Below are 57362 nucleotides of genomic sequence, written 5' to 3'. Positions count from 1 at the left end.
CCGTGTCCTCGGGGCCCGCCGACTCGCCCAGCAGGAGGGACTTGGTCTCGGCGGCGAGGACCAGCGCGATCAGGATGAGCAGGACACCGATGCAGACCGTGCCGATGCCGTCCCAGACGCCATTGCCGGTGAGCAGGGCCAGACCGACGCCGGCGAGCGCGAGGACCAGACCGATGAGGGCGCCGAAGTCCTCCAGGAGGACGACGGGCAGCTCGGGGGCCTTGGCGCGGCGGATGAACTGGGACCAGGAGTGCGAGCCGCGCAGCTGGTTGGATTCCAGGATGGCCGTACGGAAGGAGAAGCTCTCGGCGATGATCGCGAACACCAGCACGCCCACCGGCCAGTACCAGTGCTCGATCTCGTGCGGGTGCTTGATCTTCTCGAAGCCCTCGTAGACGGCGAACATGCCGCCGACGGAGAACAGGACGATCGAGACGAGGAAGGCGTAGATGTAGCGCTCGCGGCCGTAGCCGAACGGATGCTGCGGGGTCGCCGCGCGCTGCGCCTTCTTTCCGCCGACCAGGAGCAGCGCCTGGTTGCCGGAGTCTGCGAGCGAGTGAACGCCCTCGGCGAGCATCGAGGAGGAGCCGCTGAACGCGAACGCCACGAACTTCGATACCGCGATCGCGAGGTTGGCGCCGAGTGCCGCCACGATCGCCTTGGTGCCGCCTGAAGCGCTCATCTGCTCCTGCTGTCCCTTCGTACGCCGTCCGGACCTCGTTCGTACCCTGGTACCCCGGTCCGGGCTTTGCCCGCCCTTTGCGGTGCGCCATTCTTGCAGCCCGGTCCGTCAGCGGCGCCTCAGGCCAGCGCAGTCGCCCCGTCAGGCCACCACTGTCGCACGGAAGATCGTGCCGGAACCGGACAGTTCGGCCTTTTCGCCGGCCGGTACGAAGACCGATCCGCCGGGGGTCAGGTCGATGCCGTCGGCGCGCACGGAACCCGAGGTGCAGAGCAGGATCTGCGGGGTCTCGCGGGTGAGGTCGTGCGGGTCGGCGCCCTCGGCGACGACATACCGGGAGAGGCGGAACTCGTCGATGGGGGTCGCGTAGACCTCCTCGCCGTCGGGGGACGCCTCGGGGCGCAGGACGCCGGGGTCGCCCGCCTCGAAGCGGACCACGCGCAGGAGTTCGGGGACGTCGACGTGCTTGGGGGTCAGACCGCAGCGCAGGACGTTGTCGCTGTTGGCCATGATCTCGACGCCGAGGCCGTTCAGGTACGCGTGCGGGATGCCCGCGCCGAGGAACAGGGCCTCGCCGGGCTGCAGCCGGACGTAGTTGAGGAGCATCGCGGCGATGACGCCGGGGTCGCCCGGGTAGTGGTGGGCGAGGTCGGCGTACGGGGCGTAGGCGCCGCCGAGGCGGGCGCAGGCGGCCGTGGTCTCGGTGACCGTACGGGCCATGTCGTCGGGGTCGGCGCTCAGGACCGCCGTCAGGACCTCGCGCAGCGCCGCCTCCTCCGGATGGGCGCGCAGCAGGTCGACGTACGGCTTGAGGGAGTCGACGTCGAGGGCCTCGAGAAGTGCGGCGGCCTCCTCGGGGGCGCGGAAGCCGCACAGGCCGTCGAACTCGGTGAGAGCGCAGATCAGTTCGGGCTTGTGGTTGGCGTCCTTGTAGTTGCGGTGCGGGGCGTCGATCGGGACACCGCGGCGCTCCTCGTCCTCGTAACCCTCCCGTGCCTGTTCGAGGTCTGGGTGCACCTGGAGGGAGAGGGGGGCGCCGGCGGCGAGGATCTTCAGGAGGAACGGCAGGCGGGGGCCGAACTTGGCGACGGCGGCGCGGCCGAGTTCCTTCGCCGGGTCCTCGGCGACGATCTCGCTGAGCGGACCGCGCTCGGTGCGCGAAGGTGCGCCCGGGTGGGCGCCCATCCACATCTCCGCCTGCGGCTCGCCGGTCGGCTCCAGGCCGAGCAGCCGCGGGATGGCGGTGGTCGAACCCCAGGCGTAGGGGCGGACGGTGTTGTCGAGGCGGTCCATGGCTGTCTTCTTCTCCATACGTGCGCTGCTCGGCCCGCTCCGTGCGGGCGCTGTTCGGGAGGCGTGGCGTCAGGGGCGCCGGTTGCGGGGTCCGGCGGCGACGGGCGCCTGCCGCGGGGTCCCGCCCAAGATCAGGCCCCGGAAGCGAGCGCCAGGTAAACGGCGGCGAAATCCGTGATGGCGATCAGCTCCGCGAGGGTTTCCAGTTCGCCGCCCTCCTCGGGTTCGAGCTCGCTGATCGCGGTGTCGTGGCCGAGGGCGAGTTCGCGGGCGGCGGGTGCGGCGCTGATCCCGCCGATCGGACGGTCACGGAGGAGCACCACGCGCGCGTGCAGCGCCTGTGCCTCCTCGACGCGGTCGCGGAAGAAGTCGTCGGGGTCCGCGCCGGCGGCGAGCGCGCCGGAGAGCAGCACGCTGTGCGAGGCGAGCGCCTCGGGGAGTTCGGCGGTGAGCGCGGGGCGGCCGGCGAGTTCGGCGAGCGCGGCGGTGAAGCGGCGGCCCGCCGGGCCCGCAGAGGTGCCCTCCGTCCAGATCACCGGGAGCGCCTCGGCCAGTTCGGCGGCGAGGGTCTTGGCCGGGTTGCTGTACGCCGCGATGGCGGGGCCGCAGCGCTCGGCGACGCGGTCGAGGCGGTCGGCGACCTTCTGCAGGGCCTCCGGCGGGGCCGAGACCAGGCCGGTGCGGTCGAGGAGGGCGAGCAGCGGGGTGAGCAGCGCCCAGAGCACGCCGGGGGCCGAGGCAGCCAGGGGCTCGTCCTGCTCGTACGGGGCGGTCGCCATCGGTACGAAGAGGCCGTGGCTGCCTTCCACCCACTCGGCGAGCGGGGAGCCGCCGGGGGCCACCGCGGCGACGGTGCTGCCGCGCCGGTAGGCCTGCTCGATCAGCAGCTCCAGGCCGGGTTCGCTGCCGTCGGGGGTGGCGATCAGCAGGAGGTCGACGGGGCCCGCCCAGCCGGGCAGTTCCCAGCGCAGGGCGCCTCCGGCGGGAGCGACGCCCGTGGGCGTGAGCCGGGTGAGGGGGCAGCTCGCTCCGGCGAGGGTGCCGAGCAGTTCGGCGACGCCGGTGGCGGCCATGCCGGGGCCGGCGATCAGGACGGCGCGCGGGCGGCCGTCCGGCTTCAGCTCGGAGATGCCGGCCTCGGTGGCGTGCCGGACCGCGGTGCGCACCCGGGCGCCGGCCTCGGCCGCGCCACGGAGCAGCGACCGCCGGTCGGCCCGGGCGAGCGCGTCGGGATCGTCGAGGAGCGATTCGTCGAGCATGGGGTCGGGAGCCTCCGGTCGCCGGGGCGGCGCTTGCGCGTGAGCCGCCGGGGTCGCTTGCACGGGGTCGCTCGCGGGAGCTGCCGAGCGGCGCTGGGTCGGACCGGGTGCCGGCCGGGGGTGCGCCGGTCGCCGATCGGTGCGGCGGCGCCGTCGTCCGTGCGGGCGGCGGCGCTGTCGCCTGTCGTCGGGTGTCGTCGTGCTTGCCGCGCCGTCAGCATGCCCGCGGGCGAGGACGGCGCCGCTGTCGCCTCGCGCGCGGCGGTCGCGGCGCCGTTGTCCGCGGGGCGGCCGCGTCGGTCACGCGGGGCGGCGGGCCTCGTCGACCAGAAGTACGGGGATACCGTCGCGGACCGGGTAGGCGAGGCCGCAGCCCGCTCCCGTGCAGATCAGCTCGGTCTCCTGCTCCTTGAGCGGGGCATGGCAGGCCGGGCAGGCGAGGATCTCCAGGAGGCCGGCTTCGAGCGGCATGGGGTGTCCTTCCGAAACGGTGGATGCGGCCTGGTCAGGGTACCGCTGCGGGAAGCCGGATGCCGGGGTGCGGCACTGGCTGGTGGAGGCGCGTGGGCGGGTGCGCGGGCCCTCTGCGGCCCGCGCCCCGTGTTCGTCCTCGCCGGCCGCCGGCAGCCGATCCCCGACGGTCCGGACGAGGAGCCCTCAGCCTCGGATGATCTCCAGTACCTCGTCCCGCACCTTCGTCATCGTCGCCTCGTCGCGGGCCTCCGCGTTGAGGCGGAGCAGGGGCTCGGTGTTGGAGGGGCGGACGTTGAACCACGCGTCCTCGGCGGTCACCGTCAGACCGTCGAGTTCGTCGATGGTGACGCCTTCGCGGCCCTCGTAGGCGGCCCTGACGGCGGCGAGGCGGGCCGCCTGGTCGTCGACGGTGGAGTTGATCTCGCCGGAGCCGACGTAGCGGTCGTACTCCGCGACGAGCCCGGAGAGCGGGCCGTCCTGACCGCCGAGGGCGGCGAGGACGTGGAGGGCGGCCAGCATGCCGGTGTCGGCGTTCCAGAAGTCGCGGAAGTAGTAGTGGGCGGAGTGCTCGCCGCCGAAGATCGCGCCGGAGCTCGCCATCTCGGCCTTGATGAAGGAGTGCCCGACGCGGGTGCGGACCGGGGTGCCGCCGTGCTCGCGGACGACCTCGGGGACCGACCAGGAGGTGATGAGGTTGTGGATGACCGTGCCGCCGCCGTGCTTGGCCAGCTCGCGGGCGGCGACCAGCGCCGTGATCGCGGACGGGGAGACCGGCTCGCCCCGCTCGTCGACGACGAAGCAGCGGTCGGCGTCACCGTCGAAGGCGATGCCGAGGTCGGCGCCCTCCTCGCGGACGCGCTTCTGGAGGTCCACGATGTTCGCCGGGTCGAGCGGGTTGGCCTCGTGGTTCGGGAAGGTGCCGTCCAGCTCGAAGTACATCGGGACGAGCTCGAGCGGCAGGCCGGAGAACGTGGTCGGGACGGTGTGTCCGCCCATGCCGTTGCCCGCGTCGACGACGACCTTCAGGGGGCGGATCGAGGTCAGGTCGACGAGGGAGCGGAGGTACGCCGCGTAGTCCTCCAACGTGTCCCGCCGCGTGATCGTTCCGGGCGTCGCGTCCGAGGCCGGGGCTCCGGAGTCGAGCCAGGACTCGGTGAGTTGGCGGATCTCCGTGAGGCCGGTGTCCTGGCCGACGGGGGCCGCGCCCGCCCGGCACATCTTGATGCCGTTGTACTGGGCCGGGTTGTGCGAGGCGGTGAACATGGCGCCCGGCAGGCCGAACGCGCCCGACGCGTAGTACAGCTGGTCCGTGGAGCACAGGCCGATCTCGGTCACGTCGACCCCGCGCGCCGCCGCACCGCGCGCGAAGGCGCGGGACAGTCCGGGCGACGACGGCCGCATGTCGTGCCCGATCACGATGGCGTCCGCTCCGGTCACCTGGACGAAGGCGGCGCCGAACAGCTCGGCCAGCGGCTCGTCCCACTGGTCCGGGACCACCCCGCGTACGTCGTACGCCTTCACGAGCTGCGACAGATCAGCAGTCACGGCCAACCCTCCAGAAGTCCACTTCGGTCACCCCAAACTACCCGTCCGCGGTGACAGCGAGCCGTGGCCGACCCGAGTGGAGCGCATCCGTGACCTGCGAACAGTCCTCGTCATCCGGGGGAAACCCGTCTGTCTCAAGGCGGCGGCGGAGCTGTTTCGGGGCGGCATCCAGCACCGGTCAGGACCGACGCCCGTACGGACTCGGAGGCGGGCACGCGCGCGGGTACGGCGACCAGGGCGGCGGCACCGGCCAAGGAGGCGCCGATGTCGGCGAGTTGCGCGGAGACGTGGTTCGATGCGGCGAACTGGGCGGCGGCGAAGGCCACTCCGGGGTCTGCCGGCGCGGTGTTGGCGTCATCCGGTACACCCACAGGGCGTTGACGACGATCCACGGGATGGGGAAGAGGCCGAACGCGGCGCCCTGAGCGGCGCTGGAGAGCGTCTGGGTCATCGGCATGCCGTACGGCGAGCCAGGCGCCCAGCGAGGCCGCCAGGAGGCCCGTCAGGTGGCGGAACGGAGTGCGGAGAGGAGAACGGAGTGCGGTCATGTGGAGCGGTGCCCAGTTGCGCGTGGAGCGGTGCTCGGTCGCGCGGCTGGAGCGGTGCTCAGTTGTCGGGCGAGCGCAGGATCCGCAGGTGGCCTCGGCGCGCGACCTCCATCGGGTCCACCGAGCGGGCGCTGCCGCCGCCGGCCTCCGCCGCGCGCCGCTGCGGGCGGGCCGCCTCGCGCACCGCGTTCGCCAGCGCCTCCAGATCGTCGCCGCTGGGGCGCGAGGGACCGGAGGAGTCGGCGAGCCGGACGACCTCCCAGCCACGCGGCGCGGTGAGGCGCTCGGAGTGCTCGGCGCACAGGTCGTAGCAGTGGGGTTCGGCGTAGGTGGCGAGCGGGCCGAGGACCGCGGTCGAGTCGGCGTAGACGTACGTCAGCGTCGCGACGGCGGGACGGCCGCAAGCGGTTCGCGAACAGCGACGTACAGGGCTCACGACGTTGGACGGTACCGCACTCTTGAGCGGGCCGCGACGACTCTCCCCAGGTCACCCCACCGTGTCGTGCTGTGAGACGCCCCACCCCGCTCTCCGGCCATCAGGCCCTGACCTGGGGCGAGATCACGGGTCGGAACCCCGAACAGACCTGAATACGATCACTACTTGGTACGAACCATGTCAATTGCCATGTCGAAGACGGTCTCGGAAGGATACGGAATCGAGCCCAAGCTTGGCCGGAATGGTCATCGGGCGACATCCGGAACGAATTCGGGACCGGGGCCCTCGGTCCGCCCGCCCCCCGGCGACGGCCGCGTGGGGCCGGGCGGCCGGGCCTGGTGGGGACTACTCTTCGTCAGTGATGGACAACCCCGTACCACCCCGCGCCGCAGCAGCCGGTCCCCGCCGTCGTGACCGCCATGGCAGGGGCATGCGCGGCCCCGTGGCGCCGCCCCAGGTACCGCTCGCGGCGAGCCGTTCCGAAGTGTTCGCGGATCTGGTGCAGGACTCCGTGGAGCGGCTGGAGCGACGCTGGCCACAGCTCGCGGACATCGACTTCATGGTCCTCGAGGTCCCCCGGCTGGAGGGTTCCGGCGAGGGGTGGAGCGACGAGGCGGTGCCCCTGGGCGGCACCGTCGCGGCGCGCGAGGGACATCCCGCGCGCGTGGTCGTCTACCGCCGCCCGGTCGAGATCCGCACCAAGGGCCGCGACGAGCGCGCCGCCCTGGTGCACGAGGTCGTCGTGGAACAGGTCGCGGAACTGCTGGGTCTGACACCGGAGACGGTGGATCCGCGGTACGGCGAGGACTGAGGGCTGACCGGGCCCCGGGCCCGGACCCTCCGGGCTGGTCACCGGTGCTGGATCACTGCTTGAGCAGCACCGAGAGGTCCTGTTCCGCTTCCGGCACCGCGACCGTTCCCCGGTCGTCCGGGAGGGTCTGGACGGTGAAGCCGGGAACGCCGTCCTGTGTCGACGCGAGCATCCGGGAGGCGTGGACCGGGCCTCCGGAGACCGGCTCGACGGTGAGGGCGTACGTGCCCTTGAGGCCGCTCGGGACGGGTGCCTCGACGTTCTGGGTGGTCCCGCCCTTGATGGTGAACGTCTTCGTCACGGCCGTACCGCCCTCGGAGCCCGCGGACGCGGTGACCTTGATCCTGGCTCCCTCGCCGGGGGCGGTCACGGCGAGCGTGGAGCCCTTGGCGCTGTTGTCGGCGGCCGTCGCGCGCGCGGAGACCGGGGCGGTGGCCGGAATGAACGCGGTCTCCTGCTTGTCGCCCTTGCCGCGCACGACCCGCAGGGCCGCGACGACCGGCACGGACGAGCCGGTGGGTGTGAGCACCAGGGAGCCCGCTTCACCGCGGGTGACGTCCCCGAGGTCGAGGGCGGAGGTCATGCCGGCCTTCACGTGCAGCGTCTCGCTCCCTGCCGGGGTGATCAGCCCGGTGGGCGAGGCGAGGCGCACCTTCAGGTCGGCGTCCGTGTCGCCGGGCGCGAAGGCGACCAGGCGCACGGAGGTCGCGTCCTTGGGGATGCCCGGCAGGACGAGGGTCCCGGCGGGGTCGGTGGAGGCGGCCAGCCAGTCGCCGCCGATCTTGTCGTCCAGTGCCTGCACGGCGGCTCCGACGCGACCGCTGCGGACCGTCACGTGCACGGTCAGGTTGGTCTGCGGATCGCCGGTCAGCGTGCTCAGCAGGATCGGCTCGGTGGCGTGCGGCTGGACCGTGATCCCGTCGGCCACCGAGGACTTGAGCTTGCCGTCCTTGCCGTACAGATCGATGTCGACGACGGCCGCGGAGTCGTCGGGGTTGGTCAGGTGCACATAGTCGCTGCGGTCTTCGGCGGTGCTGGCACCCGGGAACCAGAACTCGGTGTCGGGGGCGGTGCAGTTGGTGCCGAGCAGGCCGCGCCCGGTGCCCACGGCAACGTCCGTGGTCTCCTGAACCGTCCAGCCGGGCGCGAACTTTCCCTCGGCGGTGCCGACGAGAGCGGGTGTCTGCGCACCCGAGGTGTCGCCGGTCGCGGGCTTGCCGGGCTCCTTGGGACGGACGACGGGCTTGGCGGTCTTGCCGCCGCTCTTCTTGCCGTCGGTGCTGCCGTCCGACTCCTCGGTGGCGGCCCGGAGTTCGGCCTTGCCGCTGCCGCCGGCGCCCTCCGCGACGGGCGTGAACGACGTGTACGTGGTGTCGGCGATGTCGGAGGTGCTCGGCTGCGGGCAGAGCAGGCTGGTGCGCTCCACGGGCAGCCGCGCGGCCGTCCTGGCCGTGTCGTCGCCGGAGGCGTCCGCCGTCTTGAGGGTCGCGAATCCGGTGACGGCGGCGAGCGCGGTCGCGCCGGCGATCAGGGACAGGGTGGTGCGGTTCACTGCTGGCTCCCGTCGGGGCGCTCACTGTCGGTGCCGTGCGGGGGCTGCGTGGGGTCGTACGCCGGGTCGTAGCCCTGGTCGCCCGTTTCGTAGCCCTGGCCCTGGGCGTCGAAGGCCTGGCCGTTCGCGTCGTAGCCCTGGCCGTACGTCTGGTCGTACGCCGCCGTGCCTCCGTAGGCGTACGGGTCGTACTGGCCGCCCTGGTAGGGGTCCGCCTGGTACGGCTGCTCGTAGGTGCCCGCCGGGTACTGCTGCCGGCCCTCGTACTGCTCGTCGCCGTACGTGCCGTACTCGGCGCCCGCGTAGCTCGGGGTGTCCCATTCGCCGTACGCCTGCTGCTGGGGGACGGCGGCGGCCGGGAACTCCTCGTCCCCGGGCGACTCGCCGTCGAACTCCTCGGCCGACTGCTCGGCCTCGGCCTCCGCCTCGGCCTGAGCGCGCAGACGGCGGGCGCGGCGGCCGTCGCCCGTGACGTCCTGGGCGGGCGCGGCCTCCTCCTCGGGGAGGTCGTCGTCCACGTCCCGGCGCCGCCCGGGCAGGGCGAGCACCACGAGGACGAGGGCGAGTCCGCCCTGGGCCCACAGCCACGCGGTGTGGCTCAGCGGGGCGTCGAAGGTGATGTCCAGCCTGCCGCCGCCGGAGGGCAGTTCGAAGCCCTGGGCCCAGCCGTCGACCGTGGTGCGGGTGAGCGGCTTGCCGTCGAGGGTCGCCGTCCATCCCGCGTCGGCGCTGTCGGCGAGGCGCAGGACGCGGCCGTCGGCTCCGGTGGGGACGGTGGTGTGCACCTCGACCGGCCCGGCGGCGATGGACTCCGGGGCACCGGAGGCGGGGACGATGGCGGCGCGCGAGACCTGCTGGTCGACGCGCCACAAGGCGCTGCCGTCCTGCTGGCTCAGCCGGGTCAGGCCCGGGGTGGCGTCCAGGACACGGCTCACCTCGCGGGGCGCGCCCTTGCGGACCAGGACGTACCGCACGGCGAAGCCGCCGAGTTCGTCGGCCTGGTCGGCGCCGGAGCCCGCCACGAGGTTGGCGACGACCTTGTCGAGCTTCTTGTTCTCGCCGCTGGCCGAAGCGAGTTCGGCGTCGCCGAGACGGGCGCCTGAACCGCGGACGAGGACGTAGCCGACCCTGGCGGCCGAGCGGCTGTCGAGGACGAGGGTGCGGGCCTGGTCGCGGCTGCCGCTCTCCTCGGCGACGAACGCGGGCACCTGTACCGGGTCGCGGCGTTCCACGGGTCCGTCGGCGCCGCGGATGATCCACCCGGCGGCGACGAGCAGCGGGCCGGCGGCGCAGGCGAAGGCGATGAGCGCGGCCACCGGCTGACGCCAGCCGAAGCTCTGCTCGGCCACACGCGCGCGTGCCCCGTCGGCGCCGACGGCCGCGGCGGCCAGCAGCGCGAGGCCGTAGACGAGGGTCGCGGGCCCGGCCCAGGTGGAGCTGTTGGACAGGACGGCGAAGACGAGTGCCACGAGGGCGACGGCCCAGGCGGTCCAGATCCCCGCCTGGCGCTCGGTGCGCATCAGGGCGGCCAGCGCGGCGAGCACGACGCCGAAGAGCATCAACCCGCTGACGGTTCCCGGGCCGCCGGGGCTGGCGCCGAGCAGGTCGAGCGCGGAGGCCGCGCCGCCGCCGTACTCCAGACCGGCTTCCTTGAAGAAACCGAACGGCAGCAGGGTCAGGGACCAGGGGGCGAGGACCAGCAGCGGGGTGCCGAGCTGGGCCAGGAAGCGCAGCCCGTAGGCGGGGATCTCCCTGCGGCGCACCGCGAGGAGTGCGATGCCGAGGACCAGCGCGATGGGCCACACGATCGGCGTGAACGCCGTGGTGAACGTCAGCAGCAGTGCGTACGCCCAGGTCGCGCGCCAGCTGCCGCGCGACCGGGAGGCGTGCGCGAGACCGCTCGCCGCGATGCCCGCGCGCGCGATGAGCGGCAGCAGGATCGCGAGGACGGCGGTACCGATGCGGCCGCCCGCGAGCGCGCCGGTGGCGGCGGGCAGGAAGGCGTACGCGACGGAGGCCCAGGCACGGAGCAGGCGCGACTCGACGAGGGGGCGCGAGGCGAAGTACGCGGCGAAGCCGGCCAGCGGCACGGATCCCACGAGGAGCACGGTGACCGCGAGCCCTGTGGAGCCGAGCAGCGCGGAGGCCAGCAGCGCGACCAGCGCGAAGTAGGGCGGTGCGGACTGGGTGTCGCCCGCGCCGACCGGATGCCAGCCGTCGAGGTAGCGCGCCCACAGCTCGGAGGCGTCGACGGGCGCGGGAAGCAGCGCGCCGCCCGCGAGGGCTCCGCCGCCGAGCAGTTCGCGGCAGGCGAGGAGCGAGACGAACAGGAGCACCAGGAAGAGCATCGGGCCGGGGTTGCGCGCGATGCGCTTGAGCCGGACGAACTGCTCGACCTGCAGGAATTCGGCGTCGTCGCCGCCCGGTCCGGACTCGACGGCGCCGCCGTGCCGTCCGGCGCCCGTGGTGAGCTCGGCGTCGGAGCGGCTCACCAGATTGCCGGCGACCTGCTCGACGGTGGCCCGTACGGTGGCGCCCGGCGGCGGGAACAGCGCCCGCAGCTCGCCCTTGTCGACCTGCGGACGGCCGCGCCTGCGCCGCCCGGCGATGATCCGCTCGGGGCGCAGCAGGGTGCCGAGCAGGCCGCGGATCTCGTCGACGGCCTGTCCGGGGACCTTGCCCACGAGGTAGGCGACGGTACGCACCAGGGTGCCGAGCACGAGCCGGATCAGGATCCAGGGCAGCTGCGCGGTTCGGGCGTTGACGAGGAGGGTGTAGACGGCGCCCGCCTTGTCGACCTTGTGCGGGGACGCGGAGGTGCGGCCCACGCAGTCGACGGTGCGGCGCTCGCGGGAGGCGGCCTCGGCGTGCCGTACGACGGCTTCCGGGGCGACGAGGACACGGTGGCCGGCGGCCTGGGCGCGCCAGCACAGGTCGACGTCGTCACGCATCAGGGGCAGTCGGCGGTCGAAGCCGCCGAGTTCCTCGAAGACGTCGCGCCGGATCAGCATCCCGGCGGTGGACACGGACAGCACGGGGTGGACGTGGTCGTGCTGGCCCTGGTCCTGCTCGCGGCGGTCCAGGCCGGTCCAGCGGCGGCCCGAGTTGGCGATGGTCACGCCGACTTCGAGGAGCTGCCTGCGGTCGTACCAGCCGCGGAGCTTGGGGCCGACGACGGCGACCTCGTGGCCGAGCTCGTGCTCGTTCTCCACGACCCGCAGGAGCTGGGCCAGCGCGTCGGGCTCCGGGGCACTGTCGTCGTGCAGCAGCCAGAGCCACTGCTCGGGCTCACCGTGCGGGAGGTCCGGCAGGTCGTACGCGTCGTCGCGCCAGCTGCGGGTGACGGGGTCCCAGCCGCTCGGGCGCTTGAGGTAGGGCAGGTCGTCCGGGGTCAGCACACCGGCGGTGCGGGACACCTCCTCGACGGCCTGGCCGAAGCCGGTGCGCCGTGCCAGGTGCAGCACGCGGTCGGCGCCGAGCGCATCGGTGAGCAGTTGGGCGGAGTCGTCCGCGCTGCCGGTGTCGGCCGCCACCGCGTTCTGCACGGGGCGTTCCTGGCCGAGCAGCCCGGCGAGCGCCTCGGGCAGCCAGCGGGCGCCGTCGTGGGAGACGAGCACCGCGGTCACCACGTGGCGCGGGAACTCAGGAGCGGCAGCGGCGTCGTGACGGGCTGCCGAATGGCTGTGCACGGACATCGAGGTACGGGCCCCGGTTCGATGGACTGCGGTGGACGTCTGTGTCCGGCGGGGACAGCGGGACGTCTCGGACGAGGGCCCACACTAACGGCTGGGCAAGACGGCGGCCCGCCGCCTGTGGATAACCCACGTGCGACGGGCCGTTCGTTACGTAAGTGTGTGTGCCGTTTGTTCGGCGGCACCCACGTGTGTGGACGACTGTTCCGCGTCCGTTCTTCCGTACGACCGATTTCAGACAGCGGCCTTCTTCAGACGACGCCGCTCCCGCTCGGACAGACCGCCCCAGATGCCGAACCGCTCGTCGTTGGCGAGCGCGTATTCGAGGCACTCGGAGCGGACCTCACAGGCGAGGCAGACCTTCTTGGCCTCGCGGGTGGAGCCGCCCTTCTCGGGAAAGAAGGACTCGGGGTCGGTCTGGGCGCACAGCGCGCGCTCCTGCCAGCCGAGTTCCTCGTCCGCGTCGTCGACCAGCAGTTGCTGCACCAGCTCGGTCATGTGCGCCCCTCGTCGTCTTTCGCGTCCCCGTGATGCTGCCGTTCCCGATTTCGGCTGAACGACACGAGTGAAATTACAAGTGTGCCGATCCGGGCCAGTCAAGCCGAGATCTGCTATTGGGCCCCTTATTCACTCTGCGGAACCAAGGCTTTGCGGAAAGTGTTCAAATCGGCATAAACCCTGACAGCCCAAGAGGTCCAGGTCAGACGCCCGCCCCCTCGCAGGGGAGGACGTCCAGGAGTTCGATCTCGTTCCGACGCGAGCTCCGAAGCGAATCTGATCACATTTGGATCACGGGGCCGCGGCGAGGTTTGTTCACCCGGTTGTGCGCCATGTGTCCGGGGAGGCTCCTGAACAAACCTTTCGCCTGCCAGATGAACCGGATGAGGTGAAACATCTCCCACATAACGGACATGAAGTTGACAGTCGAGGTATGAACCGGTGTCCTTGTGGGCATGCTCGTGAACTTGGTACTCGCCTCGACCCGCACCGCCGGGTCCCGCGGTGCTGCCCACGTTCGCTGTAGCTGTTGTTGCTGTTCCAGCTGTTGAGCCTCACCACGCTCCGGCTGCCTCGCCGCCACTGAGGCGAATCCCGTCCCGCACCGGGACGACCGCCCGCACCAGGGCTCCTCTCCCCGCCCGTGACCCGGACGGAATCCCCGCTCGTGACCCGGGCGGAAATGGCCAGCGACACCCCAGCACTCTCCCGCCGAGGAACCACCGCATCCATGAACAGCAACAGCGACCTCCAGATCGCCGGCGACATCCTCGAAGTACCGCACCTGCTCCAGCCGCCGCGCGAACACCCCGCCACCGTGGCCGAGTTCGTCGGCCTGGCGCGCTCCATCGCCGCCGACCGCTCCCAGTGGGAGCACCTCGTCCGATACGACGCCACCTCGCGCTGGTACCACCGGCTGCGCACGGGGCCCGGCTACGAGGTGTGGCTCCTGTCCTGGGTGCCCGGGCAGGGCAGCGGGCTGCACGACCACGGCGGCTCCTCCGGCGTACTGACCGTCCTCGACGGCGCGCTGACCGAACGCACCGAGCGCGGTACACGCGCCCTGGGCTCCGGCGCGGAGCGTGTGTTCGCGCCCGGCTACGTCCACGAGGTCGTCAACGACTCGCTCGAAGCGGCCGTCAGCCTGCACGTCTACTACCCGGGTCTCACCGAGATGCCGATGCACGCGGCGCGTTGCGCGGTGGCCGAAACCGTGTGACACGTTTCCGCCGGACCGCGGGCCCGCCGTCGCCTAGGTCCCGTGACCGGCTGACGCGTTGTCGCACCCGCCTGCGAGACTGAACCCCATGCGCATTGTGGTTCTGGCAGGCGGTATCGGTGGTGCACGGTTCCTGCGTGGTCTCCAGCGGGCCGTGCCGGACGCGGACATCACGGTCATCGGCAACACCGGCGACGACATCCACCTCTTCGGGCTGAAGGTCTGCCCGGACCTCGACACGGTGATGTACACGCTCGGCGGCGGTATCAACGAGGAGCAGGGCTGGGGGCGGACCGACGAGACCTTCCGGCTGAAGGAGGAGCTCGCGGCCTACGGCGTCGGACCCGAGTGGTTCGGACTCGGCGACCGAGACTTCGCGACGCACATCGTGCGGACGCAGATGCTGGGCGCGGGCTATCCGCTCAGCGCCGTCACCGAGGCCCTGTGCGACCGGTGGAAGCCGGGCGTGCGTCTCATCCCCATGTCCGACGACCGCGTCGAGACCCATGTCGCCGTCACTCTGCCGGACGGCGACCCGGCCGGGGCCGCGGGCGAGCGCAAGGCGATCCACTTCCAGGAGTACTGGGTGCGCCTGCGGGCCTCCGTGCCCGCCGAGGCGATCGTGCCGGTCGGCGCCGAGCAGGCGAAGCCCGCTCCCGGGGTGCTCGAGGCCATCGCCGAGGCGGACGTCATCCTCTTCCCGCCGTCCAACCCCGTCGTCTCCGTCGGCACCATCCTCGCCGTGCCCGGCATCCGGGAGGCCATCGCCGAGGCGGGCGTGCCCGTCGTCGGCCTCTCCCCCATCGTCGGCGACGCCCCGGTGCGCGGCATGGCCGACAAGGTGCTCGCCGCGGTGGGGGTCGAGTCCACCGCCGCCGCGGTCGCCGAGCACTACGGCTCGGGTCTCCTGGACGGCTGGCTCGTCGACACGGTGGACGCCCCGACCGTGGAACGCGTCGAGGCGGCCGGCATCCGGTGCCGGGCCGTACCGCTGATGATGTCCGACCTCGACGCCACGGCGCAGATGGCGCGTGAGGCGCTGACCCTGGCGGAGGAGGTACGGACACCGTGAACACCGTGGACGCCGCGACGCCCTCCGACGGGGCGCGCCCGGAACGGCACGCAGGCGCGGGCTACCGGGTCCGGGCGCTGGACGGGCTGCCCGAGGTCCGCCCGGGAGACGACCTGGCGAAGCTCATCGCCGCGGCCGAGCCCGGACTCGTCGACGGGGACGTACTCCTCGTCACCTCCAAGATCGTGTCGAAGTCGGAGGGCCGGATCGTCGAGGCCGCCGACCGCGAGGCCGCCATCGACGCCGAGACCGTGCGGGTCGTGGCACGGCGCGGCCCACTGCGCATCGTCGAGAACCGGCAGGGTCTGGTGATGGCCGCCGCCGGGGTCGACGCTTCCAACACCCCTGCCGGGACCGTGCTGTTGCTGCCCGAGGACCCCGACGCCTCCGCGCGCGCGATCCGCGAGGGACTGCGGGACACCCTCGGGGTCGACGTCGGTGTCGTGATCACGGACACGTTCGGACGGCCCTGGCGCACCGGGCTCACCGATGTCGCCATCGGTGCCGCGGGCGTCCATGTGCTGGACGATCTGCGCGGCGGCACCGACGCGCACGGCAATCCGCTCGGCGCGACCGTCGTCGCCACGGCCGACGAGCTCGCCGCCGCCGGCGACCTGGTCAAGGGCAAGGCCTCCGGGCTGCCCGTCGCCGTCGTGCGCGGGCTCGCTCACCTGGTGACCGAGGGCGACGGCGACGGGGCGCGGGCGATGGTGCGCGACGCGCGCGACGACATGTTCCGGCTGGGCACCTCGGAGGCCGTACGGGAGGCGGTGACCCAGCGGCGTACCGTACGGGCCTTCACCGATGAGCCCGTCGACCCCGGTGCCGTACGCCGTGCGGTCGCCGCGGCGGTGACCGCTCCGGCGCCGCACCACACCACGCCCTGGCGGTTCGCGCTCCTGGAGTCGGAGGAGTCGCGGACCCGGCTGCTCGACGCCATGCGGGACGCGTGGATCGCGGATCTGCGGGGCGACGGGAAGAGCGAGGAGTCCATCGCCAAGCGGGTCCGCCGGGGTGACGTGCTGCGCAGGGCGCCGTATCTGGTGGTGCCGTGCCTGGTGATGGACGGGTCGCACAGCTACGGCGACGCACGGCGGGACGGCGCCGAGCGCGAGATGTTCGTGGTCGCCACCGGAGCGGGCGTGCAGAACTTCCTGGTCGCACTGGCCGGGGAGCGGCTCGGGTCCGCGTGGGTGTCGTCGACGATGTTCTGCCGTGATGTCGTGCGCGCGGTGCTGGAGCTGCCGGAGGGCTGGGACCCGATGGGGGCCGTGGCCGTCGGGCACGCGGCGGAGGAGCCCAGAGCGCGGCCGGAGCGGGACGCCGCCGCTTTCATCGAGGTGCGCTGACCGGCCCAGGGCGCCGCTCCCCTCGGTTCGGAGCGGCGTGGCGCGTCCCGGGGCGGTCGGCCGGGTCGTTCGACGCCTTCGGCGTGGGCGGAGCGCCTACTCTCGTAGGGCACCCCGAGTACCTCTAGGACCTCATTCGTGGCTGGACGTTTCGCTCCCCGGCCGACGCGTACGACCGTGCGCGGCGGACATGTCGTGGTGCCCGGAGGGACGCCCGGCGGCGTTCCGGGCGGAGTGCCCCGTCAGACGGCCGAGCCCGGCCGCGCCCGTGCCTGGACGCCCGAAGGCCCCCTCGATCTGGGGCTCGTCCTCGGGCCGCTGCGGCGGGGACCGGGTGATCCGACGTTCAGGACGACACCCGACGGCTCCGTGTGGCGGACCAGCCGTACGCCCGCCGGGCCCGGGACACTTCGGGTCGCGCTGCGCGGCGGGGTGGTCCGGGGCGAGGCCTGGGGGCCGGGAGCCGAGTGGCTGCTCGACCGGCTCCCCGAACTGCTCGGCGCCGCGGACGATCCCGACGCCTTCGAACCACGGCACCGGCTCGTCGCGCTCGCCCGGCACCGGCGGCCCGGCCTGCGGCTGCTGCGGACCGGACTGGTGATGGAGTCGCTGATTCCGTCCGTCCTCGAGCAGAAGGTCACCACCGACGAGGCGTACCGCGCGTGGCGGTTGCTCGTCCGGAAGTTCGGGGAGCCCGCGCCGGGGCCCGCGCCCGAGCGGATGTACGTCATGCCGGCGCCGCGGACGTGGGTCCTGATCCCGTCCTGGGAATGGCACCGGGCCGGGGTCGACAACAAGCGGGCCTCCACGATTCTGCGGGCCGTACGGGTCGCCGCGCGGCTGGAGGAGGCCGTGGGGCTCGATCCCGTGCGGGCGCAGGAGCGGCTGGAGCTGGTGTCCGGGATCGGGCCGTGGACGTCTGCGGAAGTCGTGCAGCGCAGTCATGGCGCGGCGGATTCCGTGACCGTGGGGGATCTTCATCTGCCGGGGATCGTCGGGTACGCGCTGGCGGGGGACCGGGACGCGGACGACTTCGCCATGCTGGAGCTGCTGGAGCCCTATGCCGGGCAGCGGCATCGGGCCGCCCGGCTGATCCTGCTGGCCGGGCGTACGCCGCCGCGGCGTACGCCGAAGATGCCTCGCGGCGACATCGGGCGGCTCTAGGCGGCCTGGCTGCCGCCGTCTCCGTCGGCTCTACCCCGCTCCGGCTTCCGGCTTCCGGCTTCCGGCTTCCGGCTTCCGGGCCATGTTCCGCCCGGCTCCCGGCGGGTGTGGCTTGCGTGCGCAGGTGCCCGCGGCCCGCGTCCTCCTCCGCCCCGGCAGGTTTTCGCCCCCTCCGCCCCTGCCCGTCCCGTACCTGGGGCTCCGCCCCAGACCCCGCTCCTCAAACGCCGGAGGGGCTGAATTGCCCCGCAGCCGAAAGACGTGCCCGGGAGGCGCTGAAGCTTTCCCCGGAGGGGCTGAAGCTTTCCCCGGAGGGGCTGAAGCTGCCCCTCCGCCGAAAGACGTGCCCGGGAGGCGCTGAGGCCTTCCCCGGAGGCGCTGAGGCCTTCCCCGGAGGGGCTGAAGCTGTCCCTCAGCCGAATGACGGCCCCGGAGGGGATGGAATCAGCTCCTCCGGGGTTCCAAGGCAGCTCTTCTACTGGTCCGACGAGAAGCGCACCGCGCCGCCCGGGATGCGGGCGTCGCACCAGACGCGGACTCCCTCGCGGAGTTCGTTGTCGGGGCCGACGACCGCGCCGTCGCCGATGACCGCGCCGGTGAGGATCGTGCGCTCGCCGATGCGGGCGCCGACGCCGACGAAGGAGTCGGTGACGACCGCGCCGGGTTCGACGACGGCTCCGGCGAGAACGGTGCTGCCGCTGATCCGGGCACCCTCGCCGATGCGGGCGCCCTCGCCGACCACCGTGCCGCCGGTGAGCTTGGCGTCGGGTGCCACCGCGGCCGTGGGCAGGACCAGACGGTCGCCGCAGCGGCCGGGAACGGCCGGGGACGGGGCGCGGCCGAGCACGAGGTCGGCGGAGCCGCGGACGAAGGCCTGCGGGGTGCCCAGGTCCAGCCAGTAGGTGGAGTCCACCATGCCCTGGAGGTGGGCGCCGGTGGCCAGGAGATCCGGGAAGGTCTCGCGCTCGACCGAGACCGGGCGGCCCTCGGGGATCGTGTCGATGACCGAGCGGCGGAAGACGTACGCACCCGCGTTGATCTGGTCGGTGACGATCTCCTCGGGGGTCTGCGGCTTTTCGAGGAAGGCCGTGACGCGCCCGGTGGAGTCGGTGGGCACCAGCCCGAACGCGCGCGGGTCCTCCACCCGGGTGAGGTGGAGGGAGACGTCCGCGCCCGTCGTGGCGTGGGTCGCCACCAGGGCCGGGATGTCCAGGCCCGTGAGGATGTCGCCGTTGAAGATCAGGACCGGGCCGTCGGGGCCCGAGTGCAGCCGGGACGCCACGTTGCGGATGGCGCCGCCCGTGCCGAGCGGCTCCTCCTCGGTGACGTACTCGAGGTGGAGGCCCAGCGAGGAGCCGTCACCGAAGTACGGCTCGAAGACCTCGGCGAGGTAGGACGTCGCCAGCACGATGTGCTCGACGCCCGCCGCGCGCGCCCGCGCCAGCTGGTGCGTGAGGAAGGGGACCCCGGCCGCCGGAACCATCGGCTTGGGCGTGTGCACCGTGAGGGGGCGCAGCCGGGTGCCTCTGCCGCCGACCAGGAGGATCGCTTCTGTCACCTGTCGTCTCTGCTTCCTGCCGGGACCGGCCGAACTTTCTTTCGGCCGGCCAGTGTATGCAGACCGTTCGATGGCGCCTTCGATGGCCGTGCGGTGTCCTTCGACGGGCCTCTGTCGTGACTTCAGGTGATCTCTGCCGGTCCCGGTGTGGCCGAGCCGTGTCGGCCCCACCGGTTCCGGGTCCTGCCTACCGGCCCTGGTAGCCGGCCGCCGTCTTCCGGGCCGAGCCGAGCTTGCCGTAGAGGAGCCGTCCGGGGCACTCCGTGGCGAACCCGTCCCGGTGACCGGAGATCACATTCAGTCGTACGTTCTTTCCCTTTCGGTAGAGATTGCCACCGCCCGACGTCAGGTATGTCGTGCCACGCGGATTGGCACCGTAGAGACCGAGCTTCCATGCCGTGAGCCGGGCGATGGCCTTGAGCGCGGCGTCGGACGGCTTCGTGCCGGCGAAGTTGCCGAGGACGGCGATCCCCATGCTGTTCGTGTTGAACCCGAGGGTGTGGGCGCCCCTGACGGCCTTCGCGACGCCCCCGGCCCGGCCTTCGTAGATGTTTCCGCACTTGTCGACGAGGAAGTTGTAGCCGATGTCACGCCAGCCGCTGCTCACCACGTGGTAGCGGTAGATACCGCGGATGAGCGAAGGAACCTGCGAACAGGTGTACTTGTTGCCCGATGCCGTGTGGTGCACGAAGGCCGCCTTGACCTTTTTCGTGTACACGAATCCGCGCTCGCGCAGGTTCTCGTTCGCACCCCAGCCACTGCGCGTGACGATGCGGGGGCGCGGGCCGATGTACGGCTGTGCGCGCCTCTCGTAGGCGGCCTCGGGGAAGTATCTGCGCTCCGTCTCCTGCTGGGAGAGCGCGGCGATCTCGGTGGCGCCGGCGCCCCGGGCCCCGCCCGACGCGCCCGCGCGTCCGCTCCCCGCGCGCGGGGGATCCCCGCCGGGGTCGACCAGTTCGAGGCGCAGGCCCCTGGGGAGCGGGGAGTCCGCCAGGGCGGTCGCGCGGTCCTCCTCCGGGCCCTCCCGCGCCATGCGCTCCGCGTCGACGCGGACTTCGACGCCGTCCGAGTCGCCCACCCACAGCGGGGCGGTGGAGCCGTGCACCCGGCGCGACGCGCCCTCGGCGGTGTCCGGGTCGGCGGCGTGCTCGTGGTTGTGGGTCTCGACGTCCTGCCAGCCCGACCAGTGGCCGTTGCCGGCCGATCGGGTACGGACCTGGACACGGCCGTTCAACTCACTGTTCGGGTCGTCCCAGATGACGCCGACCAGGGAGAACGGCCGTACGTCCCGGGGGGCGAGGCCCTGTTCGGGAGCGGCTGGGCCGAGGGCCCGTTCACCGGTGAGCGGGACGAGTGGCAGGGACTGGGTGCTGCCGGGGACGGCGGTCTCGGAGGTCACCGCCGACGGCCCGGCCTGTGCCGGGGCGGGCAGGGCGAGCGGAAGGGAGAGAGCCGCCGCGCAGGTGACGCCGATCGAGGAAGCAAGGAATCCACGCATGCTCCTGATCATGGACATAGTCATATATATCTGTCCATCGCGGAATTGACGGGCAATCGGAGGCGCTCGGCCGAACCGGTGGCGCTCGCGGTCCGCGCCGCGCGGCGGCCCCGCGTAGGCTTGCGCGCGTGAATGCCACCGACCGCACCCCCGCCGACCTGCTGCGATCCGCACTCTCCGCGGACCCGGCGCGCCCCTTGGTGACCTTCTACGACGACGCGACGGGCGAACGGGTCGAATTGTCCGTGGCCACCTTCGCCAATTGGGTGGCCAAGACCGCCAACCTGCTCCAGGGCGAGCTGTCCGCCGAGCCCGGCGAGCGGGTCGCGCTGCTGCTGCCCGCGCACTGGCAGACGGCGGTGTGGCTGCTCGCCTGCTCCTCGGTGGGCGTCGTCGCGGACGTCGGGGGCGACCCGGCCGCAGCGGACCACGTCGTCGCGGGCCCCGGCCAGTTCGAGGCCGGGCTCGCCTGTTCCGGTGAGCGCGTCGCCCTCTCGCTCGCGCCGCTCGGCCGCCGCTTCCCGACACCGCCCGCGGGGTACGCCGACTACGCCGTGGAGGTGCCGAGCCAGGGCGACCGGTTCGCGCCGTACGCGCCCGTCGATCCGGAGGAGCGGGCGCTGATCGTCGCCGGGGCCGCCTACACGGGCGCGGAGGTCGTGGAGCAGGCCCGTGCCGACGCCCCCGGGCTGGATCTGACGGGACCGGGTTCCCGCATCCTGTCGGCGCTCTCGTACGACACGTGGGAGGGCCTGTCCTCCGGCCTGTACGCGCCGCTCGCCACCGGCGGATCGGTGGTGCTGTGCCGCCACCTCGACCGGCTGGGGGACGACTCGGTCGCCCAGCGGATCGAGAGCGAGCGAGTGACGGCGACGGCTCGCTAGCCCAACACCGCCCCGGCCGCGCGTCGGACGGGGCGGGCCCGGGTGCCGTACGGCCAGTACGGCCCGTACGGGCAGCTGCTGGGCTGTGCGGGTGGCTCGTGCGGGCCTGCCCCGCGGGTCGGCGCGTCCCCCGTTCGGCCCATCACCGGCCCCCCTCACCAGCCACTTCGGGACATGGTCGTAGGAGCAGCCAGACACGCTCGTACGCCATGAGGGGTGGTGGTTCCGACGTGACCGACACCGCAGGCCCGTCCTCCGGGCGCCCGGAAGGGCCGGGGCTGGGAGCGTCGCCCACCGGGGCCGGAGTCGTACGCCGGCGGCGCCGCTGGCTGCGCTACACGGCGACCGGGGTGGCCGTGGTGGTCCTCGGCGCCGTCGGGGTCGGCTGGGCCGCGTACGAGAAGCTGAACGCGAACATCACGGCCGACAACGACGCGGCCGCCGAGCTCGCCCGCTACGAGAAGGAACGGCCCACCGCACTGGTGCGCGACGCGCAGAACATCCTGCTGATCGGGTCGGACTCGCGCTCGGGGGCCGGGAACAAGAAGTACGGACGTGACTCCGGGACCGAGCGGTCCGACACCACGATCCTGCTGCACCTCTCCGCGAACCGGCGGAGCGCGACCGCCATGTCGCTGCCCCGCGACCTGATGGTGAACGTGCCGAGCTGCCGGCGCCCCGGCGGAACCCGCACCGAGCCCATGTTCGCGATGTTCAACTACGCCTTCCAGGTGGGCGGTTCGGCCTGCACGATCCGTACCGTCGAGAAGCTCACGAACATCCGCGTCGACCACCACATGGTGGTGGACTTCCATGGCTTCAAGGACATGGTCGACGCCGTGGACGGCGTCGAGGTGTGCCTGAGCGAGCCGATCGACGACAAGGCGGCGAAACTGCGGCTGCCCGCGGGCAAGGTCGTGCTCAACGGCGAGCAGTCCCTCGGCTATGTCCGTGCCCGCAAGAGCATCGGCGACGGCAGTGACACCGACCGCATGGACCGGCAGCAGCGCTTCCTCGGCGCGCTGGTCAACAAGGTTCGGAGCAACGACGTCCTGCTCAACCCGGCGAAGCTGTACCCGGTGCTGGACGCGGCCACTTCGTCGCTGACCACCGACCCGGGGCTCGCGAGCCTGCGCGGCCTGTACGACCTGGTGCGCGGCATGCGCGACATCCCCACGGAAAACGTGCAATTCCTGACGGTGCCCCGGACGTCCTATGTCCTCAACGCCAACCGCGATCAACTCGTGGAGCCCGAGGCGGCCCGGCTCTTCGCGCGGCTGCGCGCCGACAAGCCGGTGGCGGTCGCGAAGGAACCGCCCCAGAAGCTCACCCAGGGACAATCAGCGCTTTCCGCGAGCCCGTACGGAAACTCCCCCCATGACTACGAAGAGGAGTCACTCGGCAACGGAAAGTCGAGGGTAATAGGGCCCGTCGCACTCACCGGGACACCCGATCCGGCACCGACTTTCCGGGGTAACACGGCGGCCGAGGACGCCTGCGGGTAAAGCGCGCGCCAAGGTGGGGAACAGCTGAGCTAAGAACTCTCCGAGAAATGGGTCGGATTGCCCAGTTGTAGGGACGTTGAATTTGTCACGGCCGTCGCTCGACGCTGAACCGGGCGGATAGTGTGAGCGATCCGGTGCACCCGGCCACGAGGTTCCGTCCTGGAGGTCGCGCACTGTTTGACCGAGACCCGAGCGCCTTTTGAGGGGGAAAGGCGCCGCGTGGCCCCGACGGAGGATTCAGACAACCGTGGACGCGCAAGGCCGTAGGCGGGCGGACGACATCGATCCCGCAGACCAGTGGGTGCTCAACCCGAACACCGGTGAATACGAACTGCGACTGACCCCTTCCGGAGCGCAGTCGGGAGTGCCGCGGCCGCGGAGGGGTACACCCTCCGCGGCGGCACGCGCCCGAACCGCGCCCGGCAGGGATCGCGCGGCACCGGACCGGGACCGTAAGGCGCCGGGGCGGGACAGTGACGCGCCCGGAGCCGTTGTGCCAGGGCCGCGCAGACGCCGCGGCGAGCCGCCGGAGCCCCTTCCGGGGCGGCGGCGCGGGCGTACCAGGCCGCCCAAGAAGTCGAAGGCGAAGAAGGTGCTGCTCTGGACCGGCGGCACCATGGCGCTGGTGCTGGTGGCCGTTTCGGGCGCCGCCTACGCCTACCTCAAGCACCTCGAGGGCAACGTCCAGACACAGGACGTCGGCGATTCGGCCAAGAACGGCTTCAGCAAGGACGAGGCCTTCAACCTCCTCATCATCGGCACCGACAAGCGCACCGGTGCGGGCAACGAGGGATACGGCGACAAGAACAGCGTCGGCCACGCCGACACGAACATCCTGCTGCACGTCTCCAAGGACCGGACGAACGCGACCGCGATGAGCATTCCGCGCGACCTCATCGTCGATGTCCCCGACTGCAAGTCGAAGCAGGAGGACGGCTCCGAGAAGCCCATCGCGGGTACGGACGACGTCCGCTTCAACACCAGCCTCGGCCAGGCGGGCCGGAACCCCGGCTGCACGATGGACACGGTCAAGGCGGTCACCGGCATCACCGTCGACCACTTCATGATGGCCGACTTCAACGCGGTTAAGACACTGACCAGCGCGGTGGGCGGGGTCGAGGTCTGTGTCGCCAAGGACGTCAACGACCCCGACTCGCATCTCAAGCTCTCCGCCGGCAAGCACACCATCGAGGGCGAGCAGGCCCTCGCGTTCGTGCGCACCCGGCACAGCTTCGGCAACGCGGGCGACCTCGACCGCATCAAGGTGCAGCAGCAGTTCCTGGGCTCCCTGATGCGCAAGATGAGTTCGGGCAACACCCTCACCAGCCCCACCAAGCTGTACAAGCTGGCCGAGGCCGCCACCAAGGCGCTGACCGTGGACACCGGCATCGGCAAGGTCGACACGCTCAAGGACATGGCCATGGAGCTGAAGAAGGTGCCGACGAAGAACATCACCTTCACGACGGTTCCGGTGATCGACAACCCTGCCGACGGGGTGGTCCACAAGACCGTCATCGTCAACCCGAACACGTCCCAGCCGGTCTTCGACGCCATCAAGAACGACGTCTCCTTCACCGCCGTGAAGCAGAAGCAGAAGAAGGAGAAGGCCGCGGTGGCCGCCCGTCTCAAGGGCTCCCGTTCCGCCGCGTCCGACATCCGCGTCGACATCTACAACGGGGGCGCCGTCGCCGGATCCGCACAGGAGACTCTTAACTGGCTGCAGAATGATGAGGGCGTGCTCAAGTCCAGCCAGCTCGGAAACGCTGACGAAACACTCAGCAGGACGACGCTGGAGTACTCTCCCGACCAGGCCGACCAGGCACGCAAACTCGCGGACCTGATGGGGCTGTCCGCCTCGGCGATGAAGCCCGGCGAGAGCGAGAAGAACTCACAGGGGCTGCCCGCGATCGTGCTGACCCTGGGCAAGGACTTCAAGGGCGCCGGAGTGCCACTGAGCACTGCGACGAAGGCGCCGGACGTGGACAAGTCCACGGCGGACAAATCAGTGTGCGCCAAGTGATGACCTGACGGGTCCGTCGAGCGTCCTACAGGACGCGAGAAGTGTCCGCCCGGACGTGAAAGCGTCCGGGCGGGCGTACGACGGGCCCGTTTGTCAGGCGCAGGGTGGGGAGGGGCTGGGGAGATGGCGCAGAGCAGTGTGCGTGGGGAGGGAGCACGACCACGTGTCCCGCAGGCCGGCGAACTGGGCTGGGACGACGGCATGTACGAGGAGGGCGGCGAGCCCGTCCGTACGGCTGACGGTGGTTCCGTCCGCATCGACGGCGAGGGTGACGGCGACGGCGTTCGTCCGGCCGACGACACCGCGCCGACCGGTCCGCAGAAGCAGGGACGGCACGGCGGGGGCGGCGGCGGAAGACGCCACGGGGGCGGTGGCCGGCCCCGGCGCAGACGTCGAATACTGCGCTGGTCGGCGATGGTGCTCGCGCTCCTGATACTCGGCACCGCCGGCGCCGGTTATCTCTACTACCGGCATCTGAACGCCAACATCAAGAAGGACGACCTGAACATCGGCGACGCGAAGGACCGCGCCGCCAAGTCGAAGCCGAACGCGGCGGGCCAGACCCCGCTGAACATTCTGCTGATCGGTTCGGACGCCCGGAACTCCACCGCGAACCAGAAGCTCGGGGGCGCGAAGGACACGTTCGACGGGCCGGCCCGCGCGGACGTCCAGATGCTGCTGCACCTGTCGGCGGACCGCACCGACATGTCGGTCGTGAGCATGCCGCGCGACACGCTGCTGGAGATACCCAACTGCACCGACCCCGACACCGGGAAGACGTACTCCGCGAGCACGATCCCCGTGATCACGAACGACTCGCTGCGCCGCGGCGGCCCCGGCTGCACGGTCGCCACCTGGGAGAAGCTGACCGACATCCACATCGACCACTTCATCATGGTCGACTTCGCGGGCGTGGTGTCGATGGCCGACGCGATCGGCGGCGTCCCCGTCTGTGTGGACGCCAACATCTACTCGCACACCTCCACCGGCCACGGCTCCGGGCTGAAGCTCGAAGAGGGCACGACGTCCATCAAGGGCAAGCAGGCCCTGCAGTGGCTGCGGACGCGGTACGGCTTCGAGGACGGCAGCGACATAGGCCGGACCAGGGCCCAGCACCAGTACATGAACTCGATGGTGAACCAGCTGCGCGAGAACGCCACGCTGAGCAGCCCGGGCAAGCTGAAGAGCCTCGCGGAGACGGCCACCAAGGCGCTGACCGTCGACGACGGCCTGGGCACGGTGACCAAGCTCTACGACCTGAGCAAAGAACTGAAGAAGGTCCCGTCGAAGCGCATCAACATGATGACCATGCCCTGGGTGTACTCCGCCGACGGCAACCGGGTGCTCCCCAAGGTGAAGGCCGCCGACAATGTCTGGCGGCTGATGCGCGAGGACATCGCGCTGGACGGCAAGGGCAAGAAGAAGGCCACCGAGAGGACGTCGTCGGACCCGGCCGCCGCGGACGACAAGATCGCGGTGCAGGTGCAGAACGGCACACGCACCAGCACGCTGGCGCCGGTGTCCGGGCGCGCGAACGCGGTGACCGAACTGCTCGTCGGCAAGGGCTTCACGGCGTCGAAGGCCGACCTGACGGCGGCGACCGCCGATGACACCACGGTGATCCGCTACCCGAGCGACGATCTCGAGGGTGACGCCCTGCGGGTCGCCAAGTCCCTCGGGATTCCGACGAGCGCGGTGGAGAAGTCCGCGAACGTCTCCGGCGTCACGCTCGTCGTCGGCGCCGACTGGCGGGACGGCACGACGTACAAGGCACCCGAGGACGACGACTCGACGCCGTCGTCCAAGGAACTGGACACCGGCAAGTGCATGCACGTCGACCCGGACTACACCTGGTCGTAGGGCCGACGGCAAACGGCAGTTGGGCCCCTCTCGCAACGGAGAGGGGCCCAACTCATGTGCGGGTCGGCCCAGTTGGAGCCGATGGCGACCTCGGCCGGAGCCGGGTGGGCTCAGTTCGAGCCGCTGAGGACCGCGGGACGCCGGGACGCGATGACCTTCCTGGCCAGCGCCTTCGGGCTGGTGAGGAAGCCCCAGCCCCACGACATGTGCATCGTCGCGAGGGCCACGGGGATCTGGAGGCGGGCCTTCAGCGGCAGCCCCTTGCCGGCGGGCAGCGAGCCGAGCCCGATGGCCGCGAGATAGCCGGCCGGGACCACGAAGCCCCACGGGGTCAGCGCCGCGCCGACGACCACGCCCGCCGCGATCGCGCAGACGGCGGTCGGCGGGGCGAGGTAGCGCAGGTTGATGGAGCCCTCGTGGTAGCGGGCGACGACATGCCGCCAGCGTCCGTAGTCCTTGTACTGCTTGGCGAGCGCCTTGACGGACGGCCGCGGCCGGTAGGACACCTTCAGCTCGGGCGAGAACCAGATGAGCCCGCCCGCCTCCCGGATCCGGAAGTTCAGCTCCCAGTCCTGGGCACGGATGAACTCCTCGTTGTAGCCGCCCTGCTGCTCCAGCGCCTCGCGCCGGAAGACCCCGAGATACACGGTCTCGGCCGGGCCCGCCTCGCCGCCCGTGTGGAAGGCCGCGTTGCCCACACCGATCTTCGACGTCATGGCGGCGGCCACGGCGTGCTCCCAGTCGTTCTCGCCCTCGGCATGCATGATGCCGCCGACATTCTGCGCGCCGGTCTCCTCCAGGAGCCGCACGGCGGTGGCGATGTAGTTCGGGGAGAGGATGCCGTGCCCGTCGACGCGCACGACGACGGGGTGCCGCGACGCCTTGATCGCGGCGTTCAGCGCCGCGGGCGTCCGGCCGGTCGGGTTCGGCACGGTGTGGACCCGCGGGTCCTCGCGGACGAGTTCGGCGGCGATCTCGTCCGTCCGGTCCGTGGAGGGACCGATGGCGATAACGACCTCCATCTCGCCGTCGTACCGCTGCGCCAGGATCGCTTGGACGGCCCCACGCAGATGCCGCTCCTCGTTGAGGACGGGCATGATCACAGAAACGGCGGGAGACCGCACGTCAGACTTCTCGCTCATCGGACGTCACGTTACCGCGAACGGGGGACACGGTCGCGCGCCGCCCGGCGTAAGGACCGGTCCGCAGATCGTATGGGCCTACCGTGCTCACGGATCCCCACGCCAGCGGAACGCGGCCCCGGCCGGCCTCGCGGAACGCATCCCTCCCCCGTCCAGCCTCGCGGAGGTGTCCCTCTTGCCCACGCCGCCCCGCTCCCCCGTCCGCCCTCAGCGCCCCCCACGGCCGTCTCCCGCACGGCGCCCCGACCGGCGGCCGGACGGACGCCCGGCCCGCCCCGTACGGCGTAGGAAGCCGCGCTGGGCCGTGCGGGTGGTGACCACCATCTCCGTGGTGGTCCTCGCCTCGGCGGGCATCGGACACGCGGTGGTGACCAGCCTCGACGCGGACATCACCCGGGTCGACCCGTTCAAGGACATGAAGAACCGGCCCGAGGCCGGCAACGGCATGAACGTGCTACTGGTCGGCACCGACGGCCGGGACAAGATCACCGAGGCGGAGCGGCGGAAGTACCGGCTCGGCGGCGCGCCCTGCCGCTGCACCGACACGATCATGATCGTGCACATCTCGGAGGACCGGGAGCGCGCCAGCATCGTCAGCCTGCCGCGCGACTCGTACGCCGAGGCGCCCGGGCACACCGACGCGGTCACCGGCAAACAGCACGGCCCCCACCCCCTCAAGCTGAACGCGGCGTACGCGCAGGGCGGCCCGACCCTGACCGTGCGGACCGTCGAGAACATGACCCACGTGAAGATCGACCACTATCTGGAGGTCGACTTCACCAGCTTCATGAAGACGGTGGACGTGCTCGGCGGCGTCCGCATCTGCACCGCGCAGCCGCTCAAGGACAGCTACACCGGCCTCGACCTGGCGGCGGGCTCGCATCTGCTGGGCGGCGGACAGGCCCTTCAGTACGTACGGTCCCGGCACGCCGACGGCTCCTCCGACCTCGGCCGGATGCAGCGCCAGCAGCGCTTCCTGGCGGCGCTCGTCGAACACGCCACCTCGTCCGGAGTGCTGCTGAACCCGATGAAGTTCCGCGACGTGACGCGGTCGGTGCTGGGCTCGGTGCGGGCCGACAAGGGCTTCGGCACGGACGAACTGCTGGATCTGGGCCGGGCGATGCGGAACTTCTCCCCGTCCTCGTCCGAGTTCACGACCGTGCCGATCGGGCAGATGGGATACGTCGTCAAGGGCATCGGCTCGACCCTGAAGTGGGACGACACGAAGGCCGGGAAGCTCTTCCGGGCCCTGCGCGACGACAAGCCGCTCGCCGAGCGCCGGGCCCCGCGGCCCAAGGCCGTCCGGGTCGCGGTGGCCCCGCAGCAGATCCGGGTCCAGGTCGAGAACGGGACCACCACGACGGGCCTCGGCAGGCGGGTCGACAGCGCGCTCGCCGCCACCGGGTTCCGGACGACGGGCCGGCCCACGACGGCCAAGGACCACGCGGTCCGGCGCACCGTCGTCGCGTACGACCCCCGCTGGGACCGCTCCGCGAAGTCCCTCGCGACCGCGCTGCCCGGTTCCGAACTGCGCGCGGTCCCCGGGCAGGGCCCGCTGCTGAAGGTGATCGCCGGTGCGGACTTCAAGCAGGTCGCACGGGTACGGGCGGAAGATCAGCACCAGGGGGAGTTCGGGGTGGTGACGGGAGACCAGGTGGTGTGTCCGTGACCGCGGGCACCCGACCACCCGGGCCTCCTGGCCCCTGACCCCCGCCCTTCGGCCGTGACCGGCCTGACAGGTCCTGGTCCGTGACCGACCGGACCCTGTCGGGTCCTGGTCCGTGACCGACCCGACAGGTCCTAGTCGTCGAGGCCTTCCGCCGCGCGCTTCTCGCGGAGTTCCATGATCGCGCGGCGGCGGGCCAGGCGGTGGGTGCGGCGGATCTGCGCCTCCTGGTAGCGGCGCTCGTCGCGCTCGGTCTCGGCGATGACCGGCGGGACCCGGCGGGGCTTGCCGTCGGCGTCGACGGCGGCGAAGACGAGATAGGCCGAGCCGACCTGCTGGGGCGGCGTGGACTCGTTCCAGCGCTCGGCGAGGACCCGGACCCCGACCTCCATCGAGGTGCGGCCGGTCCAGTTGACCTGGGCCTTCACATGGACCAGGTCGCCCACGCGGACGGGTTCCAGGAAGGCCATCTCGTCCATCGAGGCGGTGACGGCGGGTCCGCCGGAGTGCCGCCCGGCGACCGCTCCCGCCGCGTCGTCGACGAGCTTCATGATCACTCCACCGTGCACCGAGCCCAGAAGGTTCGTGTCGTTGTGGGTCATGATGTGGCTGAGGGTGGTCCGGGACGCGGCGGTCGGCTTGCCCGGAATGTCGTTTTCCGGGTTGGGGGCCTGGTCTGTCATGTCCTCCACCTTATGCCGGGCACGCGTCGGTCTCTTTGCATCAGCTCTGCAACAGGCGTGACCCAGATCTCCCTGCTCTCTTGTAAGACACATGGTGGAGAGCTGCACACTGGTCGGCATGAACGATTGGCCCGACGGGTGGTCCGACGACAACCGCAGCAACGGCGGCAACCGCTACGGACGCGGCAGCGCAGGCGCACAGCCTGAGAGCGCCCGCGTCATGCGCCAGGTCCGCCGCGGACCGGCACCCGCACCGGGCCAGGACGCGCCTCCGTACGGCGGGGTGCCCCGGCAGCCGTCGTACGTCGACGGTCAGGGCTACGACGACGGGTACAACTCCGGCTACAACACGGGTCATGTGTACGGGACCCCCAACGGGCCCGACGGTCCGCAGGGCCCCGGCGGTGGCGGCGCGTACCCGCAGCGCCCCGCGCCGAACTGGCGGCGGCGGATCAAGTGGACCGCGATCACGCTGGTCACCGCGCTGGTGGTGGTCTCCGTCGGCACGTACTTCTGGGCGGACTCCAAGCTCCACCGTGACGTGGATCTCTCCAAGGTCATAGACCGGCCGGAGACCGGCGAGGGCACGAACTATCTGATCGTCGGTTCCGACAGCCGCGCCGGCATGTCCGCCGAGGAGAAGAAGAAGCTGCACACGGGCTCCGCCGAGGGCAAGCGCACCGACTCGATGATGATCCTGCACACCGGGAGCAACGGCTCGACGCTGATCTCGCTGCCGCGTGACTCGAACGTCACGATCCCGACGTTCCGCGGCTCCGAATCCGGCAAGATCAAGGGCCCGCTCGGCACGAACAAGCTGAACGCGGCCTACGCGTTCGACGGCCCCCAACTCCTCGTCAGGACCGTCGAGTACAACACCGGCCTGCACATCGACCACTACGTGGAGATCGGCTTCGGCGGGTTCGCGAGCATCGTCGACGCGGTCGGCGGTGTCGAGATGACCCTCGACAAGGGCTTCAAGGACAAGTATTCCGGAGCCGACTTCAAGGCGGGCAAGCAGACGCTGAACGGCGAGCAGGCCCTCGCCTTCGTCCGTACCCGGCACGCCTTCGCCGCCTCGGACCTGGAGCGCACCAAGAACCAGCAGAAGTTCCTGGCCGCCCTGGCCCACCAGGTCGCGACCCCGTCGACGGTCCTGAACCCCTTCAAGCTCTACCCGACGATGGGCGCGGGCCTCGACTCGCTGACCGTCGACAAGGACATGAGCCTGTGGGACCTGGCCGACATGTTCTGGGCCATGAAGGGCGTCACCGGCGGCGACGGCAAGTCCATGAACATGCCGATCTCCGGCTCCTCCGGCGGCAACCTCGTCTGGGACAAGGCGAAGGTGAAGACGCTGGTGGACGAGCTCAAGAACGACGAGAAGGTCACGGTGTCGGGCAACTGAGCACCACCGTGTCCCCCGTCTCCTCCGGACCGTCCTTCGACGCGGTGCTCTGCGACGTCGACAACGTGATCCGGATCTACGACCCTTCGCCCCTGGCGGCCCTGGAACGGGCCGCCGGGCTGGCCGAGGGCACCACCATGAAGGTGGCCTTCGCGCCGGAGACGGCGCTCCCGCTGTGGCTCGGCCGGATCACGCCCGACCAGTGGGCGCGGTCGACCGCGCGCTCCCTGACCGGGCTCGTGTCCGGGGCGACGGCCCTGGAACTGGGTACCGCGCTGGCCCGGTCCCCGTTCCACGCCGACGAGGACGTGGTCGCGCTGCTGCGGCGGGCCCGCGCCCGGATGCCCCTCGTCCTCGTCACCAACGCGTCCGTCCAGTTGGAGCGGGACCTGGCGGCGCTGGGCCTCTCCGACCTCGCCGACCATGTCGTCAGCAGCGCCCGCGTGGGCCTCGCCAAGCCCGACCGCCGCATCTACGACCTCGCGGTCGCCCGCGTCGGCGTTCCCGCCGACCGGTGCCTGTTCGTCGACGACACCTGGGAGAACGTCGAGACGGCCACCGCGCTGGGCATGCGCACCGTGCACTACCGGGAGGCCGGGGATCTGCGGCGGGCGCTGCCGGGGCTGTGAGTACGGGGCGGCCCTCTCAGTTGCGAAGCGTGATGCGGCCCCTGTTGCGGGGGCCGTCGAATTTGGAGCGGTCGACGACGGGCTTCGGGGCGGGTGCCGCGGCCATGAGACGGATGGTGTCGCGGCCCGCCAGGGCGGTGCACCACTGGGCGAGGTGGGGGCGGGTGCCGCGGGGTCCGGACGCCTGTTCCCACAGGGCGCGGACCGCTTCGGCCCGCCGGTCGTCGAGCACGCCGGTCAGCGGGTGCAGGGGCTTGCCGGGGGCCACGTACGCGTCCTGGCTCAGGACACGGCCCACCACCAGGGCCACCTTGTAGCGGTCGCTGTCCACCGTGACGGTGCCGGGGGCGGCCAGCGGGTCGTGCCAGTCGGGGGTGTCCGCCTGTTCCAGGACCGGGGTCCTGCCGACCAGGCGTACGCCGTCGCAGTCCAGGAGATACGGGCCGGGTGCGGGCCGGACGGTCCACAGCACGTTCGCCTGGGACACGTCGCCGACCACCAGCCCCAGGGTGTGCAGCCACTGGACGAGTCCGACGACGGCGACCACCAGCGCGTACCGCTCGGCCGGCGACGGCTGGGCGACGGTCTGCCAGGCCGGCTTGGGAGCCCGTAGCAGATAGGACAGGTCGGTCAGCCGGGCCTCGCCGCGCGCGGTGCGCCAGGTCATGGCGTCCGGCGCGCGGTTCATCAGGAAGCCCGTCGTCCTTCCGCCGTCCATGACCCGGCACAGTGGCCACGCCGTCTCCCGGTCCAGCCGGTCCCGGTCGGCGGGGGCGAGCCCCTGACGCAGGGCGACGAGCGCCGCGAGTTCCCCGCCGTCGGCCTTCCCCGGCTCGCGGTAGCTCTTGTACAGCAGCCCGCCCGGACCGGCGACGTCGTACACCTCGCCCTGGCCACCGTCGCCGACACGCACGCCGAGGACGAGCGAGCCGAGGGACACGTCCGCGCCGTCGGCGGCGCTCACGGGGCGGCCTCCCACAGGACGACGGCGGTGCGGTCGTCGTCATAGGACTTCACGCGGTACTGCAGCTGCCACAGGAAGTCCGCCGGTGCCGGGGCGGTCCCCTTCCCCCACCCGGACCCCAGGAAGTCCCGCATTCCCGCGTCCCCCGCGAGGGGCGTGGACAGACCGTCCGTGCACAGCACGAGTACGTCGCCGGGCAGGGCCGGGGCGAGCAACTGAGCGCGGGCGCGGTGCCCGTGCGGCAGGGCGGCGGTGCGGGTGTCGATCATTCCGTCGCCGTCGTGCTCCGGGTCCGTGAGGGAAAGGTTCCACGCGCCGGCGCGCAACAGGGCCGTGCCGCCGTCGCCGACGGCCAGGAAGCCGCGGGTACGGACGCGCGGGTCGAGCGGGACGAGCAGGGCGCGCAGGGTGGTGGCGTACGCGGCGGGGTCGTCGCCGTGCTCGCGGGCGCGGTGCGCGAGGAGGGTCGCGACGCGGCCCACCGCGGTGTCCGCCAGCACGGCGAACCGGGGCTGGTCGCCCGCGCGCAGGACCTCGGAGAGTTCCGCGGCCAGGCTGTCCAGCTCGATCGCGGCGAGCCGGCAGGCCTCCTGGGAGCCGACGTGCGAACGGGCCGCGGAACCCACGCCGTCCGCCACCGCGAGCAGCAGCAGCCCATCGGCGCCGGGCGCCCCGAGGCGCACCACGGCCAGGGAGTCCTGGCGCGGCTCGCCCTGATAGCGGTGCGAGTCGCCGCGCACGGACGCCGCCCGCACCGTCAGGGCGCCGTACCCGGCGCCGTCCACCACCATGTCGGGCGTCAGCGCCGCGGTCGGGTCCTGGCGGACCGAGGGGAGCTCCAGGGGCTCGGGCGCGTACAGCGGGGGCTTGGGGCCGGAGTGGAACGGCGCGCCGAGCGTCGGGACGGTCATGTCCCGCGCGGCGGGCTGCTCGGGAGCGGGTCCGGGTCCGGACGCGGAGTCGGACCCGGACGGCACGCAGGCGTGCGGGGGCGACGGCCGCACGGGGCCGGGCGACGGCGGCTGCCGGGCGAAGCCGGGCACGGGCGGCGTCGGTTCGTACGACGAGGACGGCGGTGACTTCTCGAACCGAGGCCGCGGCGGCTGCTGGGCGAAGCCGGGCAGTGGCGACGGCGGCGTCGGTTCGTACGACGAGGCCGGTGGCGACGGCCGGTTCGGCTCGTACGGGACGGGCGGTGGCTGCCGGGTCGGCTCGTACGAGGCGGGCGGTGACGGCCGGTTCGGCTCGTACGAGGCGGGCGGTGACGGCCGGTTCGGCTCGTACGAGGCGGGCGATGGCGGCCGGTTCGGTCCGGCGGGCGGTGCCGCGGACGGCTCGGGCGCGGTGGGGGCCGCGTCGGGCTCCGACGGGTCGTTGAAGAACTGGTCGACGCTCTGCCAGGTCGCGTCCAGCGGATCGGGCTCGCGCGCGTCCGGCCAGCGGAAATCCGGCTGCCGGGCATCTTCCCGACCCGCGTCTGGCCGGCCCCCGTCCGGCCTGCCCGCACGTGCCCGGCCCCCCTCCGACTCCCGCGTGGCGGGCTCCCGCGGGTTGGTCCGGGACGGTCCGGCGGCGTTCATGTCGTTCCCCATCGGTGCGACCTCACAGCTTGTCGAGAGAGACGATGGAGAAGCCGGGCACGGTGTCGTCCACGGCCAGCGTGAACCCGTTGCCGCCGTCCGCCCCGATGCTCCCGGCGGACCGGACGATCGACCGCGTGAGGCTGGAGGCGAACTCGCGCAGTGCCTGGGCCGGTGAAACCGAGGAGTCCTTCTGCATGAACGCCCGGAAGTTGGCGACCCGCGCGATCGTCGACTCCTGTGCCTCGCCGATGCCGAAGGCGATGATCTTCGGGCAGAACCGTGACTGGGTGAGCTCCTTGTACGCCTGGTCCCAGTCCGGGTCGGTGGGAATGCCGTCGGACAGGAAGAAGACCACGGGGCGGTACACCTCGTGGCCCTCCGCCTTCAGCCCCGCCACATCGTCCTCGACGCAGCGCAGCAGGATGTGGAACGCGTCGCCGTACGAGGTGAGCCCGCCCGCGGCGAGCGCGGGGACCGAGTCGATGTCGCTGAGGTCGACGAGCGGTTGCAGCACGGTGGCGGTGTCGGAGAAGCCGATGAGGCAGAAGCGGGTCTTGTCGGCGACCGTCGGGTTGGTGCTGATCTCGTGGTGCAGGTCCGGGAGCGCGCCGTTGATGGCGTCGATCGGCTCGCCGATCATCGACCCGGACTCGTCGCAGAGCAGGTAGAAAGGCAGGATCTGCAAGGTTTCTCGTACCTCCGGGTCAGTACGTGTAGAAGTAGATCTCGATGTCGGCGTGCCCCGAGGAGGCGCCGCCCTTCCAGAAGTCGCGGGTGGTGGCGGCGCGGAACATGTCCGGACGGGCCTTCTCCAGCAGGGCGTTCACGTCGTGGGCGTAGCGGCCCCCGGCGCCCGGGTCGGTGTGGCGTCCGAAGGTCAGCACGAAGGCGGCCTGACGGCCCCGGTAGCGCGCGGTCGCCCCGCGCAGTGCGCGCACGATGCCCTCCTCGTCCCCGGCGCTCGCGTCGACGGCCACCCTGACCGGTGTGCGGACCACCGCACGCGGGCCGGTGTGCCGTGGCTTCCTCTTCGCGGCGGCCGACGTGGCGGAGGACGGGTCGGGGCGCTGCTCCGCGGCCTGGGGATCGCCCTGGTCCCCCATGGCCACCAGGGCGAGAACGAGCAGCATGTCCGCGAACAGCCAGCCCGCCAGGTGCAGCGGCCGGAACCTTCCCCCGCGCTTCATCGGGCCTCGGTCAGGGACGCGGGAGGAAGCTGCGGCGGCTCCCGGCGGGGGTCGCGCGGGCGGGGGTCGGCAGGACCGTCGGTCCCGTCGGCGGGACGGCCACCCCGGTCGGCACCGCTCTGAGGCCCATCGGCGCACCCGGTCCGGCCCAACTGGTCCGCCAGGTCGGCGCGCATCCGGCGGTCCGTCCGCAACTCATCGACGAGCCGGGCGAATTCATCAGCCGTCGCTCGCAACGCGCCGCTCTGGGCGCTCAGTTCACGCACCGCGTGCTGGGACTCCTCGACCGCGCGGGCCGTCCCCTCCGCCACCTCGCCGTAACGGCCCAGAAGTTGGGCGGAGATGTCCGAAGCCACCTCGATGCCGGTGGCGTAGGCACGCTGGGAGGCGGCCAGCACGGTGACGGAGTCCTCGACACGGCCCCCGGCGCCCGCCACCGCGAGCCGTACCTCACCGCTCGCGTCGCGGACGTCGTCGAGCGCCTTGCGGACCTGTGCCCCGCCGTCGCTGACGGCGGCCTCGACGCGCCCCACCGCGGCCTCCAGGGGCTTGACGGAGGTGTCGACCCCGGCCAGCCTGCGTTCGGCGGACTCCACCGCTTCACCGACGGCCGAGGCGGCCGACGCCAGGTCCTTGTGGACCCGGACGGCCTTGTCGCCCAGCCTCCTGAGGGTCGCGGCGGCTCCGGTGAGTTCTGCCGCGAAGCGCTGCGGGGAACTCGACCGCCGCTGGTTCAGGACGAGTTGGGCGCGGGTCAGCGCCGGCACGAGCGCCGCCATCAGCTCCTCGGAGCCCCGGTCGGCGTCCTCCTCGCGGCGGGTGACGGCGGACCGCCGCACGCCGTGCACGAGGACCAGGGTGAAGAGCACCACGATGGCGACGGTGGCGCTCATCGCGACATGGCCGAAGGTGAACGCGCCGGTGAGGTGCCCCTCGAAACCGGACTGCCACAGCTGCAGGAAGGGCCGGGAGGCGGCCTTCGGATCCGCGCCGGTCAGCGCCCCGTAGGCGCTCGACGCCCGGGTCAGCCCGTACCAGGTGAGCATCAGGGGTACGAAGACCAGCGCGCCCAGCACGGCTTCGGCATAGGACCAGACCTGGTGTTCCCCGTCCCGGCCACCGGGCGCCCCGAGGCTCTCGGGACGGGCGTAGGCGGCGAGGAGATCGAGTTCGGACCAGGGGTCCAGCGCGGTGACGTCCTGGTCCCGGAGCGCCGCCGCGAGCGCGGTCAGCTCTTCCTTCCGGGCTCCCAGCGCCGGCCGCTCAGCGAGATCCTTGATGCTCTGCGCGATCACATGACGGTCCATCAGGGCGCCTGACGGCATGCCCACCCCCACAACACGACGGACGCGGGGGTGCGTCGACGGCAGCCATGGATCCCCACCCGTGTCACGTGCCCCCGTGCCCCCGCCGGTTCACACGCACCAGACGCGCGACCGAGGGCACAGAGAGTACTCCAGCTGCCACGCTCCGCGCATGAACTCCCGGCACCCGCCGCTCCCTCCAGGGCGGCGGGACGGAAAAACGAAGAGGTGAGAGGCACCCCGGGTGCCTCTCACCTCTGTTGCCGACCGGCGGCGTACTACGGCAGGTTGCGCGCCATCACGATGCGCTGGACCTGGTTCGTGCCTTCGTAGATCTGGGTGATCTTGGCGTCGCGCATCATGCGCTCGACCGGGTAGTCACGGGTGTATCCGTAGCCGCCGAGGAGCTGGACGGCGTCGGTGGTGACCTCCATGGCGACGTCCGAGGCGAAGCACTTGGCGGCGGCACCCTGGAAGGTGAGGTCCTTGTCGCCGCGCTCCGACTTGGCGGCGGCCGCGTACGTCAGCTGGCGGGCGGCCTCGATCTTCATGGCCATGTCCGCGAGCATGAACTGGACACCCTGGAACTCGGCGATCGGCTTGCCGAACTGCTTGCGCTCCTGGACGTAGCCCTTGGCGTAGTCGAGGGCGCCCTGGGCGACACCGAGGGCCTGGGCCGCGATGGTGATGCGAGTGTGGTCCAGGGTCTTCATGGCGGTCGCGAAGCCGGTGCCCTCCTCGCCGATCATGCGGTCGGCGGGAATGCGCACGTTGTCGAGGTAGACCTCGCGGGTCGGGCTGCCCTTGATGCCGAGCTTCCGCTCCGGAGCGCCGAAGGAGACGCCCTCGTCGGACTTCTCGACGACGAACGCGCTGATGCCCTTGGAGCGCTTCGTCGGGTCGGTCACCGCCATGACCGTGTAGTACTCGGAGACGCCCGCGTTGGTGATCCAGCGCTTGACGCCGTTGAGGACCCAGAAGTCGCCGTCACGGACGGCCTTCGTCTTCATGCCGGCCGCGTCCGAACCGGCGTCCGGCTCCGACAGGGCGTACGAGAACATGCCGTCGCCCTTGGCGAGCGGGCCCAGGTACCTCTTCTTCAGGTCCTCGGAGCCGGAGAGGATCACCGGCAGCGAGCCCAGCTTGTTCACCGCGGGGATCAGGGAGGAGGACACGCAGACGCGGGCCACCTCCTCGATCACGATGACCGTCGCGAGGGCGTCGGCGCCCGCGCCGCCGTACTCCTCGGGGACGTGCACCGCGTGCAGGTCGTTGGCGACCAGGGCGTCCAGCGCCTCCTGCGGGAAGCGGGCCTCCTCGTCCACCGTCGCGGCGTACGGCGCGATTTTCGCCTCGGCCAGCGAACGGATCGCGTCCCGGAGCATGTCGTGCTCCTCGGACGGGCGGTACAGGTCGAAATCAGCCGATCCGGCCAAGGTCTCTCACGCTCCAAGGGATGCTGTGATCGCTGCGCTAACTACCGTTAAGTAACACAAATTTTAAGGGTCTGCCCGCGGGACCGGTACGTGAGCTTGGCGACAGGGGGAAAACCGCCCGTGAAAGCGCTCCCCCCGGCCCCGACTATGCTCGGGCGCGCACCGACGCCGCACACCTCAGGAGCACCCATGGCCCTCAAGATCACCGTGATCGGCACCGGCTACCTCGGCGCCACCCACGCCGCGGCCATGGCCGAGCTCGGCTTCGAGGTGCTCGGGCTCGATGTGGTGCCGGAGAAGATCGAGATGCTCCAGCGGGGCGAGGTCCCGATGTTCGAGCCCGGTCTCGAGGAACTGCTGCGCAAGCACGTGGCCGGGATCGAGGGCTCCACGGGCCGGCTCCGCTTCACCATGGACTGGGCCGAGGTCGGGGCCTTCGGAGACGTCCACTTCGTCTGCGTGAACACCCCCCAGAAGCACGGCGAGTACGCCTGTGACATGTCGTACGTCGACGCCGCCTTCGAGTCGCTCGCGCCGCACCTGCACGGCCCGGCCCTCGTCGTCGGCAAGTCCACCGTGCCCGTCGGTTCGGCGGAGCGGCTGGCGGCCCGGCTCGTCGAGCTCGCGCCCGCCGGCGAGGACGCGGAACTGGCCTGGAACCCGGAGTTCCTGCGCGAGGGCTTCGCCGTGAACGACACGCTGCACCCCGACCGGATCGTGGTGGGCGTGCGCAGCGAGCGCGCCGAGAAGCTGCTGCGCGAGGTCTATGTGACGCCGGTCGCCGACGGCTCGCCGTTCGTCGTGACCGACTTCCCGACCGCCGAACTGGTGAAGACCTCCGCGAACTCCTTTCTCGCCACCAAGATCTCCTTCATCAACGCGATGGCCGAGGTCTGCGAGGCCGCGGACGGTGACGTGGCCAAGCTGGCCGAGGCCATAGGGCACGACGAGCGCATCGGGAAGAAGTTCCTGCGGGCCGGGATCGGCTTCGGCGGCGGCTGCCTGCCCAAGGACATCCGCGCCTTCATGGCACGCGCCGGTGAGCTGGGCGCCGACCAGGCGCTGACCTTCCTGCGCGAGGTCGACGCCATCAACATGCGGCGCCGCGGCCAGATGGTGGAGATGGCCCGTGAGGCGCTCGGCGGCGGCTCATTCCTCGGCAAGCGGGTCGCCGTGCTCGGCGCGACCTTCAAGCCGGACTCGGACGACGTGCGTGACTCGCCGGCGCTGAACGTCGCCGGGCAGATCCACCTCCAGGGCGGCCAGGTCACCGTCTACGACCCGAAGGGCATGGCGAACGCCAAGCGGCTCTTCCCGACGCTGGGGTACGCCGACTCCGCGGTGGAGGCCGTACGGGGTGCCGATGTCGTCCTGCATCTGACGGAGTGGCGCGAGTTCCGCGAGCTGGACCCGGCTGTGCTGGGCGAGGCGGCCACGTCCCGGGTGCTGCTCGACGGGCGGAACGCGCTGGACCCGGAGGCGTGGCGCCGGGCCGGCTGGACGTACCGGGCGATGGGCCGGCCCACCGCCTGAGAAGGCTGTCGCGGGTGACGCCGGTCCGGCCGAGGCTCAGTCGGCCGGACCGGCGTCGGTTGCATTCTGCACCACTTCGCTGTGCGCCGACCGGCGACCTCGGGACTCCGTCCGGCTCCCCGCCCCGCCCCCGGTTCGGTTTCCCGTGACCGGGGGCTACTTCGCGCGGTAGCGGCGCATCTTGGCGCGCGCCCCGCACACCGACATCGAGCACCAGCGGCCGCGCCCCGCGGGCGAGCGGTCGTAGTACGCCCAGTGGCAGGTCGGGGCCTCGCAGGCCTTCAGACGGGGCCAGCCGCCCTCGACCAGCGACTCGGCGATCGCGGCGGCGATCCGGGAGGCCAGGGGGGCCGGGGAGGTCCCCGCGGCGGCGGGGACCAGACGCGCGCCGCCGCCCTCCTCGTCGACCGTGACGCACAGGGGCGCCCGGGCGAGGAGCTCCCCGAGCGGGGCCACCTCCCGGTGCGCCGGATGACCCGCGTGCGCCAGGCACACCGCCCGCAGCGACTCGCGCAGCTCGCGCGCCCCCTCCGCCTCGCCCGCCGCCAGTCCGAAGCGCGCCAGCCCCTCGGCCGTGTCCAGGGAGTCGGCGCCCGACTCGATGTCCAGGGTGTTCACCAGGTCCTGGACCAGGGCGAGGCCACCGGGTGCGGGCGCTCGGTCATTCATGCTTGCGACGTTACCTCTTATGCGGGAGCATGCAGTAACCGTTACCTCTTGAAGCGGTTTACAGGTAACTCATCGGCGTTCTGGAATCCCACGGAGGAAGTCATGACTCTCGCCAAGCTGGGTGCCGTCGTCCTGGACTGTCCCGACCCGCGCGCGCTGGCGGCGTTCTACGCCGAGGTGCTCGGCGGCACGGTCACGGGCGACGACGACTGGATCGACCTGGAGCTGCCGGGCGGCCGGACGCTGGCGTTCCAGGCCGCCCCCGGGCACGTACCGCCGCGGTGGCCCGCGCCCGACGCCCCGCAGCAGTTCCATCTGGACCTGACCGTCGAGGACCTGGACGTGGCGGAGAAGGGGGTGCTGGAGCTCGGCGCGCGGCCGCTGGACACCGAGGACAGGTCGCGTTCGTTCCGTGTGTACGCCGACCCGGCGGGGCACCCGTTCTGCCTCTGCGCCTGCTGAGCACACACCCGAACGAGGAGCACGTCATGGAGCAGCCCGTCGCACGTCTGCGTTCCGTCGTCCTCGACTGCCCCGATCCCCGCTCGCTCGCCGCGTTCTACGCGCGCGTGGCCGGTGGCGAGCCACAGGCGGAGGACGACGACTGGGTCGTCCTCCGGATCCCGGACGGGCCACGCCTGGCCTTCCAGCGGGCACCCGGACACGTTCCGCCGCGGTGGCCGAGTGCCGGCCGGGACTCGCAGCAGTTCCATCTCGACTTCGACGCCGGGTCCACCTGGGAGGCCGTCGACGCCGCGCAGGAGCGGGTGCTCGCGCTGGGCGCCCGCCCGCTGGACCTGGACGACGAGGACGGCAGGAAGGACTTCCGGGTGTACGCCGATCCGGCGGGGCACCCGTTCTGCCTCTGCCTGATCGACCCCCTCGAGGACGGGCCCTGGCCCGACCACCCCGCTCCCCCGGGGTGAGCCCTGACAGGCTCCGTGAGGTGGACGGCGAAGGTCGGGGTACCGCCACCGTGACACGGGGCCCGGGGGCTTCCTGGCGGATGACGCGTTCGGGGTACGTCCATGGGCGCGCCCCCGCGCGTCACGCGCGAACGCGGACCCGGTGCATCCGTACGGGCGGAGCGGGCGCCCGCCCGAAGCTACCCGGCACAACCGTCGGGCGCACGCCGAAGGCGCCCGGGCCATCAGCCCGGGCGCCTTCGCAAGCCCCGGAGCCCTGGAGCCCCGTCAGCCGTCAGCCGTCAGCCGTCCAACTGTTCCAGCGTCGCGTTCGACGGGCCCCGCCTGGAATGCAGGTCGCGGGCCACGTCCTCCGCCGCCCCCAGCACACGCACGGCGTTCCGCCAGGTCAGCTTGGCCACGTCCGTGCGCGACCAGCCGCGGTCGAGGAGCTCGGCGATCAGGTTCGGGTAGCCGGAGACGTCGTCCAGGCCGTCCGGGGTGAACGCCGTGCCGTCGTAGTCGCCGCCGATGCCGAGGTGGTCGATGCCCGCGACCTCACGCATGTGGTCGAGGTGGTCGGCGACCGTCGACACGGTGGCGACGGGACGCGGATTCTCCTCCTCGAAGACGCGGTGCACCTTCATGCCCTCGGCGGTGGTGTCGAGATGGTGGAAGCCGTTGGCTCGCATGTTCTCGTCGGCCGCGGCCGTCCAGTCGACCGCGGCCTGGAGGACGAACTTCGGCACGAACGTCACCATCGCCACGCCGCCGTTGGCGGGCAGCCTCTCCAGCACGTCGTCCGGGATGTTGCGCGGGTGGTCGCACACCGCGCGCGCCGAGGAGTGGGAGAAGATCACCGGCGCGACGGAGGTGTCGAGCGCGTCTCGCATGGTCGTCGCGGCCACGTGCGAGAGGTCCACGAGCATGCCCTCGCGGTTCATCTCCCGCACGACCTCACGGCCGAAGGCCGACAGGCCGCCCACCACGGGAACGTCCGTCGCCGAGTCCGCCCACGCGATGTTGTCGTTGTGGGTGAGGGTCATGTAGCGGACGCCGAGCGCGTACAGCCCGCGCAGGACGCCGAGGGAGTTGTCGATCGAGTGACCGCCCTCCGCACCCATGAGGGAGGCGATACGGCCCTCGCCGCGCGCCGCCTCCATGTCGGCGGCGGTCAGCGCGGCACGCAGGTCCGCCGGGTGACGGTCGATCAGCTGCCGTACGCAGTCGATCTGTTCGAGCGTCGCGGTGACCGCGCCGGGCAGGTCCGAGCGGACGTACACCGACCAGTACTGGGCGCCGACGCCGCCGGAGCGCAGCCGGGCCAGGTCCGTGTGCAGGTGGGCGCTCTGGTCGGTGGCGATGTCCCGGGCGTCGAGGTCGTAGCGGACCTGCTCGCGCAGCGCCCAGGGGAGGTCGTTGTGCCCGTCGACGACGGGGAACTCGTCGAGCAGGGCACGGGCCATGTCGAGCGAGGAGAGGGAGGGCGAGGACATCCGCGTCACTTCCCGAAGCCGAAACCGCCGCCGGCGCCCTCGACCTTGGCGCGCAGCCGCTTGCCCTTCTCGGTGGCCTGGTCGTTCAGCTCCTGCTGGAACTCCCGCATCCGGCCGAGGAGTTCCTCGTCGTGGGCGGCGAGCATCCGGGCGGCCAGCAGACCGGCGTTGCGGGCGCCGCCCACGGAGACGGTCGCGACGGGCACACCGGCCGGCATCTGCACGATGGAGAGCAGCGAGTCCATGCCGTCGAGGTACTTGAGCGGGACGGGCACACCGATGACGGGCAGCGGGGTGACGGACGCCAGCATCCCCGGCAGATGGGCCGCGCCGCCCGCGCCCGCGATGATCGCCTTGAGCCCGCGCTCCGCGGCCTGCTCGCCGTACGCGATCATCTCGTGCGGCATGCGGTGCGCGGAGACGACATCCACCTCGTAGGGGATCTCGAATTCGTCGAGTGCCTGGGCGGCGGCCTCCATGACCGGCCAGTCGGAGTCCGAACCCATGACGATGCCTACAACCGGGCTCATTCGGTGATGGTCCCTCTCAGGTAGCCGGCAGCGTGACGGGCGCGCTCCAGCACGTCGTCCAGGTCGTCGCCGTAGGTGTTGACGTGGCCGACCTTACGGCCGGGCTTCACGTCCTTGCCGTACATGTGGATCTTGAGCTGCGGGTCGCGGGCCATGCAGTGCAGGTACGCGGAGTACATGTCGGGGTAGTCGCCGCCGAGGACGTTAGCCATGACCGTCCACCTGGCGCGCGGGCGCGGGTCGCCGAGCGGGAGGTCGAGGACCGCGCGCACGTGGTTGGCGAACTGCGAGGTGATCGCGCCGTCCTGGGTCCAGTGGCCCGAGTTGTGCGGGCGCATGGCCAGTTCGTTGACGAGGACGCGTCCGTCCTGGGTCTCGAAGAGCTCGACGGCCAGGTGCCCGACGACGCCGAGTTCCTTGGCGATCCGCAGGGCCAGTTCCTCCGCCTTGAGGGCCAGCTCCTCGTCGATGCCGGGGGCCGGGGCGATCACCGTGTCGCAGACGCCGTCGACCTGCTGGGACTCCACGACGGGGTACGCGACCGCCTGGCCGTGCGGGGAGCGGACGACGTTCGCCGCGAGCTCCCGGACGAAGTCGACCTTCTCCTCGGCGAGGACGGGCACGCCCGCGCGGAACGGGTCGGCGGCCTCCTCCAGGGAGCGGACGAACCACACGCCCTTGCCGTCGTAGCCGCCGCGGACGGTCTTCAGGATGATCGGGAAACCGTCGCCCTCGGCCCCTTCGGCGAGGCCCTCCGCCGCGAACGCGGCGACGTCCTCGACGTCGGTCACGATGCGGTGCCGTGGGCAGGGCACGCCGATCGCGTCGAGCTTCGCGCGCATCACGCCCTTGTCCTGGGCGTGCACGAGCGCGTCGGGGCCGGGGCGGACGGGGATGCCGTCCGCCTCCAGGGCCCGCAGGTGCTCGGTCGGGACGTGCTCGTGATCGAAGGTGATCACGTCGCAGCCCCGCGCGAAGTCACGCAGCGTGTCGAGGTCGCGATAGTCGCCGACGACGACATCGCCGACGACCTGCGCCGCGGAATCCTGGGGAGTGTCACTGAGGAGCTTGAACTTGATGCCGAGCGGGATGCCCGCCTCGTGTGTCATACGAGCGAGCTGTCCACCGCCGACCATGCCGACTACCGGGAACGTCACGCTCCAAGAGTATCGGCCACGCCGCGGTGGCTGATTTCCGCACCGATACGCCCGATTTTCCGTGCCGGTGACCTCGTCTTTTCTTACCTGTGCACCCATGCACGGGCGCCGCGCAGGGGCGCTGGTTAGCATTGGGTGGTTGACGTATCCATCCACTCAGTTGACGACATGACCCACCGACGGGGGCTGGCGACACCATGGGCAGTGCTACCTCGGGGCCTCAGGCGGGGCCTCGCAGCGCGTTTCGCCGCCGCTTCGACCTGCTCTTTCGTGAGGTCGCCAAGTTCGGTGCGGTGGGTGGCGCGGGCCTGCTGGTCAACCTGCTCGTGTTCAACCTCGTACGCCATGTCACCGGCCTGCAGGTCGTGCGGGCCAGTGTCATCGCCACCGTCGTCGCCATCGTCTTCAACTACATCGGGTTCCGCTACTTCACCTACCGGGACCGCGACAAGGGTGGCCGCACCAAGGAGCTGACGCTCTTCCTGCTGTTCAGCGCGGTGGGACTGGTCATCGAGAACGGCGTCCTCTACGTGGCGACGTACGGCTTCGGCTGGGACAGCCCGCTGCAGAGCAACATCTTCAAGTTCCTCGGCATCGGCGTCGCGACCCTCTTCCGCTTCTGGTCCTACCGCACCTGGGTGTTCCGGACGCTTCCGGCCCGGGAAGCGGTGGCCAGTGCGGAATCGTTCCTGGACGAGGAGCCCGAGCCTCGGCGGGCACGGGCACGGGCGAACTGAGCCCGACGGGCACGGGCGGACCGGGCCCGGTGCGGGGCGGTCCCCCGCCCGCTCCTACCTGACCGTCCGTTCCTCGCCGTCCTCCGGGATCCGCGCCGGCCGCTTCAGCAGGGTGCGGGACAGGAACAGGCCGAAGACCGGGGGCTGGGCCTGGAGCATCTCCAGGCGGCCGCCGTCGGCCTCCGCGAGGTCGCGGGCGACGGCGAGACCGATGCCGGTGGAGTTGCGGCCGCTGATGGTGCGCTCGAAGATCCGGGCGCCCAGGTCGGCGGGAACACCGGGGCCCTCGTCGGTGACCTCGACGACGGCCTGGTTGCCGATGACGCGGGTGCGCAGGGCGACCGTGCCGCCTCCGTGCATGAGGGAGTTCTCGATCAGCGCCGCGAGGACCTGGGCGACCGCGCCCGGGGTGCCCACCGCCTGCAGATGACGTTTGCCGGAGCTGACGATCGCGCGGCCCACGCTGCGGTAGGCCGGGCGCCATTCCTCCAGCTGCTGCTTGATGACCTCGTCGAGGTCGAAGGAGACGGCGGAGCCGGTGCGCGGGTCACGGGCGTTGGTGAGCAGGCGCTCGACCACGTCCGTGAGGCGTTCCACCTGTGTCAGCGCGATCGTCGCCTCCTCCTTCACCGTGTCGGGGTCGTCGGTGAGGGTGATCTCCTCCAGGCGCATGGAGAGCGCCGTGAGGGGCGTTCGCAGCTGGTGGGAGGCGTCGGCGGCGAGCCGGCGCTCGGCGGTGAGCATCCGTGCGATGCGCTCGGCGCTGCCGTCCAGGACGTCGGCGACCCGGTCCAGCTCGGGGACGCCGTACCGCTTGTGGCGCGGGCGGGGGTCGCCCGAGCCCAGCCGTTCGGCCGTCTCGGCGAGGTCGGTGAGCGGGGAGGCGAGACGGTTGGCCTGGCGTACGGCGAGGAGGACGGCGGCGATGATCGCGAGCAGCGCGACCGCGCCGATGATCAGGAGCGTGCGGCCGACTTCCTTGGTCACCGAGGAGCGGGGCTCCTGGACGGTGACCGTCTCGCCCTCCTCGCCCTTGGCGGTGTAGTGGATGACGTCGCCGGTGGGCTCCTTGCCGACCTCGATGGGATCGCGGCCCGGAATCCTAATGACGGCGTAGCGCTGGTCGGTGACCTGGTTCTTGAACGTTGCGCTGGAGATGTTCTCGTCGCCGAGGATGCGGCTGTCCACGATGCTGGCCAGGCGCAGCGCCTCGGAGTCCACGCGCTCCTGGGCGCTGTTGCTGATCGTGCGGGTCTCGACGATGACGAGGGAGACGCCGAACACGGCGATCACGACGAGCACGACGGCGAGGGTGGACTGGATCAGACGGCGACGCACGGGGCCCTCCGGGCAGGTGGCTGTACGGGGACCAGTGTGCACGTTCGCCGCGTCCCGCCGGCGGGGCGCCGGGCCGGGGCGCGGTTTTCCGCCGCCGCCCCGCCGCGTCCTGTGCCGGATGCCGGGGCGGAGCCGGGGCTCTGGCGGCGTGCCCCCCGTACGCGCGACAGGGCGTCCGGGGCGGGATGGCCGTCGCCGTCCCGCCAGGTCCCTTGCGCGGGGCTCCGCACCGGACCCGGTCCGGCGGAGCCTCAGCTCTTCTCGAAGCGGAAGCCGACCCCTCGTACCGTCGCGATGTAGCGGGGGTTCGCCGCGTCGTCGCCGAGCTTCTTGCGCAGCCAGGAGATGTGCATGTCGAGGGTCTTGGTGGACGACCACCAGGTGGTGTCCCAGACCTCGCGCATGAGCTGGTCGCGGGTGACCACGCGGCCGGCGTCACGGACCAGGACCCGCAGGAGGTCGAACTCCTTAGCCGTGAGCTGGAGTTCCTCGTCGCCCATCCAGGCGCGGTGCGACTCGACGTCGATGCGCACGCCGTGGGTGGCGGGCGGCTGCTGGGGCTCGGCCGAGCCGCGCCGGAGCAGGGCCCGTACCCGGGCGAGGAGTTCGGCGAGCCGGAACGGCTTGGTCACGTAGTCGTCGGCGCCCGCGTCGAGACCGACGACGGTGTCCACCTCGTCGGCGCGCGCGGTCAGGATGAGGATGGGCACGGTGTGCCCCTCGGCGCGGAGCCGGCGGGCGACCTCCAGGCCGTCCATGCCGGGCAGTCCGAGGTCCAGGACGACGAGGTCGACACCGCCCTGCATTCCGGCGTCGAGCGCGGTGGGTCCGTCCTCGCGCACTTCGACCTCGTAACCCTCCCGGCGCAGGGCACGGGCCAGCGGCTCCGAGATGGACGCGTCGTCCTCGGCGAGCAGTACACGGGTCATGGGGTGATGGTAGTCCGCCGCGCGCGGCGCCCGGGCAGTGATCGGCCTCCGTGATTCACACCCACCATCCGAGTGTTTCTTACCTGTGGGTGTGGGATGCAATCATGCCGAGGACCTTCGAATGATCGCCTACGGTTCCATGATCGCCTGTGATCCATATCTCAAGTCCTTCCATATGCCTCATTGCCATGTCGTATGGTGACCAGACGCCTGTAGCACCACATGAGGACCTTTGGCGCTGGCTTGATGCTGAAGGTCTCTTTTGTGTGCGGGCTGGTATTCGCCAGCCTTGAAAGGAATGACCTGTGGCCGGGCCCGAGCGCACTGACGCGTGACGGGCGTGGATCCCGGTGGTCGCCGTCCATCGCTTCGCAATCCGGAGCGGACTCCCCGTGGGCGTGGGGACGGACGCCGAACCCCGCCGGTGCCGGCCGCCCCCCATGGGCGCGCGAATCCCCCGGTTCTCGACTCCGGTCGAGCCGGAGGACCCCCACAGCGCGTCCCGACCAGCAAGGAACGACCATGGCGTCCAGCCTGACGAAGGACTCGGTCACTCCGGGCACCCCCGGTTCCGAGAAGACCTTCTTCGGCCACCCCCGCGGACTGGCCACTCTCTTCATGACCGAGATGTGGGAGCGGTTCTCCTACTACGGCATGAAGGCACTGCTCCCGCTGTACCTGGTGGCACCGGGCGGCCTGCACATGAACGCGGCCTCCGCGACCGCGATCTACTCGGTGTACCTCTCCCTGGTGTACCTGCTCGCCCTGCCGGGCGGCTGGTTCGCCGACCGTGTCCTGGGCCCCCGCAAGACGGTCGCCGTCGCGGGTCTGATCATCATGCTGGGCCACCTCACGCTGGCTCTGCCCTCCTCCGGCACCTTCTACGGCGGCCTCGGACTCGTCGCCATAGGTTCCGGTCTGCTGAAGGCCAACATCTCCACGATGGTGGGCCACCTCTACGACGGCCCGGACGACCCGCGCCGCGACGGTGGCTTCACGCTCTTCTACGTCGGCATCAACCTCGGCGCCTTCGCCGCTCCGCTGATCATCGGCACCGTCGGTGAGAACGTGAACTGGCACCTGGGCTTCGCCCTCGCCGCGCTCGGCATGGCGCTGGGCCTCGCTCAGTACCTGCTCGGCGGCCGTCACCTCAGCGCCCGCTCGCACGAGGTCCCCACGCCTCTGTCGGCCGAGGAGAAGGCCTCGACGCTGCGCAAGTCCGCGCTGTGGGCCGCTGTCGCCGTCGTCTTCTACGCGATCGTCGGTTTCTCGGGCCACTACACGCTGAACTGGCTGTTGGTCCCGATCACGATCGCCGGTCTGGTCATCCCGGTCATGGTCATCGGGCGCATCAAGCGCGACAAGACCCTGGGCCGTGCCGACCAGTCGAAGATGTCCGCGTACATCTGGTTCTTCGTCGCCGCCGCCGTCTTCTGGATGATCTACGACCAGGGCGGCTCGACGATGTCGATCTTCGCCGACTCGTCCGCCGAGAACACCATCTTCGGCTGGGAGTTCCCGGTCTCCTGGTACCAGTCCGTCAACCCGGTCATGATCATGGCGCTCGCCCCGGTCTTCGCCTGGGCGTGGCTGTGGCTGAACAAGCGCGGCAAGGAGCCGAGCACGGCCACGAAGTTCGCCTCGGGTCTGATCCTGGTCGGCGCGTCGTTCTTCCTCTTCCTGGCCCCGCTGACGATCGCCGAGGGCGGTCACAAGGCGGCCGCGATGTGGCTGGTGGCGATCTACTTCGTGCAGACCGTCGGTGAGCTGCTGCTCTCCCCGGTCGGCCTCTCCGTCACCACGAAGATGGCTCCGGCGAAGTACGCCTCCCAGATGATGGGTGTCTGGTTCCTGGCCGTCACCGCCGGTGACGCCACGACCGGTCTGCTCTCCATCGCCGAGGTCGACCTCAACAAGACGGGCATCGTCGCCCTGGAGGCCACGCTCGCCGTGATCGCCGGTGTCGCGGTGTGGATGTACCGCAAGAAGGTCAAGCAGCTCATGGGCGACGTCCGCTGACGTCGGGCCGTACCCACGGCGAAGGGCCGTCGCACCGTCCGGTGCGGCGGCCCTTCGCCGTATCGGCGGGCGGCCGGTCGGGGAGGAGCCGCGGGAACCGCAGCAACCGCCCGACGATGCCTTCCTGAGCGGGGTTCTCTCCCCCCGTCAGCGCGTGCGCCGCCCCGGCATGAAGGTGAACACCGCGCCGCCCAGCAGGATGACCGTGCCCGCCACCAGTCCGAGCGCCTTGAGCGCGCTGTGGCTGTCGGAGCCCGTCTCCGCGAGGCCGCCCGAGGTGCCGGCGGAACCGGAGCCGGAGGAGGTGGACCCGCCGCCCGACGCGCCGCTCGCCTGTTCCGAGGTGTCCAGGGTCAGGGACACCTCGGACCTGGTCGGGGTGCAGGTCGTCGTCGTGCCCAGCGCCTTCACCGTCAGCACGCCTGGGGAGAGGGTCGACTCACCGGTCGCGCCCGGCTTGTAGGTGCCCGTCAGGTCGGGGACCTCGATCGGGTCGCCGGACTTGATCGCCGCGGAGTTGGTCGGGCCCTCGACATGCACGGTGCCCTTGTCCGCGCCCCCGAGGGCCACCTCCATCGACGGCTTGACCGAGTCGGCGGGGATGTCGGCCGGGCTGTCCATCACGGACTTCTTGAACTGCACGGTGAGGTCGTAACTCCCGCCGTTCTTCTTGGCGTTGATCTGCACGGGAGAGGTGGCGTCCTTGTCTCCGATGGGCGTCTTGCACGCGTAGGGGACGGAGACCTCCTTGCCCGTGAAGTCGGTCTGCCCGCCGCCGCCCCCGTCGGAGCCGCCGCCGTCGGTCCCGCTGCCGCTCGGCGACGGGGTCGCCGACCCGGTCGGCGACGTCGGCGGGCCGGTCGGGAGGGTCGGGGTCGGGGTCGGGGTGCCGCCCGCCCCGCCGCCCGTCACCTTGATGGTCGCGGAGGACTTCACCGTCTCCTTGGGCGTGCACTTGGTGTCGGTGGAGATCGGCTTGCTGACGTTGATGCCGTACGCGTCCGGGGTGAGCGTGACGTCACCCGCCGCCGTCAGCTTCAGCTTGCCCGTCATGTCGGACAGCTTCATGTCGCTGTTCTTCGGGATCGCCGGGTTCTGGCGCGGTCCCTCCATCGCGATGTCCGCCGTCTGAGCGCCGCCCGCCTTGAGGGTGCCGGTGGGCTTGACCGTGTCCTTGTCGAGGTCGAGGACATCGGGGTTCTTCGAGGCCGCCTGGGTGAACTTCCAGGTGATGGTGACCTCGTCGCCCACCTTCGCCCCGGCGGGCGCGGTTATCTCCACCTTCGTGGTGCCCTGCACCGGGGGCAGCCCGGAGATCGGGGGCGGAACGCACTCCGTCTTGTACGACACCTCGGCGGCCTGCGCCGGGGCGGCGGCCACCCCCAGCAGGATGCCCGCACCGCCGAGCATCAGCGCGACCCCGGCCGCGCCCGCTCTGCGTCGGCCGGTCGGTACCACTCTCCGTTGCGTGCTCACGTGTGTCCCTTTCTCGTCTGCGTCGTCGGACCGTTCTCTTGCGGTGCGGAGAGCTGACCGTTCGTCGCGGTCCCCGGATCGTTGTCCGGGGTGAACCACGGCAGGGCCGGGACCGGGGAGGCCGAGGGGTCCGCCGGTGTCTTCGGGGTGGAGCCCGCCCTGGGCATGCGGAGGGCGAGCTCGGCCGGCCGGAAACCCCGGTGCCGGCCGGCCCGGCCGGTCGACCTGTGCGGGCGCACCCGGTCCACCACGGCCATGCCGACGCGGAACACCGCGGCCGGGACGACGACGCAGAGCAGGATCCAGAAGAGAGTGACGCCCCAGGGGCGGCCCACGCCCCACGGCTGCTCGGCGAGCACCTTCCCGCCGTACTTCAGCGAGACCGTGTAGTCGCCGTGCGCCCCGGCCGACAGCTCGACCGGGAGCTTGATCCGCGCCTTGCGGCCGGGCGCGATGGAGCCGCGCCACTCCTGTTCCTCCCACTGCGGGGCGAACACTCCATGGGAGGTACCGACTTGGAAGACGGGGTTCTTCACGGCGGCGGTGCCGACGTTGCCGACGGTGAAGACGAGGGTGCGCGCGGGAGGTGAGCCGAACCAGGTCAGCAGACCGCTCGACCCGTCGAGCCGGGTGTCGGTCAGCACCGACAGCCGGCCGCCGCTCTCCTCCTTGGGCAGCGGCTCGACCGAGTGCCCGGCCACCATGAAGAGGGCGTCCGCCTCGGCCTTCTCGCCCGTGACGGTGGCGACGTGCACCACGCAGGGACACGGCTTGGGCGGCTCGGCGACCGGCAGCTTCTTGCTGAAGCCGCCCTTGGCGTCGGTGGTGACGGCCCGGCCGTCGGCGTTGGCGCAGGAGTTGGTGCCGCCGATCACCCCGCGCGAGGGCACGGACTGCCCGCAGATCAGCATCATCAGCAGCGCTCCGGGCCGCCAGCCGCTGCCGGTCACGGTGATCGAACCGCCGCTCCCGGCCTCGGACTTGGACAGCTTCACGCTCGGTCGCACGGCGGCCGACGCCGGGGACACCGAGGCCGTCCCCGCCAACAGGACCAGGACGAGGGCCGGTACCGCCCCCAGGACCGTCATCCGCATCTTGCCGCCCAGGACGCTCACGACACCGCTCCCGTCAACTCGACTTCCGTGCGGGGCAGTTCGCTCGCCCCGTCGTCACCCGGCCGGCGCCCGCGACGCCATGGCCCCCACACCCCGGTCCGCCTCCGACGCCGTACGGCGAAGAAGGCGCCCACCGCCGCCAGGGCGACCCCGGCCCCGGCCACCGCGCCCCACGGCACGAACCGGACCGACACGGTCGCCGTGGAGCGCGCACCGCCCGCCGCCGTCACCGTCAGCCGCACATCGACCGCGTCGAAGGCCGGAGAGCCGGTCCACGGCTCGCGGAGCGTGACGCGGCGGCCCGGCAGGAGTTCGACGGGCAGGGTGCGCGGGGCGCGGTCGAGCAGGGTGCCGAAGACACCGTCGGCGCGCACGGCGAGCCGCGGAGCGAGGACCGTGGTGCCGCGGTTCACCAGTTCGTAGGAGATCCGGCCACCGCGCACCCTGACGTACTCGACGGTCAGTGCCGACAACGCCGGTCCCGCCACCCGCAGGTGGACCCGGACCGCCGCGGTGCGGCCGCCGCCGCTCGCGACGATCGCGCCGGGATGGTCGCCGGGTGCCGCGCCGGCCGGGACGGCGACGGTGAACGGCACATCGGCGCGGGTGTGCGGCGGCACCCGTACGGACAGGTCCCGCACCGCGGCCCGGCGGCCGTCCGCGCGTCCGGCGAAGGCGATCCACGCGCCCGCGTCCGTCGGCCGTTCGCGGACGGTGAAGGCCCCGTCCGCAGTGTTGTCCGCGTCGGCGCCGCGCAGCCGGACGGTGAGGGGGCGCGTGCCCGGATTGAGAACGGACACGGAGTCCTGGAGGACCGTGCCGGGCGCGCCCTCCGCGTAGACGGAGGGCCGCCCGTCGGCCGCCCCGCCCGCGGCCGGCACGACGGACCAGCCCTCGGCGGCCCGGGCCGCCGGTGCCGCGCTCAGCAGCACCAGGGTCAGGCCCAGCGCGCGGGCAGCGGGGAGTGCGTACGGCATGCGGCGGCTCCAGGTCGTGGTGCGGGAAGGTCAGCGGCGTACCGCCTGATGCCTGCGCGTCAGCCACAGCACGCCCGCCGCGCCCGCGAGCAGGACCGTGCCGCCGAGGGTGCCGAGGGCGATCGCGGAGTCCTCGGGGCCGGTCTGCGGAAGCTGACCGCCGGAGTCGGCGCCGCTCTGGGTCCCGCTGGAACCCGAACTCGACGAACCGGAACTCGACGAGCCCGAACCGCCGGCGGCCGTGACGTCGAGGGTCAGCGAAGGCTTGGGACTGTTCGAGGGCGTGCACGTGGTCGTGGTGCCGAGGGCCTTGATGGTGAGGACGCCCGCGGTGAAGGTGACCTTGCCGGACTTCTTCGGCGTGTACGTGCCGCTCAAGTCATTGATCTTGATGGGGGTGTTGGCGGGGATCGCGGCCGCGTTGGCCGGTCCGCTGACCGCCACCGTTCCGCTGTCCGCGCCGCCCACCTTGATGACGGCGCTCGGCGACATCGCGCCCTTGCCGAGCTCGACCGGGCTGGAGGAGACACCCTTCTGCCAGGACATGGTCAGCTTGTAGCCGCTGCCGCTCTTGACGCCCTTGATGTCGATGGGCGAGACGGCGCTCTTGTCGCCGATCGGTGTCTTGCACTGGTAGTTGACGTCCACCACATCGGCCTGGGCTGCGGGGGCGGCCATCAGCACCGCCGAGCCGGCCAGGGCCGCGGCGAACGCGAGCGCGGCGGTTCGTTTCTGGTACGTCCGGTACGACACGGGCCTGCCCCTCATTCCTGACGGCATCCTTGGCGATCTTGGCGATTTCCTGACGGAACATCAGATCGGCCGTCAAGGTACGCCCGGGGACTTGTGGAGGGAAGACAAAGTGCGCGCCGGATCCGTGGGGATCCGGCGCGCACCGGGTGACGTACGAAGAAGGTTTCGAACCGCGGGTAACCGAAGGCGGGCCTCGGACGGGCCGGTTCGTCCGAACGGCTCCGCCGGTCGGACGGCTCCTCCGGGGAGGGGGCTGCCGGTCAGTTGGTTCAGCCGGGCGGGGCAGCCCGACGATCGGTTCGGCCGAACGGGCAGGCCGACGATCGGTTCGGGCGGGCGGTTCGGCCGGGCTGCCCCGGAGAGAACTAGGCGGGTGCCCCGAGCTCCGCCCATACGGTCTTGCCCGCGACCCCTGGGGTCCGCACGACCCCCCAGTCCAGGCAGAGCCGCTGCACGATGAACATGCCGTGGCCGCCGGGGCGCCCGGCGCGGTGCGGGGTGCGCGGTGCGGGCTGGCCGGCGCCGCGGTCGGAGACCTCGATGCGCAGCACCTTGTTGTCGCAGGAGATCCGGAGTTCGTCCGGACCCTCGGCGTGCAGACAGGCGTTGGTGACCAGCTCGGAGACGACCAGCAGGACGTCCTCGGCGGCCGCCCGCCGGTCGGCGCTCGGGGCGGGCAGCCAGCCCCACGCGTACAGCGCCTGCCGCGCGAAGTCGCGGGCGAGCGGCACGACGCCGCTCTCGCCGTCGAAATTCAGTCTCCGGGCCTGGCGGCCGGTGGGGGCGAGGGCCGCGCCGTCCGAGGAGGCGCCGTCGCCGGGCGCCCCGCCGTCCACGGGTGTCACGCCTGTCGCGGACACCCCGGAAGCGCCGCCGTCGCCCGACTCCGGGCCGCGGTCGCCCGGCGAGCAGGGCCGGGTGGTGCTCATCAGCGCTTCACCTCACCGATTCACCGGTTCACGATTCAAGACTCAGTACGCAGTACTCAGTACGGATGGATCAACGGCTTTCGCCGCTTGTGGATCAACGACTTGCGCCGCGCCGGCCGCCGACACCCGTGCCGCCGACCCGTCCAGGATGTCTCCTGCCCGACGGAACCGTCCGAACACCCACTTTTTCGGCACGGAACCTGTGACGCGAGTAACGCGTCGATCACGCAGGGGCAACCGGGACATAACGGCGTCACGATCGAAGGCCCGCCGGATCAGTCGGCCAGGGCCGCTTCGAGCGTGTCGTGGACGGTGAAGACGGCCTCCGCCCCGGTGATCTCGAAGACCCGGGCCACCACGGGCTGCATCGCGGCCAGATGGACCCCGCCACCCGCGGCCTCGGCCTTCAGCCGGGCGCCGAGCAGCACATTGAGCCCGGTGGAGTCACAGAACTCCAGGCGCGAACAGTCGACGACGAGCCGCGCGTACCCCTTTTCGAGGCACCCTTCGAGTGGCTCACGCAACAAATCGGCCGTGTGGTGATCGAGCTCACCCGCGGGGGTCACGACGGCACTAGTGCCCTCTTCCCGCACCTCGACAAGAAGCCGGCCAGACTGTGCGCTGCCGACCGTCCCGCGGTCCATGCCGTCTCTCTCCCGAGCGTCGCTACTACCGATGTACGCACTCGAACACTACGCCTTCTCTACGTCACCCGACACCCGAACAACCGCCCTGAAATGGACATTTCGTCATAGAAGGCACTTGCGGCGAGTTCGCGAAAGCGGGTAGGGCTAGTAGAGACACCTATCCGACACGGCCGGCTTTGGAGGCGCCGCACACCGCAGTGCACGTATTGGCATCGGCGGCCATATGCCGAGAACGATGGAGGACACCATGTCACCCCGGCTCGACGCATCGCAGACCCAGACGGCGACGTCGACACTCCCTCTGGAACGCCCGGAGCACGTCGACGACGCCGGAACCGACGAAGTCGACGGACTCGCCGGACTACCGGAGATCCCCCCGTACGACGAGGTGGGGCCGGTGGACGCACGCGCCCTGTCCAAGACACTCTTCGCGCGGCTCGAGTCCCTCGAAGAGGGCACGCACGACTACGCCTACGTCCGCAACACGCTCGTCGAACTCAACCTCGCGCTGGTGAAGTTCGCCGCCTCCCGCTTCCGCTCCCGCAGCGAGCCGATGGAGGACATCATCCAGGTCGGCACCATCGGCCTGATCAAGGCGATCGACCGGTTCGAGCTGAGCCGCGGCGTCGAGTTCCCCACCTTCGCGATGCCGACGATCATCGGCGAGATCAAGCGCTTCTTCCGCGACACCTCCTGGTCGGTGCGGGTACCCCGCAGGCTTCAGGAGCTCAGGCTCGACCTGGCCAAGGCCGGCGACGAGCTGGCCCAGAAGCTGGACCGCGCTCCCACCGTGGGTGAGCTGGCGGAACGCCTCGGCATCAGCAACGACGAGGTCGTCGAGGGCATGGCGGCCTCGAACGCCTACACGGCCAGTTCGCTGGACGCACAGCCCGAGGAGGACGACTCCGAGGGCGCGCTCGCGGACCGCATCGGCTACGAGGACAACGGGCTCGAGGGCATCGAGTACGTGGAGTCCCTCAAGCCGCTGATCGCGGAACTCCCGCAGCGCGACCGGCAGATCCTCTCGCTGCGGTTCGTGGCGAACATGACCCAGTCCGAGATCGGCGACGAACTCGGCATCTCCCAGATGCATGTCTCCCGGCTGCTGTCGCGCACCCTCGTGCGACTCCGGAAAGGCCGCGCCCGGTCAGTGGCGCGGGCGCGTACCGCCGGTGCCGCCGTGCGGCGGGGCACCGGACACGGTGACGGAGTGGCGGTGAGCCACGGGCTG

49 protein-coding genes and 1 pseudogene (1 of these 50 running past the window's edge) are annotated in these 57362 nt (G+C 71.6%); 18 read left to right on the top strand and 32 right to left on the bottom strand.

The features are described from left to right. From ACWD68_RS31265 to ACWD68_RS31235, 7 genes and pseudogenes are all read right to left on the bottom strand, one after another. Positions 1 to 682, bottom strand: the 5' portion of a protein-coding gene (locus tag ACWD68_RS31265; protein ID WP_451809813.1) for a cation diffusion facilitator family transporter. The gene continues 299 nt to the left of window position 1, outside the view; 682 of the gene's 981 nt are visible here — the first part of the coding sequence; it begins with the start codon at positions 680 to 682; the stop codon falls past the left edge of the window. A 141-nt stretch (positions 683 to 823) separates the two neighbouring features. Then, positions 824 to 1975 (bottom strand): mannose-6-phosphate isomerase, class I, encoded by a 1152-nt coding sequence (gene manA / locus ACWD68_RS31260; RefSeq protein ID WP_451809822.1) that lies wholly within the window; start codon positions 1973 to 1975, stop codon positions 824 to 826. A gap of 131 nt (positions 1976 to 2106) precedes the next feature. After that, on the bottom strand, positions 2107 to 3234 hold the full coding sequence (locus tag ACWD68_RS31255; RefSeq protein WP_451809812.1) for an SIS domain-containing protein: 1128 nt from the start codon (positions 3232 to 3234) through the stop codon (positions 2107 to 2109). A gap of 300 nt (positions 3235 to 3534) precedes the next feature. After that, complete coding sequence (locus ACWD68_RS31250) at positions 3535 to 3705, bottom strand: Trm112 family protein (RefSeq protein ID WP_451809811.1); 171 nt, start codon at positions 3703 to 3705, stop codon at positions 3535 to 3537. A 186-nt stretch (positions 3706 to 3891) separates the two neighbouring features. Further along, positions 3892 to 5253 carry a phosphomannomutase/phosphoglucomutase gene (locus ACWD68_RS31245; RefSeq protein ID WP_451809810.1) on the bottom strand — a complete coding sequence of 454 codons (1362 nt, stop codon included), beginning with the start codon at positions 5251 to 5253 and terminating at the stop codon, positions 3892 to 3894. Between the two features lie 170 nt (positions 5254 to 5423). Next, positions 5424 to 5759, bottom strand: a pseudogene (locus tag ACWD68_RS31240) (L-lactate permease); the annotation flags it as partial. A 100-nt stretch (positions 5760 to 5859) separates the two neighbouring features. After that, on the bottom strand, positions 5860 to 6237 hold the full coding sequence (locus ACWD68_RS31235) for a DUF3499 domain-containing protein (protein ID WP_451809809.1): 378 nt from the start codon (positions 6235 to 6237) through the stop codon (positions 5860 to 5862). A 361-nt stretch (positions 6238 to 6598) separates the two neighbouring features. Here ACWD68_RS31235 and ACWD68_RS31230 point away from each other — a divergent pair, with 361 nt between their 5' ends. Continuing rightward, a complete protein-coding gene (locus ACWD68_RS31230; protein WP_451809808.1) occupies positions 6599 to 7048 on the top strand; it encodes a metallopeptidase family protein in 450 nt (149 codons plus the stop codon). Between the two features lie 52 nt (positions 7049 to 7100). Here ACWD68_RS31230 and ACWD68_RS31225 read toward each other — a convergent pair whose 3' ends face one another. The 3 genes from ACWD68_RS31225 to ACWD68_RS31215 form a co-directional block, all read right to left on the bottom strand. Beyond that, entirely contained in the window at positions 7101 to 8600 is a 1500-nt protein-coding gene (locus ACWD68_RS31225; RefSeq protein WP_451809807.1) for a DUF5719 family protein, read from the bottom strand. After that, positions 8597 to 12295: a glycosyltransferase gene (locus ACWD68_RS31220; RefSeq protein ID WP_451809806.1), complete on the bottom strand. Its 3699-nt coding sequence runs from the start codon at positions 12293 to 12295 to the stop codon at positions 8597 to 8599. Before ACWD68_RS31220 ends, ACWD68_RS31225 begins: the two co-directional genes overlap by 4 nt. A gap of 231 nt (positions 12296 to 12526) precedes the next feature. Then, positions 12527 to 12790 carry a WhiB family transcriptional regulator gene (locus ACWD68_RS31215; protein ID WP_003975777.1) on the bottom strand — a complete coding sequence of 88 codons (264 nt, stop codon included), beginning with the start codon at positions 12788 to 12790 and terminating at the stop codon, positions 12527 to 12529. A 730-nt stretch (positions 12791 to 13520) separates the two neighbouring features. Here ACWD68_RS31215 and ACWD68_RS31210 point away from each other — a divergent pair. The 4 genes from ACWD68_RS31210 (at position 13521) to ACWD68_RS31195 (ending at position 17594) form a co-directional block, all read left to right on the top strand. Continuing rightward, positions 13521 to 14009 carry a cysteine dioxygenase gene (locus ACWD68_RS31210; RefSeq protein ID WP_451809805.1) on the top strand — a complete coding sequence of 163 codons (489 nt, stop codon included), beginning with the start codon at positions 13521 to 13523 and terminating at the stop codon, positions 14007 to 14009. An 88-nt stretch (positions 14010 to 14097) separates the two neighbouring features. Beyond that, positions 14098 to 15081, top strand: a complete 984-nt coding sequence (gene cofD / locus ACWD68_RS31205) for a 2-phospho-L-lactate transferase (protein WP_451809804.1) — start codon at positions 14098 to 14100, stop codon at positions 15079 to 15081. A gap of 5 nt (positions 15082 to 15086) precedes the next feature. Further along, on the top strand, positions 15087 to 16430 hold the full coding sequence (locus tag ACWD68_RS31200; protein WP_451809821.1) for a coenzyme F420-0:L-glutamate ligase: 1344 nt from the start codon (positions 15087 to 15089) through the stop codon (positions 16428 to 16430). Between the two features lie 138 nt (positions 16431 to 16568). After that, positions 16569 to 17594 (top strand): DNA-3-methyladenine glycosylase family protein, encoded by a 1026-nt coding sequence (locus ACWD68_RS31195; RefSeq protein ID WP_451809803.1) that lies wholly within the window; start codon positions 16569 to 16571, stop codon positions 17592 to 17594. Positions 17595 to 18069: 475 nt separating this feature from the next. On the opposite strand, the gene ACWD68_RS31190 is transcribed toward ACWD68_RS31195, so the two are convergent. Next, positions 18070 to 19152, bottom strand: coding sequence for a sugar phosphate nucleotidyltransferase (locus ACWD68_RS31190; protein ID WP_451809802.1), 1083 nt, complete (start codon positions 19150 to 19152; stop codon positions 18070 to 18072). Positions 19153 to 19339: 187 nt separating this feature from the next. After that, on the bottom strand, positions 19340 to 20650 hold the full coding sequence (locus ACWD68_RS31185; RefSeq protein WP_451809801.1) for a peptidoglycan recognition protein family protein: 1311 nt from the start codon (positions 20648 to 20650) through the stop codon (positions 19340 to 19342). 128 nt (positions 20651 to 20778) lie between these two features. On the opposite strand from ACWD68_RS31185, the gene ACWD68_RS31180 reads away from it, so the two are divergent. The 4 genes from ACWD68_RS31180 to ACWD68_RS31165 all read left to right on the top strand — a co-directional run bounded on the left by ACWD68_RS31180 (position 20779) and on the right by ACWD68_RS31165 (position 26919). Continuing rightward, positions 20779 to 21534, top strand: a complete 756-nt coding sequence (locus ACWD68_RS31180; protein WP_451809800.1) for a TIGR03089 family protein — start codon at positions 20779 to 20781, stop codon at positions 21532 to 21534. A gap of 209 nt (positions 21535 to 21743) precedes the next feature. Then, positions 21744 to 23039, top strand: a complete 1296-nt coding sequence (locus ACWD68_RS31175) for an LCP family protein (RefSeq protein WP_451809799.1) — start codon at positions 21744 to 21746, stop codon at positions 23037 to 23039. Positions 23040 to 23286: 247 nt separating this feature from the next. Beyond that, complete coding sequence (locus tag ACWD68_RS31170) at positions 23287 to 25059, top strand: LCP family glycopolymer transferase (protein WP_451809798.1); 1773 nt, start codon at positions 23287 to 23289, stop codon at positions 25057 to 25059. Between the two features lie 123 nt (positions 25060 to 25182). Beyond that, on the top strand, positions 25183 to 26919 hold the full coding sequence (locus tag ACWD68_RS31165) for an LCP family protein (protein WP_451809797.1): 1737 nt from the start codon (positions 25183 to 25185) through the stop codon (positions 26917 to 26919). A 110-nt stretch (positions 26920 to 27029) separates the two neighbouring features. On the opposite strand, the gene ACWD68_RS31160 is transcribed toward ACWD68_RS31165, so the two are convergent. Next, positions 27030 to 28061 carry a glycosyltransferase family 2 protein gene (locus tag ACWD68_RS31160; RefSeq protein ID WP_451809796.1) on the bottom strand — a complete coding sequence of 344 codons (1032 nt, stop codon included), beginning with the start codon at positions 28059 to 28061 and terminating at the stop codon, positions 27030 to 27032. 175 nt (positions 28062 to 28236) lie between these two features. Here ACWD68_RS31160 and ACWD68_RS31155 point away from each other — a divergent pair, with 175 nt between their 5' ends. Continuing rightward, the gene (locus ACWD68_RS31155; RefSeq protein ID WP_451809795.1) at positions 28237 to 29730 is read left to right on the top strand and encodes an LCP family protein; all 1494 of its coding nucleotides are present in this window, start codon (positions 28237 to 28239) and stop codon (positions 29728 to 29730) included. A 131-nt stretch (positions 29731 to 29861) separates the two neighbouring features. Here ACWD68_RS31155 and ACWD68_RS31150 read toward each other — a convergent pair whose 3' ends face one another. Beyond that, entirely contained in the window at positions 29862 to 30410 is a 549-nt protein-coding gene (locus ACWD68_RS31150) for an acyl-CoA thioesterase (protein ID WP_351132913.1), read from the bottom strand. 118 nt (positions 30411 to 30528) lie between these two features. On the opposite strand from ACWD68_RS31150, the gene ACWD68_RS31145 reads away from it, so the two are divergent. Next, the gene (locus tag ACWD68_RS31145) at positions 30529 to 31818 is read left to right on the top strand and encodes an LCP family protein (protein ID WP_451809794.1); all 1290 of its coding nucleotides are present in this window, start codon (positions 30529 to 30531) and stop codon (positions 31816 to 31818) included. Positions 31819 to 31826: 8 nt separating this feature from the next. Further along, positions 31827 to 32447: an HAD family hydrolase gene (locus ACWD68_RS31140; protein WP_451809793.1), complete on the top strand. Its 621-nt coding sequence runs from the start codon at positions 31827 to 31829 to the stop codon at positions 32445 to 32447. A 16-nt stretch (positions 32448 to 32463) separates the two neighbouring features. Here ACWD68_RS31140 and ACWD68_RS31135 read toward each other — a convergent pair whose 3' ends face one another. The 6 genes from ACWD68_RS31135 to ACWD68_RS31110 form a co-directional block, all read right to left on the bottom strand. Continuing rightward, a complete protein-coding gene (locus ACWD68_RS31135) occupies positions 32464 to 33411 on the bottom strand; it encodes a hypothetical protein (RefSeq protein WP_451809792.1) in 948 nt (315 codons plus the stop codon). Next, positions 33408 to 35003, bottom strand: a complete 1596-nt coding sequence (locus ACWD68_RS31130; protein WP_451809791.1) for a protein phosphatase 2C domain-containing protein — start codon at positions 35001 to 35003, stop codon at positions 33408 to 33410. The genes ACWD68_RS31135 and ACWD68_RS31130 overlap by 4 nt, the downstream gene beginning before the upstream one ends. 10 nt (positions 35004 to 35013) lie before the next feature. Next, positions 35014 to 35679, bottom strand: coding sequence for a vWA domain-containing protein (locus ACWD68_RS31125; RefSeq protein ID WP_351550623.1), 666 nt, complete (start codon positions 35677 to 35679; stop codon positions 35014 to 35016). 19 nt (positions 35680 to 35698) lie between these two features. After that, positions 35699 to 36181, bottom strand: a complete 483-nt coding sequence (locus ACWD68_RS31120) for a hypothetical protein (protein WP_451809790.1) — start codon at positions 36179 to 36181, stop codon at positions 35699 to 35701. Beyond that, the gene (locus tag ACWD68_RS31115; protein WP_451809789.1) at positions 36178 to 37506 is read right to left on the bottom strand and encodes a methyl-accepting chemotaxis protein; all 1329 of its coding nucleotides are present in this window, start codon (positions 37504 to 37506) and stop codon (positions 36178 to 36180) included. The genes ACWD68_RS31120 and ACWD68_RS31115 overlap by 4 nt, the downstream gene beginning before the upstream one ends. A 257-nt stretch (positions 37507 to 37763) precedes the next feature. Beyond that, the gene (locus ACWD68_RS31110) at positions 37764 to 38921 is read right to left on the bottom strand and encodes an acyl-CoA dehydrogenase (RefSeq protein ID WP_451809788.1); all 1158 of its coding nucleotides are present in this window, start codon (positions 38919 to 38921) and stop codon (positions 37764 to 37766) included. Positions 38922 to 39110: 189 nt separating this feature from the next. Between ACWD68_RS31110 and ACWD68_RS31105 the strand changes: the two genes are divergently transcribed. Then, on the top strand, positions 39111 to 40454 hold the full coding sequence (locus ACWD68_RS31105; RefSeq protein WP_451809787.1) for a UDP-glucose dehydrogenase family protein: 1344 nt from the start codon (positions 39111 to 39113) through the stop codon (positions 40452 to 40454). Positions 40455 to 40610: 156 nt separating this feature from the next. Here ACWD68_RS31105 and ACWD68_RS31100 read toward each other — a convergent pair whose 3' ends face one another. After that, the gene (locus tag ACWD68_RS31100) at positions 40611 to 41123 is read right to left on the bottom strand and encodes a CGNR zinc finger domain-containing protein (protein ID WP_451809786.1); all 513 of its coding nucleotides are present in this window, start codon (positions 41121 to 41123) and stop codon (positions 40611 to 40613) included. Between the two features lie 102 nt (positions 41124 to 41225). On the opposite strand from ACWD68_RS31100, the gene ACWD68_RS31095 reads away from it, so the two are divergent. Together ACWD68_RS31095 and ACWD68_RS31090 are read left to right on the top strand one after the other, a co-directional pair. Beyond that, positions 41226 to 41585: a VOC family protein gene (locus ACWD68_RS31095; protein ID WP_451809785.1), complete on the top strand. Its 360-nt coding sequence runs from the start codon at positions 41226 to 41228 to the stop codon at positions 41583 to 41585. A gap of 26 nt (positions 41586 to 41611) precedes the next feature. Then, positions 41612 to 42049 carry a VOC family protein gene (locus ACWD68_RS31090; RefSeq protein WP_451809784.1) on the top strand — a complete coding sequence of 146 codons (438 nt, stop codon included), beginning with the start codon at positions 41612 to 41614 and terminating at the stop codon, positions 42047 to 42049. Between the two features lie 281 nt (positions 42050 to 42330). Here ACWD68_RS31090 and ACWD68_RS31085 read toward each other — a convergent pair whose 3' ends face one another. From ACWD68_RS31085 to ACWD68_RS31075, 3 genes are read right to left on the bottom strand one after another with little or no spacing between them, the layout of a single operon-like run. Next, positions 42331 to 43524, bottom strand: coding sequence for a dipeptidase (locus tag ACWD68_RS31085; protein WP_451809783.1), 1194 nt, complete (start codon positions 43522 to 43524; stop codon positions 42331 to 42333). Positions 43525 to 43529: 5 nt separating this feature from the next. Next, a complete protein-coding gene (purE, locus tag ACWD68_RS31080) occupies positions 43530 to 44054 on the bottom strand; it encodes a 5-(carboxyamino)imidazole ribonucleotide mutase (protein ID WP_266759502.1) in 525 nt (174 codons plus the stop codon). Beyond that, a complete protein-coding gene (locus ACWD68_RS31075) occupies positions 44051 to 45211 on the bottom strand; it encodes a 5-(carboxyamino)imidazole ribonucleotide synthase (protein ID WP_451809782.1) in 1161 nt (386 codons plus the stop codon). Before ACWD68_RS31075 ends, purE begins: the two co-directional genes overlap by 4 nt. A 197-nt stretch (positions 45212 to 45408) precedes the next feature. On the opposite strand from ACWD68_RS31075, the gene ACWD68_RS31070 reads away from it, so the two are divergent. Continuing rightward, a complete protein-coding gene (locus ACWD68_RS31070) occupies positions 45409 to 45948 on the top strand; it encodes a GtrA family protein (RefSeq protein WP_451809781.1) in 540 nt (179 codons plus the stop codon). A 54-nt stretch (positions 45949 to 46002) separates the two neighbouring features. On the opposite strand, the gene ACWD68_RS31065 is transcribed toward ACWD68_RS31070, so the two are convergent. Next, entirely contained in the window at positions 46003 to 47286 is a 1284-nt protein-coding gene (locus ACWD68_RS31065) for an ATP-binding protein (RefSeq protein WP_451809780.1), read from the bottom strand. Between the two features lie 251 nt (positions 47287 to 47537). Further along, positions 47538 to 48215: a response regulator transcription factor gene (locus ACWD68_RS31060; protein ID WP_037628240.1), complete on the bottom strand. Its 678-nt coding sequence runs from the start codon at positions 48213 to 48215 to the stop codon at positions 47538 to 47540. A gap of 522 nt (positions 48216 to 48737) precedes the next feature. On the opposite strand from ACWD68_RS31060, the gene ACWD68_RS31055 reads away from it, so the two are divergent. Then, positions 48738 to 50234, top strand: a complete 1497-nt coding sequence (locus ACWD68_RS31055; RefSeq protein WP_451809779.1) for an oligopeptide:H+ symporter — start codon at positions 48738 to 48740, stop codon at positions 50232 to 50234. A 147-nt stretch (positions 50235 to 50381) separates the two neighbouring features. Here ACWD68_RS31055 and ACWD68_RS31050 read toward each other — a convergent pair whose 3' ends face one another. From ACWD68_RS31050 to ACWD68_RS31025, 6 genes are all read right to left on the bottom strand, one after another. Further along, a complete protein-coding gene (locus ACWD68_RS31050; RefSeq protein ID WP_451809820.1) occupies positions 50382 to 51644 on the bottom strand; it encodes a hypothetical protein in 1263 nt (420 codons plus the stop codon). 62 nt (positions 51645 to 51706) lie between these two features. Further along, the gene (locus ACWD68_RS31045) at positions 51707 to 52798 is read right to left on the bottom strand and encodes a neocarzinostatin apoprotein domain-containing protein (protein WP_451809819.1); all 1092 of its coding nucleotides are present in this window, start codon (positions 52796 to 52798) and stop codon (positions 51707 to 51709) included. 23 nt (positions 52799 to 52821) lie between these two features. Then, on the bottom strand, positions 52822 to 53802 hold the full coding sequence (locus ACWD68_RS31040) for a COG1470 family protein (protein ID WP_451809778.1): 981 nt from the start codon (positions 53800 to 53802) through the stop codon (positions 52822 to 52824). A gap of 30 nt (positions 53803 to 53832) precedes the next feature. After that, complete coding sequence (locus ACWD68_RS31035) at positions 53833 to 54570, bottom strand: LPXTG cell wall anchor domain-containing protein (protein WP_451809777.1); 738 nt, start codon at positions 54568 to 54570, stop codon at positions 53833 to 53835. Between the two features lie 350 nt (positions 54571 to 54920). Next, the gene (locus tag ACWD68_RS31030) at positions 54921 to 55484 is read right to left on the bottom strand and encodes an ATP-binding protein (protein ID WP_451809776.1); all 564 of its coding nucleotides are present in this window, start codon (positions 55482 to 55484) and stop codon (positions 54921 to 54923) included. A gap of 275 nt (positions 55485 to 55759) precedes the next feature. Continuing rightward, on the bottom strand, positions 55760 to 56128 hold the full coding sequence (locus ACWD68_RS31025; protein ID WP_081221611.1) for an STAS domain-containing protein: 369 nt from the start codon (positions 56126 to 56128) through the stop codon (positions 55760 to 55762). 250 nt (positions 56129 to 56378) lie between these two features. Between ACWD68_RS31025 and ACWD68_RS31020 the strand changes: the two genes are divergently transcribed. Further along, on the top strand, positions 56379 to 57362 hold a 984-nt coding region (locus ACWD68_RS31020; RefSeq protein WP_451809818.1), incomplete at its 3' end, for an RNA polymerase sigma factor SigF.

It is taken from the genome of Streptomyces sp. NPDC005141 (assembly GCF_053599975.1).
This window is presented reverse-complemented; position numbering and strand designations above follow the sequence as displayed.

Excerpts from the sequence above, each read along its gene's own strand:
- manA (WP_451809822.1), bottom strand. The coding sequence starts at position 1,975 with ATGGACCGCCTCGACAACACCGTCCGCCCCTACGCCTGGGGTTCGACC.
- ACWD68_RS31255 (WP_451809812.1), bottom strand. The coding sequence starts at position 3,234 with ATGCTCGACGAATCGCTCCTCGACGATCCCGACGCGCTCGCCCGGGCC.
- ACWD68_RS31250 (WP_451809811.1), bottom strand. The coding sequence starts at position 3,705 with ATGCCGCTCGAAGCCGGCCTCCTGGAGATCCTCGCCTGCCCGGCCTGC.
- ACWD68_RS31230 (WP_451809808.1), top strand. The coding sequence starts at position 6,599 with ATGGACAACCCCGTACCACCCCGCGCCGCAGCAGCCGGTCCCCGCCGT.
- ACWD68_RS31220 (WP_451809806.1), bottom strand. The coding sequence starts at position 12,295 with ATGTCCGTGCACAGCCATTCGGCAGCCCGTCACGACGCCGCTGCCGCT.
- ACWD68_RS31215 (WP_003975777.1), bottom strand. The coding sequence starts at position 12,790 with ATGACCGAGCTGGTGCAGCAACTGCTGGTCGACGACGCGGACGAGGAA.
- ACWD68_RS31210 (WP_451809805.1), top strand. The coding sequence starts at position 13,521 with ATGAACAGCAACAGCGACCTCCAGATCGCCGGCGACATCCTCGAAGTA.
- cofD (WP_451809804.1), top strand. The coding sequence starts at position 14,098 with ATGCGCATTGTGGTTCTGGCAGGCGGTATCGGTGGTGCACGGTTCCTG.
- ACWD68_RS31185 (WP_451809801.1), bottom strand. The coding sequence starts at position 20,650 with ATGCGTGGATTCCTTGCTTCCTCGATCGGCGTCACCTGCGCGGCGGCT.
- ACWD68_RS31175 (WP_451809799.1), top strand. The coding sequence starts at position 21,744 with ATGAGGGGTGGTGGTTCCGACGTGACCGACACCGCAGGCCCGTCCTCC.
- ACWD68_RS31165 (WP_451809797.1), top strand. The coding sequence starts at position 25,183 with ATGGCGCAGAGCAGTGTGCGTGGGGAGGGAGCACGACCACGTGTCCCG.
- ACWD68_RS31160 (WP_451809796.1), bottom strand. The coding sequence starts at position 28,061 with ATGAGCGAGAAGTCTGACGTGCGGTCTCCCGCCGTTTCTGTGATCATG.
- ACWD68_RS31150 (WP_351132913.1), bottom strand. The coding sequence starts at position 30,410 with ATGACAGACCAGGCCCCCAACCCGGAAAACGACATTCCGGGCAAGCCG.
- ACWD68_RS31145 (WP_451809794.1), top strand. The coding sequence starts at position 30,529 with ATGAACGATTGGCCCGACGGGTGGTCCGACGACAACCGCAGCAACGGC.
- ACWD68_RS31130 (WP_451809791.1), bottom strand. The coding sequence starts at position 35,003 with ATGGGGAACGACATGAACGCCGCCGGACCGTCCCGGACCAACCCGCGG.
- ACWD68_RS31120 (WP_451809790.1), bottom strand. The coding sequence starts at position 36,181 with ATGAAGCGCGGGGGAAGGTTCCGGCCGCTGCACCTGGCGGGCTGGCTG.
- ACWD68_RS31115 (WP_451809789.1), bottom strand. The coding sequence starts at position 37,506 with ATGCCGTCAGGCGCCCTGATGGACCGTCATGTGATCGCGCAGAGCATC.
- ACWD68_RS31105 (WP_451809787.1), top strand. The coding sequence starts at position 39,111 with ATGGCCCTCAAGATCACCGTGATCGGCACCGGCTACCTCGGCGCCACC.
- ACWD68_RS31100 (WP_451809786.1), bottom strand. The coding sequence starts at position 41,123 with ATGAATGACCGAGCGCCCGCACCCGGTGGCCTCGCCCTGGTCCAGGAC.
- ACWD68_RS31095 (WP_451809785.1), top strand. The coding sequence starts at position 41,226 with ATGACTCTCGCCAAGCTGGGTGCCGTCGTCCTGGACTGTCCCGACCCG.
- ACWD68_RS31090 (WP_451809784.1), top strand. The coding sequence starts at position 41,612 with ATGGAGCAGCCCGTCGCACGTCTGCGTTCCGTCGTCCTCGACTGCCCC.
- ACWD68_RS31085 (WP_451809783.1), bottom strand. The coding sequence starts at position 43,524 with ATGTCCTCGCCCTCCCTCTCCTCGCTCGACATGGCCCGTGCCCTGCTC.
- purE (WP_266759502.1), bottom strand. The coding sequence starts at position 44,054 with ATGAGCCCGGTTGTAGGCATCGTCATGGGTTCGGACTCCGACTGGCCG.
- ACWD68_RS31070 (WP_451809781.1), top strand. The coding sequence starts at position 45,409 with ATGGGCAGTGCTACCTCGGGGCCTCAGGCGGGGCCTCGCAGCGCGTTT.
- ACWD68_RS31060 (WP_037628240.1), bottom strand. The coding sequence starts at position 48,215 with ATGACCCGTGTACTGCTCGCCGAGGACGACGCGTCCATCTCGGAGCCG.
- ACWD68_RS31055 (WP_451809779.1), top strand. The coding sequence starts at position 48,738 with ATGGCGTCCAGCCTGACGAAGGACTCGGTCACTCCGGGCACCCCCGGT.
- ACWD68_RS31050 (WP_451809820.1), bottom strand. The coding sequence starts at position 51,644 with ATGCTCGGCGGTGCGGGCATCCTGCTGGGGGTGGCCGCCGCCCCGGCG.
- ACWD68_RS31045 (WP_451809819.1), bottom strand. The coding sequence starts at position 52,798 with ATGACGGTCCTGGGGGCGGTACCGGCCCTCGTCCTGGTCCTGTTGGCG.
- ACWD68_RS31040 (WP_451809778.1), bottom strand. The coding sequence starts at position 53,802 with ATGCCGTACGCACTCCCCGCTGCCCGCGCGCTGGGCCTGACCCTGGTG.
- ACWD68_RS31035 (WP_451809777.1), bottom strand. The coding sequence starts at position 54,570 with ATGAGGGGCAGGCCCGTGTCGTACCGGACGTACCAGAAACGAACCGCC.
- ACWD68_RS31030 (WP_451809776.1), bottom strand. The coding sequence starts at position 55,484 with ATGAGCACCACCCGGCCCTGCTCGCCGGGCGACCGCGGCCCGGAGTCG.
- ACWD68_RS31025 (WP_081221611.1), bottom strand. The coding sequence starts at position 56,128 with ATGGACCGCGGGACGGTCGGCAGCGCACAGTCTGGCCGGCTTCTTGTC.